Origin of the sequence: Psychroserpens mesophilus (assembly GCF_000826645.1) — a bacterium.
GTDB lineage: Bacteria > Bacteroidota > Bacteroidia > Flavobacteriales > Flavobacteriaceae > Psychroserpens > Psychroserpens mesophilus.
Genome location: NZ_JXJP01000030.1, coordinates 57,672 through 105,172, shown reverse-complemented (window position 1 = coordinate 105,172; position 47,501 = coordinate 57,672). Strand labels below are relative to the sequence as shown.

At 33.3% G+C, this 47,501-nt stretch carries 39 protein-coding genes and 1 tRNA gene (1 of these 40 only partly in view); 26 read left to right on the top strand and 14 right to left on the bottom strand.

Annotation, left to right across the window (positions count from 1 at the left end; all coding sequences use genetic code 11):
- Both TD18_RS15735 and TD18_RS15730 read right to left on the bottom strand, forming a co-directional pair.
- Nucleotides 1–1,177, bottom strand: a 1,177-nt coding sequence (locus TD18_RS15735) for a fibronectin type III domain-containing protein (RefSeq protein WP_040254530.1), incomplete at its 3' end; no start/stop codon positions are given.
- A gap of 208 nt (nt 1,178–1,385) precedes the next feature.
- Complete coding sequence (locus tag TD18_RS15730) at nt 1,386–2,351, bottom strand: endonuclease/exonuclease/phosphatase family protein (protein WP_040254528.1); 966 nt, start codon at nt 2,349–2,351, stop codon at nt 1,386–1,388.
- 70 nt (nt 2,352–2,421) lie between these two features.
- Here TD18_RS15730 and hflX point away from each other — a divergent pair, with 70 nt between their 5' ends.
- Nucleotides 2,422–3,642: a GTPase HflX gene (gene hflX, locus TD18_RS15725; protein WP_040254526.1), complete on the top strand. Its 1,221-nt coding sequence runs from the start codon at nt 2,422–2,424 to the stop codon at nt 3,640–3,642.
- A 64-nt stretch (nt 3,643–3,706) separates the two neighbouring features.
- Here hflX and TD18_RS15720 read toward each other — a convergent pair whose 3' ends face one another.
- Nucleotides 3,707–5,770, bottom strand: coding sequence for a M13 family metallopeptidase (locus TD18_RS15720; protein ID WP_040254524.1), 2,064 nt, complete (start codon nt 5,768–5,770; stop codon nt 3,707–3,709).
- 115 nt (nt 5,771–5,885) lie between these two features.
- Nucleotides 5,886–6,410: a hypothetical protein gene (locus TD18_RS15715; protein WP_040254521.1), complete on the bottom strand. Its 525-nt coding sequence runs from the start codon at nt 6,408–6,410 to the stop codon at nt 5,886–5,888.
- A 168-nt stretch (nt 6,411–6,578) separates the two neighbouring features.
- On the opposite strand from TD18_RS15715, the gene TD18_RS15710 reads away from it, so the two are divergent.
- The 6 genes from TD18_RS15710 to TD18_RS15685 all read left to right on the top strand — a co-directional run bounded on the left by TD18_RS15710 (nt 6,579) and on the right by TD18_RS15685 (nt 16,744).
- Nucleotides 6,579–7,544 (top strand): NAD-dependent epimerase/dehydratase family protein, encoded by a 966-nt coding sequence (locus tag TD18_RS15710; protein ID WP_040254519.1) that lies wholly within the window; start codon nt 6,579–6,581, stop codon nt 7,542–7,544.
- 66 nt (nt 7,545–7,610) lie between these two features.
- On the top strand, nt 7,611–8,759 hold the full coding sequence (locus TD18_RS15705; RefSeq protein WP_040254518.1) for a hypothetical protein: 1,149 nt from the start codon (nt 7,611–7,613) through the stop codon (nt 8,757–8,759).
- A gap of 109 nt (nt 8,760–8,868) precedes the next feature.
- Entirely contained in the window at nt 8,869–9,444 is a 576-nt protein-coding gene (locus TD18_RS15700; protein ID WP_040254515.1) for an RNA polymerase sigma factor, read from the top strand.
- Nucleotides 9,445–9,448: 4 nt separating this feature from the next.
- Nucleotides 9,449–10,183, top strand: a complete 735-nt coding sequence (locus TD18_RS15695; protein WP_152611401.1) for a tetratricopeptide repeat protein — start codon at nt 9,449–9,451, stop codon at nt 10,181–10,183.
- 22 nt (nt 10,184–10,205) lie between these two features.
- Entirely contained in the window at nt 10,206–13,469 is a 3,264-nt protein-coding gene (locus TD18_RS15690) for a CHAT domain-containing protein (protein ID WP_052461224.1), read from the top strand.
- A 20-nt stretch (nt 13,470–13,489) separates the two neighbouring features.
- On the top strand, nt 13,490–16,744 hold the full coding sequence (locus TD18_RS15685) for a CHAT domain-containing protein (protein ID WP_052461223.1): 3,255 nt from the start codon (nt 13,490–13,492) through the stop codon (nt 16,742–16,744).
- A gap of 165 nt (nt 16,745–16,909) precedes the next feature.
- Here the strand turns inward: TD18_RS15685 and TD18_RS15680 are convergent, their stop codons facing one another.
- The 4 genes from TD18_RS15680 to TD18_RS15665 form a co-directional block, all read right to left on the bottom strand.
- Nucleotides 16,910–18,862, bottom strand: coding sequence for a T9SS type A sorting domain-containing protein (locus TD18_RS15680; protein ID WP_040254508.1), 1,953 nt, complete (start codon nt 18,860–18,862; stop codon nt 16,910–16,912).
- Nucleotides 18,863–18,994: 132 nt separating this feature from the next.
- The gene (locus tag TD18_RS15675) at nt 18,995–19,765 is read right to left on the bottom strand and encodes a LytR/AlgR family response regulator transcription factor (RefSeq protein WP_040254561.1); all 771 of its coding nucleotides are present in this window, start codon (nt 19,763–19,765) and stop codon (nt 18,995–18,997) included.
- On the bottom strand, nt 19,762–21,510 hold the full coding sequence (locus tag TD18_RS15670) for a sensor histidine kinase (RefSeq protein WP_241480688.1): 1,749 nt from the start codon (nt 21,508–21,510) through the stop codon (nt 19,762–19,764). The genes TD18_RS15675 and TD18_RS15670 overlap by 4 nt, the downstream gene beginning before the upstream one ends.
- Nucleotides 21,511–21,753: 243 nt before the next feature.
- Nucleotides 21,754–22,293 (bottom strand): hypothetical protein, encoded by a 540-nt coding sequence (locus TD18_RS15665; RefSeq protein WP_040254504.1) that lies wholly within the window; start codon nt 22,291–22,293, stop codon nt 21,754–21,756.
- Nucleotides 22,294–22,518: 225 nt separating this feature from the next.
- On the opposite strand from TD18_RS15665, the gene TD18_RS15660 reads away from it, so the two are divergent.
- The 5 genes from TD18_RS15660 to TD18_RS15640 all read left to right on the top strand — a co-directional run bounded on the left by TD18_RS15660 (nt 22,519) and on the right by TD18_RS15640 (nt 26,953).
- Nucleotides 22,519–23,412 (top strand): trypsin-like serine peptidase, encoded by an 894-nt coding sequence (locus TD18_RS15660; protein ID WP_040254503.1) that lies wholly within the window; start codon nt 22,519–22,521, stop codon nt 23,410–23,412.
- A gap of 89 nt (nt 23,413–23,501) precedes the next feature.
- Entirely contained in the window at nt 23,502–24,956 is a 1,455-nt protein-coding gene (locus tag TD18_RS16870; RefSeq protein WP_052461221.1) for a DUF2589 domain-containing protein, read from the top strand.
- 12 nt (nt 24,957–24,968) lie between these two features.
- Nucleotides 24,969–25,712, top strand: a complete 744-nt coding sequence (locus tag TD18_RS15650; protein ID WP_040254501.1) for a hypothetical protein — start codon at nt 24,969–24,971, stop codon at nt 25,710–25,712.
- Nucleotides 25,713–25,718: 6 nt separating this feature from the next.
- Complete coding sequence (locus TD18_RS15645; RefSeq protein WP_040254499.1) at nt 25,719–26,726, top strand: DUF2589 domain-containing protein; 1,008 nt, start codon at nt 25,719–25,721, stop codon at nt 26,724–26,726.
- Complete coding sequence (locus tag TD18_RS15640) at nt 26,723–26,953, top strand: hypothetical protein (RefSeq protein WP_040254497.1); 231 nt, start codon at nt 26,723–26,725, stop codon at nt 26,951–26,953. Before TD18_RS15645 ends, TD18_RS15640 begins: the two co-directional genes overlap by 4 nt.
- A 131-nt stretch (nt 26,954–27,084) precedes the next feature.
- On the opposite strand, the gene TD18_RS15635 is transcribed toward TD18_RS15640, so the two are convergent.
- The 3 genes from TD18_RS15635 to TD18_RS15625 form a co-directional block, all read right to left on the bottom strand.
- Nucleotides 27,085–27,158, bottom strand: a tRNA-Asn gene (locus TD18_RS15635).
- Nucleotides 27,159–27,242: 84 nt separating this feature from the next.
- Nucleotides 27,243–28,568, bottom strand: a complete 1,326-nt coding sequence (rseP, locus tag TD18_RS15630; RefSeq protein WP_040254495.1) for an RIP metalloprotease RseP — start codon at nt 28,566–28,568, stop codon at nt 27,243–27,245.
- A 77-nt stretch (nt 28,569–28,645) separates the two neighbouring features.
- Nucleotides 28,646–30,580: a M1 family aminopeptidase gene (locus TD18_RS15625; RefSeq protein WP_040254544.1), complete on the bottom strand. Its 1,935-nt coding sequence runs from the start codon at nt 30,578–30,580 to the stop codon at nt 28,646–28,648.
- Nucleotides 30,581–30,706: 126 nt separating this feature from the next.
- Between TD18_RS15625 and TD18_RS15620 the strand changes: the two genes are divergently transcribed.
- From TD18_RS15620 to TD18_RS15570, 12 genes are all read left to right on the top strand, one after another.
- Entirely contained in the window at nt 30,707–31,375 is a 669-nt protein-coding gene (locus tag TD18_RS15620) for an SCO family protein (RefSeq protein WP_040254493.1), read from the top strand.
- Between the two features lie 72 nt (nt 31,376–31,447).
- A complete protein-coding gene (locus TD18_RS15615; protein WP_040254491.1) occupies nt 31,448–31,681 on the top strand; it encodes a FeoA family protein in 234 nt (77 codons plus the stop codon).
- Nucleotides 31,674–33,773 carry a ferrous iron transport protein B gene (gene feoB / locus TD18_RS15610; protein WP_040254489.1) on the top strand — a complete coding sequence of 700 codons (2,100 nt, stop codon included), beginning with the start codon at nt 31,674–31,676 and terminating at the stop codon, nt 33,771–33,773. The genes TD18_RS15615 and feoB overlap by 8 nt, the downstream gene beginning before the upstream one ends.
- A gap of 1 nt (nt 33,774) precedes the next feature.
- Complete coding sequence (locus TD18_RS17135; protein WP_152611400.1) at nt 33,775–33,915, top strand: FeoB-associated Cys-rich membrane protein; 141 nt, start codon at nt 33,775–33,777, stop codon at nt 33,913–33,915.
- Nucleotides 33,916–34,445: 530 nt separating this feature from the next.
- Nucleotides 34,446–34,847 (top strand): hypothetical protein, encoded by a 402-nt coding sequence (locus TD18_RS15605; RefSeq protein WP_241480687.1) that lies wholly within the window; start codon nt 34,446–34,448, stop codon nt 34,845–34,847.
- 72 nt (nt 34,848–34,919) lie between these two features.
- Nucleotides 34,920–39,251 carry a CusA/CzcA family heavy metal efflux RND transporter gene (locus tag TD18_RS15600; protein ID WP_040254486.1) on the top strand — a complete coding sequence of 1,444 codons (4,332 nt, stop codon included), beginning with the start codon at nt 34,920–34,922 and terminating at the stop codon, nt 39,249–39,251.
- A gap of 10 nt (nt 39,252–39,261) precedes the next feature.
- Nucleotides 39,262–40,398: an efflux RND transporter periplasmic adaptor subunit gene (locus TD18_RS15595; RefSeq protein ID WP_040254485.1), complete on the top strand. Its 1,137-nt coding sequence runs from the start codon at nt 39,262–39,264 to the stop codon at nt 40,396–40,398.
- 97 nt (nt 40,399–40,495) lie between these two features.
- Nucleotides 40,496–41,152, top strand: coding sequence for a metal-dependent transcriptional regulator (locus TD18_RS15590; protein WP_040254483.1), 657 nt, complete (start codon nt 40,496–40,498; stop codon nt 41,150–41,152).
- A complete protein-coding gene (locus TD18_RS15585; RefSeq protein ID WP_052461220.1) occupies nt 41,142–42,095 on the top strand; it encodes a metal ABC transporter solute-binding protein, Zn/Mn family in 954 nt (317 codons plus the stop codon). Before TD18_RS15590 ends, TD18_RS15585 begins: the two co-directional genes overlap by 11 nt.
- 90 nt (nt 42,096–42,185) lie before the next feature.
- On the top strand, nt 42,186–42,920 hold the full coding sequence (locus TD18_RS15580) for a metal ABC transporter ATP-binding protein (protein WP_040254481.1): 735 nt from the start codon (nt 42,186–42,188) through the stop codon (nt 42,918–42,920).
- Nucleotides 42,921–43,071: 151 nt separating this feature from the next.
- Nucleotides 43,072–44,199 carry a metal ABC transporter permease gene (locus TD18_RS15575; RefSeq protein WP_040254479.1) on the top strand — a complete coding sequence of 376 codons (1,128 nt, stop codon included), beginning with the start codon at nt 43,072–43,074 and terminating at the stop codon, nt 44,197–44,199.
- Nucleotides 44,192–45,352 (top strand): metal ABC transporter permease, encoded by a 1,161-nt coding sequence (locus tag TD18_RS15570; RefSeq protein ID WP_040254477.1) that lies wholly within the window; start codon nt 44,192–44,194, stop codon nt 45,350–45,352. Before TD18_RS15575 ends, TD18_RS15570 begins: the two co-directional genes overlap by 8 nt.
- A gap of 1 nt (nt 45,353) precedes the next feature.
- Here the strand turns inward: TD18_RS15570 and TD18_RS15565 are convergent, their stop codons facing one another.
- Together TD18_RS15565 and TD18_RS15560 are read right to left on the bottom strand one after the other, a co-directional pair.
- On the bottom strand, nt 45,354–45,770 hold the full coding sequence (locus TD18_RS15565) for a hypothetical protein (RefSeq protein ID WP_040254475.1): 417 nt from the start codon (nt 45,768–45,770) through the stop codon (nt 45,354–45,356).
- 52 nt (nt 45,771–45,822) lie between these two features.
- The gene (locus tag TD18_RS15560) at nt 45,823–46,146 is read right to left on the bottom strand and encodes a TraR/DksA family transcriptional regulator (protein ID WP_040254473.1); all 324 of its coding nucleotides are present in this window, start codon (nt 46,144–46,146) and stop codon (nt 45,823–45,825) included.
- Nucleotides 46,147–46,235: 89 nt separating this feature from the next.
- Here TD18_RS15560 and TD18_RS17250 point away from each other — a divergent pair, with 89 nt between their 5' ends.
- Nucleotides 46,236–46,385, top strand: a complete 150-nt coding sequence (locus tag TD18_RS17250) for a hypothetical protein (protein WP_160289476.1) — start codon at nt 46,236–46,238, stop codon at nt 46,383–46,385.
- Here TD18_RS17250 and TD18_RS15555 read toward each other — a convergent pair.
- Nucleotides 46,382–47,173, bottom strand: a complete 792-nt coding sequence (locus tag TD18_RS15555; protein ID WP_040254471.1) for a TerB family tellurite resistance protein — start codon at nt 47,171–47,173, stop codon at nt 46,382–46,384. The genes TD18_RS17250 and TD18_RS15555 overlap by 4 nt on opposite strands.
- A 185-nt stretch (nt 47,174–47,358) precedes the next feature.
- On the opposite strand from TD18_RS15555, the gene TD18_RS15550 reads away from it, so the two are divergent.
- Nucleotides 47,359–47,501, top strand: the beginning of a protein-coding gene (locus TD18_RS15550) for a BrxA/BrxB family bacilliredoxin (protein ID WP_040254470.1). 268 nt of this gene lie beyond the right edge of the window; 143 of the gene's 411 nt are visible here — the first part of the coding sequence; the start codon lies at nt 47,359–47,361; its stop codon lies beyond the right edge, outside the window.

The window sequence follows — 47,501 nt, the reverse complement described above, 5'->3', positions numbered from 1 at the left end:
CAGCTGTCGTTAAATCTATAGCAGGACTTACTGCTGAGGCTGTAGCTGTTGTCCCTCCTGAAGACTCATAGTTCATAAAACTTCCTCCACTAAAAGCCGCATCTGCTCCTGTGCCACCTGAGCCTGAATCATTCGGAATCTCCCATGTTCCATCCCCTCCGTTTATATCGCCTGACCAGCCATCTACTGAATCATATTCTGCCGTATAAATAAATGAAGAACTCCCTGAACTACACGTCACGCCAACTGGTGCTGGTGGTGGTGTGTTGAACGTTCTAAAATTAATTGGACCAACCCAAGGGCTAAATTCTCCGTTGCAATCTGATCTTACATATACTTCATAATCTGTAATCGCTGTTAAACCTGATACGCTATATGGGTTATTAGCTGTTGTCGCTAATCCCGAACCCGTTGGAGCTCCTGTTCCTGCTGTCTGAACTACAACTTCCCAATCGGTCTCGGTTCCTCCAGGTGTCCAGGTAATATCTGCAGTTATATCAGTTATATTACTAATAGTAATACCTGAAGGTTCTAGACAAGTTACTTCAAAAATGTTTACTGTATCAAAACCTACGCCTTCATCTTGAACGCTACCATCAGAAGCAAAAGCAAATCTTAGTAACACACTACTTTGTCCAGCTAATCCTGTTAAAGCATGACGTGCAGTAACCCAACCATTAGAGCCATTATTTGAAGAAGCTCTTCCTGTCCAACCTACTGCTTGGCCTCCAGGATTTCCTCCAATAGTACCATCATTAAACCAGTTATTTGGATCACCTAAACCACCAACATTTTGCCATGAAGTCCCATCATCAATTGACGATTGCAACACCATTCCATCCCAGCTAAACTCTGCATTCCACCAGATTTTAAACTCTATTGAAGGCGCACTTAGGGATGAAAAATCAAATATTGGGCTAACCACTGAAGCATCTTCATTGGCAGCATAAGCTCCTGTTAGACTAGTTACCCAAGCATTGGCACCAGAATCAGCACTGTTTATAATAGTGTTTGCAGGTGTTCCTAATTCCCAAGAACCAGCTGAAGGATCATCAACTGTCCATCCTCCATCTCCAGATTCAAAATCTTCTAAATATGGATAAGAAGTAATTTGAGCATTCAAATTCCACGCAAAAAAAACGAGAAAAAATGCTAATAGAAAAGTAATCTTTTTCATGTGATGTATACTATTAATTATTTTATATAAATTATTGGTATTAAACAAATTAGACTCAGATACTCAAGATTGAGACTAAGTAAATAAGGTTAAACATTGTAAGAACAGGAGCAAATAAGTAACCGAAGATAAAAAAAATGGCTATTAAGAAAGCCTTAACATTGTTATAATAGATAAAGTGCTGTTTTTATCGATAAAAAGATTTTGCCTATGAATTCATCTTGCTTAATTGTATGTACACCGGAAAATGATCACTAAATCCACCTTTATACTTTTTTCCCACATAAGTTCTAAAAGGTTGTCCTTTAAATTTGCCATGATACTGAGTAAGAAATTTTTCATCAAAAATATTTGCGAATTCAAATTTTAAACTCGAATTATCCGTTTCAAAAAAATTTGTTGAAAATAATATTTGATCAAACACATTCCATCTGAAGTTATGATTTTGAGTCCCTCGTGCATACGATACTAAGGTTTTCATAGGATTAAACAATTGTCCCTTTTCAGTGAGCATTTTTACACTTTCATTGTTTGGGTTATCATTAAAATCACCCATGACAATTATTTTCGGATTACTTTCATTTTCGTTAATTAATCCAATGATTTCTAGTACTTTCTGAGATGCAGCTATTCTATTTAGAGATGATTCTTCTTGTCCATCACGACGAGATGGCCAGTGATTGACTATACAGTGCATGAACTCACCATTTAATTTTCCAGAAACCCACAATATATCTCTAGTAAAATCCTGAATACCATCCTCTTTTTCTAAATAAATCGAAAAAGGCTTCGAATACTCTAATTCAAATTCATCTTTGTTGTAAATAAAACCGACGTCAATTCCTCTTTCATCTTTAGAATCATAATGTACAATGTCATAATTATAATTCTTTAAATTTTCGGTATTAATAAGATCTAGAAGTACTTTTTTGTTTTCAGCTTCTGCTATTCCTATTATTGTAGGTGGTTTTTTGAGATTATTAAACCCAATTTTAGAAATAACATCTGAGAGTTTATATAGTTTATTTTCATAGCGTTTTTTCGTCCATCGCTTGGCTGCGTGCGGCAAAAAATCATTGTCATGTGTAAACCCATTATCTTTAATATCAAAAAGGTTCTCAACGTTGTAAAATGCTATCGTATATTGGTGTTCTATTCTACTTTCTTTTTCCACGAGACAAATTTAAATTTTAAAATACAATCCACATACTTTCAATTATGTAACTTTGTGAATATTTTAATTTATGATAGAAAAAAAAGACATAGAGCTTGAAAAAGCCGTACTCATAGGAGTCATTACTAAAGATCAAGATGAAGAGCGTTCTAAAGAATATTTAGATGAGTTAGAGTTTCTTACTTATACTGCAGGTGGCGAAGTATTGAAGCGTTTTACTCAAAAAATGGATATGCCTAATCCAAAAACGTTTATTGGTTCAGGTAAAATGGAGGAAGTGGAAAATTTCATTAAAGATAATGATGTTGGAACTGCTATTTTTGACGATGAATTATCTGCAGCTCAAGAACGTAATATCAGTAAAATTCTAGGCTGCAAAGTGCTTGACCGCACCAATCTTATTTTAGATATTTTTGCTCAGAGAGCAACTACAAGTTATGCCAGAACTCAGGTAGAACTTGCGCAATGTGAATATTTATTACCAAGATTAAAAGGTATGTGGACACACCTTGAACGACAAAAAGGTGGTATTGGAATGCGTGGTCCTGGTGAAACTGAAATTGAAACAGATAGACGTATTGTTAGAGACAAAATTGCTTTACTAAAAGCCAAAATAAAAACCATTGACAAACAAATGTCAGTTCAACGTGGTAATCGTGGTAAAATGGTAAGAGTCGCACTCGTTGGCTATACCAATGTTGGAAAATCTACATTAATGAACGTCATTAGTAAAAGTGATGTCTTTGCTGAAAACAAGTTATTTGCAACGCTTGATACGACCGTTAGAAAAGTGGTTATTCAGAACTTACCTTTTTTACTAACCGATACTGTTGGTTTTATCAGAAAACTTCCAACGCAACTAGTCGAATCTTTTAAAAGCACACTTGACGAAGTTAGGGAAGCAGATTTACTATTACATGTTGTCGATATTTCTCACCCAAATTTTGAAGAACACATAGATTCTGTAAACAAAATTCTTGGAGAGATTGATAGTTCAGACAAACCCACTATCATGGTGTTTAATAAAATTGATGTTTATAAAGCAGAACCGCTAGATGAAGATGATTTAATTACTGAAAAAACTTCAGCACATTACACCTTAGAAGAGTGGAAAAAAACATGGATGAATAAAGTTGGTAATAATGCTTTGTTTATTTCTGCACTGAATAAGAAAAATTTGGATGTATTTAAAAAACGAGTCTATGATGAAGTAAGAGAAATTCATGTGACCCGTTTTCCTTACAATCATTTTTTATATCCTGATTACGAAGAAGAAGAGAAAGAACAATAATTAACTTTAAAAAGAAAAGGCTGTCCTTATTAAGGGACAGCCTTTTTCAATTATTTTAATTTGATTACCAAATTCTGACTCTATCTTCTGGAGCCAACCACATGGCATCACCTTCTTTAATATCAAATGCTTCATAAAACGCATCAATATTTTTTAAAGGTTGTGTAGCTCTCACAATTCCTGGAGAATGTGTATCAGTTTTAATAAGTCTTCTCATTTCGTCATCTCTTGTTAAGGTTCTCCAAACTGTTGCCCAAGACATAAAGAAACGTTGTTCTGGTGTAAAACCATCAATATTTTCTGGTCTTCCGTTTTCTTTAAAATGCAATTGCAATCCGTCATAAGCACCAAGCACACCACCAAGATCACCAATATTTTCCCCTAAAGTATATTTCCCATTAATGAATACACTATCCATAACTTCAATAGCGCTGTATTGTTCAGCTAATGCATTACCTCGTTTTGTAAATTCTTCCAGGTCTTTGTCTGTCCACCAGTTTTTTAAGTTTCCGTCAGCGTCAAAACGAGCGCCAGAATCATCAAAGGCATGAGAAATTTCATGTCCGATAACTGCTCCAATTCCACCGTAATTTACGGCATCATCAGCTGTATAATTATAAAACGGAGGTTGCAAAATTGCTGCAGGAAATACAATTTCGTTATTAATTGGATTAAAGTAAGCATTTACCATTTGAGGTGGCATTCCCCACTCTGATTTGTCAATAGGCTCACCTATTTCAGATAAATTTTTCTCAAATGCCCATTTACCAACAGCCATCATATTTTCAGCATAGGTATTCCCTTCTTTAACCATTAAGGCTGAATAATCTTCCCACTCATCAGGATACGCTATTTTTACAGTAAATTTATCCAATTTCTCAATCGCTTTGGCTTTTGTTTCATCAGTCATCCAATCTAAATTCTGTATTCTGTTTTGAAATGCCGAAATTACATTGGCAATCATTTTTTCAGCTTTTTCTTTAGCTTCAGGTGGAAATTTAGCTTCAACATATAATTTACCAATTGCTTCTCCAACTGAACCTGTTACAGTTCCAAGCGCACGTTCTTCAGCAGATCGCTGTTTTTTTGCACCACCTAAAGTTTTTGAATAAAACTCCCAGTTTGCTCTTTCAATTTCCGTTGTTAAAAAACCCGCAGCATTATCAAGTGTTGTCCAAGTCATCAACGTTTTGATATCTTCTATTGATGTGGCCTTTAAAAAATCATTTAAAGCTACCATATATTTAGGCTGAGCAACAAGAATTGTATCTATTTCTTTTTTAATTCCAAGATCATTAATCATTTTTGACCAATCGATTGCAGGACACATTTCTTGCAATTGAGAAAGCGATCTTGGATTGTTGTAATTTCTTGTATCTCTTGCAGCAACTTTATCCAGTCTTGGTTCAACTAATTCAGTTTCCATTTCAAGGATTTTAACGGCAGCTGCATCTGCATCTTCTTTGCTATAATCAATAAATTGAAGCATTCTTGACACATGAGCCTTGTATTTCCCTCTTATTTCTTTTGATTTTGCATCTTGATCTAAATAATAATCACGCTGTAATCCTGTCCCTCCAGGACCAACCCAAGCTGTATTCATACTACTGTCATTTAAATCTGGACCAGCACCAAGACCTGCAAAAGGAGAAGCAACACCCATTGTTGTAGCTTCTATAGTTTGCATATCTGAAAGACTGTTAATACTATTGATTTTTTCTAGAATAGGTTTTAATGGTGTGATACCAGCTTCATTACGAGCAATGGTATCTAACTCAGATTCGAAAATAAGTAATGCTTTTTTTTGGTCACTTCCTTCTTCGTATTTTCCTAATTCTTTGGAAGTTTTTAAAATTTCTAAAACGTCCTCTCTAGTATCTTTTCTCAATACACCAAAGCCACCCCAACGTGTTTCCTCTTCAGGGATTTGAGTGTTTTTAGCCCATTTACCATTTACATAATTGTAAAAATCATCTTTTGGACTCACAGAGGTGTCCATGTTGTCGAGATTAATTCCAGGAATAGTCTCAACCATTGCTGTTCCTTCTTTTGGTTCTTCTTTACATCCTATAAATGCAAATACTGCCAATACAGAAACTATCAAAATACTCTTGATATTAGTTTTCATAATGTGTTTTGTGTGTTAATTTGATTTAAAATTAGTTATTAATTAGAAGCCTGAAAGCAGCATTTGTTACATATTAACAAAACATTAAGATTAATAACATTTATTTGTTTAAGAATTAATCTGGTTTAGAAATATTATTCTTCTCAAACTCAAGCTTTTTATTGATTTGAAGATTAAGATTAGAGAAGGCTATAAAAACTTCTTTTAAGCCTTCAAATTGTTCATCTTTTGAAATATTATCGAGCAGTAATAGGCTATTTAATTTAAGTAACTTGGTTTGCAAGGCTGTTATTCTGGAATTGATTTCGTTGGTATTGATAGCTTTGGGAATTTCGGCACTAAAGTCATTGATAAAAGTGGTAATTAAAGAGATATCGCTCTTTAGGAATGACAAATCTGCTTTTTTTAAATACTCTATTTGGGTGTTTAGCTCCTGATATTTTTGCCAATCGTTTACGGCCTTTTTTGCATCATTACTCAATCCGTAATCGTTATACTTGAGACTTTCAATCTCTTTTTTTGTGATGGTTTTAGATGACTTATCTTCTTGAGTTATTTCTATTTCGGGTTCTTGTGTATCTGTTTTACAACCAACAAGACTCACACCTATAAAACAAAGAAATATTAAATAAAGACGCATAAACAAATACCTTAATTTGAATGTAAATATACTTAAAGCGAATGTACTTTAATGATTATAACCTTCGATTTTAACAAAAAATAAAGTGTTGTTAATTTTGAGCATTATAGTTTTTTGTCCTTTTTATTCTTAGTATTTTTGGTTCACATTAATAAGTATGTAAAATATATGTCAAAAGTATTAATCATTGGTGCTGCTGGTCAGATTGGTTCAGAATTGACCCAAAAACTTCGTGAAATAAATGGTAAGGATAATGTTGTTGCAAGTGATATTAATTATTCAAATACGCATGTTGTCAATTCAGGTCCTTTCGAAATTCTTGACGCAAAAGATTTCAATGCTATAAAAAATTGCATCGAAAAACACCATATTGATACGGTTTATTTAATGGCTGCAATGCTAAGCGCAACGGGTGAAAAGCATCCAATGATGGCATGGGATTTAAACATGAATTCCTTATTTCATGTTTTAAATCTAGCTAAAGAAGGTGTGATTAAAAAAGTGTTCTGGCCTTCGAGTATTGCGGTTTTCGGACCAACAACGCCTTCGGTTCAAACACCTCAGCATACCACTATGGAACCGACTACTGTTTACGGCATTACCAAACAAGTTGGAGAACGTTGGTGCGACTATTATCATAAACAATATGGTGTCGATGTGAGAAGCATCCGATATCCTGGAATCATAAGCTGGAAAACTATGCCTGGAGGAGGAACCACAGACTATGCTGTTGAAATTTATCACAAAGCAATAACCGATAAAAGATATGATTGCTTTTTATCTGAAAACACCGAACTTCCAATGATGTTTATGGAAGATGCTATTGAGGCTACACTTCAAATTATGAAAGCACCTTCCGAAGCTATAAAAATTAGATCAGCTTATAACCTGGCTGCCATCAGTTTTACACCGAAACAAATCGCTGCTTCAATTAAAAAGCATATTCCAGATTTTAAAATTGGCTACAACCCTGATTTCCGACAAAAAATTGCAGACAGCTGGCCTAAATCTATAGATGATACTCAAGCCAGATTAGACTGGAATTGGAAACACAACTACAATCTGGAACAAATGACTAAAGAAATGATTTTTCAACTGGAAAAAAAATACAGCTCTTCAGAAAAAGTCACCTAAAAAGTGATGACATTTTAAAACATTCAAGATGTACCAATAGAACCGCTAATTTAATCTATTGGTATTATGAAAACTCATCATTTAATTCTTATTTCAATTGTATTCTTTTTCTCTTGCAATGATCAAAAAGATGCCAGCTTGTATTCAAATTCAACTACGGAGACTGGAAACAACTTTGAAATCGGTCTAGATAATGCTTCAGAATCTAAATCTGAAGACCGCAATAAATCTTCAAAACAGCTTAAACTTTATAAAATAAAAAACGAGCAATTTGGTATGTTATTCGGCGTAATGCCAATTCCCAATTCTTGGAACATATTGAATAATTCAAAAGACAACATTCTCTTTGAAGCTGAAAATGGAGTAAAAGTATATGGCGAACGTTATAACAGCTTTTTTTATTCCAATAATCAGGAACTCAATTATTTTTATCAGCAAAACGGAAATCAAGTCAAAGCACCTAAAGACATTACTCGGGTGATCAATGAAGATTTGAAGCCATTTTTTGAATCTAAAGGACTAAAGTTATTAGATCAGTTTCCTCTTTCCCAACTCGCACAAGCAGATAAACAATTGGATAACGCACTTTTCAAATCTATACCAGAAAACAAAACATTTGAATGTATCGTTACGGAATGGGAAGATCAAAATGGTATTAAAGTTTTAGGAGTTATACGTTATTTCTCAACCTCTTACCCAACTGCTGGTGGCATGAATTGGGGTTATGTGTTTAATGGAATGGAAGCTCCAAAAGCTGTTTACGAAGAAGCTAAAAAAGATTATATCAATGCATTATTAAATTTACAGGTGAATCCGAATTGGATTCAAAAAAACAATCAATTTTACGCTCAAAAATCTCAACAAAGCAATGCTAATCACCAACAGCGTATGGCTGCTATTCGTGCTCAAGGACAGTCGCTAATTAATACCGGAAAAACATATAGCTCTATAAGTGATAGTAATCATGAAAGCTGGAAAAGACGAAATGCAATGACAGATGCTGGACATGCAAAATCTGTCGATGCTATTTGGGAGCGCAGTAATTTAAATGACCAAAATGGTAACCAGTATCAAGTTGATGGCTATTATAATACCGTTTGGATGAATAGCAATAACGAATACTTTGGCACCAATAATACCAATTGGAATCCTAATGTTGACAATGCCACGAATGGCATTAATTGGGAACAATTAGAACACAGTGATGACAATTAGTAATGTTTTCGATGTCAATAAAACGTTTAATCGTTAAAAAATTGATTTAATAGTATAGTATTTGTTGAAATTTGAAATAGTTGTATCTTTCTCTTGTTTAGCTATTAACATGAGGGAAGCCCATAAAACCAACACTCAATTACAACTTATAGAAGCTATTAAAGCAAACGATCAAATTGCTTTAAAACAGTTTTATATGAGTAATTATCACAAAATTGAAGCCTTAGTTCTTAAAAACAGTGGCTCAATTGATCATGCAAAGGATTTGTATCAAGACAGTTTTATTGCGGTTTGGAAAAACTTAAAAGCGAATAAATTCGAACCTAAAAATGAAACAGCTTTACAAGGCTATTTATATCAAATAGCAAAAAATAAATGGATGGACACCTTACGTTCACGTACGTTTAAAAAAACTAACGGATTAACTGACGAAACATTAGCTAAATTAAAAGAAAAACCCGTTGATGACGAAATAGATACTAATGAAAGTGATTTAAACACAACGATGAACGCCTTTAAAAACCTAGGGCAACCATGCAAACAATTACTAACAAATTTTTATTATGAAAAAAAGTCACTGAGAGTTATTGCTTCAGAATTACAACTTGAAGAAGCTTCAGTACGCAACAAGAAATACAGATGTATGGAAAAACTCCGAAACATTGTATTATCCTCAAAATCTTAAAAAATTGAATACTAATAGCAACATATCACAAGAACAACTCGAAGCCGTCGAACGTTATATCAATGGCACTATGGCTGATGCCGAACTGAAAACATTTACAGCCAAACTCGATACTGATTCTGAATTTAGAACACAGGTAAACGATATTAAAACACTTCTAACTGGCATTGAAGAGCAATCTCTTAAAGAGCAGCTTGATGAATTTCATAAAGACATAAAAAAGCAATCCTCTAATAAAGGTTCAGCCAAAGTTCGTTATCTACAGTTTAGAAAATTGGTCGCTGCAGCTGCCATAATTATGGCGTTAGGAAGTTTTTGGTTTTTCAATCAAAATCCAAATGAAAGATTGTACTCAAAATATTTTACTCCAGATCCTGGATTACCAACAACCATGAGTAACAGTACAAATTTTGAATTTTACGACGCTATGGTAAACTATAAGCAAGGCGATTATAAAACTGCAATTAAAAAATGGCAGCGTTTAAGCGCTAATACACCAAATAATGACACATTAAATTACTTTTTAGGTGTTGCGCATTTGGCAAATAAAAATGAAAATGTCGCGATTGAGTTTTTAGAAAAATCAGTCCAAAATGACAATTTTTCTTTAATTGATGATGCTTATTATTATTTAGGCTTATCATATTTAAAGGAAGGTGATGCTGAGTTAGCTAAAACATATTTCAAAAAGAGTTCTGTAGAACATAGTCAAGCCCTTATATCTGAGTTAGAGGATTAAACCTCATAAATATCAAATGTTTATGACACAATTATTCAATTGCGCTAGACTTTCTGTGCTTTTAGGCATGCTCTTAGGATTTAATCTTTCTGGTCATTCTCAGGATAAATTATTTGATGATACCACACTTTTAGATTCACTAATAGCACAACAAAACTTTAAAAAAGCAGATTCTGTATTAACTTCAAGGATTAGCATTTTAAAAGAAGAAAAAGATTTTCTGGGATTAACAAATCATATTTACTACGTAGGAAAAGTAAGTTTGAAGTTAGATGGAAAAGCCTTAGCTATTAAAAAAACTAAGGATTTTGCAAATAGTATAGCCGAAGCCACAGATTCATTACCAATTTTGAGACAAAAACATCTTGTTATGTCAAGGTTTTATGTGTTTTTAAGAGACTACAAAAGCGCATCAGAAGAAAACTTTTTAGCACTTGAAATCACAAAAAAAATTCCTGATGCAACAGGAGATTTATTTGGATTAATTCATCATAATCTAAGTATTGACTATCGACGTTTAGGAGACATTAAAAAAGCCATCTGGCACAGTAAAAAATCAATAGACTATTATTTGTCTTATCCCGATTCTGATAAAACAAAAGTTTTAGATGCCTATAATTCATTAGGTGGAAGAATGTGGGACAGTTTCAAAATAGATAGTGCGTTGTATTATTTCAAAGAAGGTGAGAAAATTATTGACGAGCTTGAACCCACGCCAATGAACAAGTTTTACCATAAGGCCAAAACACAATCTAATATAAGTTCCGTGTATTCGTTGCTAGGCAAGTCTTCTGAGGCATTACAATACAATGAGAAAGCGATAAGAAACTATACACAATTCATACATAGTAAAGAAAAAGGAAACGATTTTTTTAAAGAGGAAGCTCGGTTATTTCTATTCATGACCATTGAAAATTATGCAGATGATTTAAGTAAACAAGGTAATTACGTTAAAGCGCGCGAGTTACTAGAATATGTTCACAAGGAAAAACTTAAATTTTTACCTGCTGATGATACTGAAATTGCATACACATGTTTAGAACTAGGCAAAATACACATTAAATTAAAGGAATATCAAAAAGCCCAAATGTATTTTAATAAAAGCTTGGCAATATACACTAGACATAAACAACAGGATGAATTAGGTATTGCTGATGCGTATTTCTATAAAGGTGTTATAACAGATTATTATAATCAAATTGACTCTACCAGAGTTTTTTATGAAAAAAGCAAAGATCACTATGATAACATCTTTGGTGAAAGTTATGATGAATCTTATTTAAATGCCATTCTAAGCTATTCTAATTTTTATTCAAAACATGGGTATACAGATAAAGCCATTGCAATGGCAACCAAAGCATATAACTACGTCGTTGTAAATCAAGGAGAAACCACTTTAGCTGAATATTACCAATTGGTCAATCTTGCTAATATTCATTATGAATCTAAAAACTATGGTGAAGCATCAAAAAAAATCAATACAGCATTAAAATTACTGGAAGACTCTTATTCGTCAAAAACAGACTCAATTAACGCCCTTACAATACGATTTAAAAAACCTGAAGCATTACTTCTGAAATCAAAAATAGAATTACAGTTAACCCAAAACAGAGATGTTAACGTTTTAAAACATCAATATAAAAACCTAAAGGAAGCCTTATCTATTTTGGAAGAGCAAAAAACGCTTTTCACCGAAGAAGAAAACGTTTCAATAATGCTACATAATCATGATGACATTTTTGAATTTTCCAAGCAAATTGCCTTAATGCTGTATGAAGCAACACAAAATCCAACCTATTTAAAAGATGTCTTAAGCCATCACGAATCGAAGCTTTATAATAGCATCAGAAATCAATTAAATGTAACTTCAAATTTTTCATCAGAAACTATACCTGCTTCCATTTTAGAGCAAGAAAAACAACTTAAAAGCGATATAAACTCTGCATTTGCTGCAGATGGTAATTTGGAAAATTTTTTTAAAGCCAATTCAAATTGGATTGATTTTCTACAAACTTTAAAACATGATTACCCTAAATATTACGATTTAAAATATGCTTCAATATCAAAATCTTTGAATAAGCTGTCATCAAGACTTCCTGATGCCACCACAATTGTTAGATACGTCTACATTAATCATGAACTATACGCCTTTGTTCTTGAAAAAGAATCAATTACCGTTCACAAAATAGATGTCGAAGCTTTAGATCAAGCGTTATTGAGAGAGTCTGAATTTAATGACTTTGATGAAAAGCGTCTTGAGTCAAATTATAAGCTATACACCATATTGTGGCAACCGTTTTCTGATAAAATAACGAATACTCATGTGGTAATTATTCCTGATGGAAATCTTTTTAACCTGAGTTTTGAGGTATTAACGCCTCTTCAAATAAATTCTTTTAAATCTCTTGCAAAACACAGTTTACTGCATAAGCATATCATATCCTATAATTATAGTTTACTTTTAATTGACAAGAATAAAACTCCAAAATTTTTTGAGGATAATTTTATTGCCTTCACACCAGAGTTTAGTGATACCATGAAATCAAAATATAAAACGATCATTACAGATTCGTTGTATGTAGATAAAACCTACTTGACCTTATTGCCGCAACCCTTTATAAAAAAATTAGCGCAAGCATCGTCTAAGGTATTTAATGGGACTTCTTTTGCTAATGAAAATGCTTCAAAGCAAGTATTTACAAAACAAGCCAAAGAACATAAAATTATTCATATTGGAACGCATGCCGAGTCAAATAATATCTCTCCAGAATTATCGCGACTTATTTTCGCTAAAAATGTAAATGATACGCTCTCTTCGGAAGATAATTCGCTTTACACTTATGAAATTTACAATCAGAATCTAGCGTCTAATCTGGCTATTTTGACTGCTTGTGAAACCGGAAAACCAACCTTTCAAGCAGGTGAAGGTATGATTTCATTAGCACACGCATTCAATTATGCAGGAAGCGAAAGTATGTTAACAAGCCTCTGGAAAATAGACGAACAGTCCAGCTCCAAAATTATCAAATTATTTTACGATAATATTTCAGAAGGGCTGCCTAAAGATAGTGCTTTACAAAAAGCAAAGCTCGAGTATATTGCAACTGCAGAAGGTAGAACTTTAGCGCCTCAATATTGGGCTGGCTTAGTTTTGATTGGCGACACATCTCCTATTGATTTGAAAAGCTCTTCAAATTCTGTTATCTACTGGATAGCAGGTCTTATTTTAATTCTCATTATTGTTTTATTGGTGAGAAAAAACAATGCATCAAAAACAGTTTTTTAATAACTCAAATGAGGAAAACCATGAAGAATATATCTCTGAAAATCATCATATTGAGTTGTCTTATATACTCAACATTTTCCTTTGCTCAGTATGCCAATTCTGAAAGTTTAAAACAACTCGACAAACTTATTAGTGAAGAGAATTTTGCTGAAGCTCAGAACTATTTACAAGAAAGTATTGACACCTTTAAAGCTAAAAAAGACTATTACCTTCTAACCGATTACATCTATTATACAGGTAAAATTAATCTTCAGCTTTATAACAAAAAAAGAGCTAATGCATCTGTACTCGACTATGCAGAATCAATAACGGCAGTAACAGATTCGGCTAAGGTATTACGACAAGTTAAACTTGAACTGGCTACATATTATGAACTTGTAGGAGAGACACAAAAAGCCTATGAGTCAAATTTAGATGCTCTCGAAATAACTAAAAGCTGGAATGAGGCTACTCCAGAACATTTTGGGCTAATTGAAAACAATCTTTGTGTGCTCTTAACCAGAAAAGGTGAGGTAGCAAATTCCATTAAACATGGCATCAGAGCACTTAAACACTACGAGTCTTATCCAGAAACAAATAAAACAAATCTTTATGTGCTTTACAGTACAATGGGTGGATCTATGTGGTATGAATCTAAAATTGACAGTGCGCTATATTTTTATCAAAAATCTGAAAAGACCTTGAAATTGATGGAGCCCAATCCCATGAATTCATATTACAGACCAGCTATACTCAATAATAATATGTCGGCTATATACTCTACTCAAGGCAATTTAGATAAAGCTTTGGACGCTATAAAATCAACCGTTAATAGTCTGAATCAATTTATAGCTTCTGATGTTGCCGATTCTAAAAAGGAAAGCGCAAAGGAGTTCCTTTTTATGTCTATAGAAAATTATGCAGGAATTTATAAAGATATAGGCAATTTTGATAAAGCTAAAGAGTTGTTAGCGTATTCATATGAAGCGAAGAAAAAACATTTTGATTCTGAAAGTCCAGAATTATACAAAGCAAAAATCCTACTGGGACAAATCCATTTAGAATTAAAAAATTATAATCAAGCTCAAACCTTTTTAGATGATGGCATATCACATATAGAGAGAACAGAAGGAGGAAATAATTTTTGGGCAGCTGATGGGCATTCATACAAAGCTAGACTCTATGAGGAATTAGGAGAAATTGGTCTTGCCAAACAACATTATGACAATGCCGAGACGTTATACAAAGCTGCACTTCAAGGTTCATATGATAATATTTATTTAGATTTCATTATTAATGCAAGCCATTTTTACGCCAAAAACAGTGATGAAGAAAAAGCCTTGAAAATGGCACATAAAGCCTATGAATATATCAAGGAAAATCAAGGCTCAACTACTTCCTTTGAAATACAACAAGCATTAAATTTAGGTGAATTATATTATGAATTAGGGAATTATAAGGCTGCGTTAGGTAAAGCCGAAGCTACTGAAGTATTGCTCAAAAAAATGCTTCCCACGCAAACCAATCCTTTAGATTCTACAAAAATCATTTTATACAAACCACAGACGCTTTTACTTAAATCACGCTCTGAATACAAACTAAACGGAAAAAACAATGCTATTGCTGATTTAAAAATGCAATTTAAGATATTGAAAGAAGCCATTTATATTGTAGAAAAACAAAAAACATACCTCGGAGATGATACGAGTATATCTCTTTTAATTGAAAGAAATTCAGACCTTTTTGAGTTTGCAAAACAGCTTGCTTTAGATTTATATGAAACAACCAAAGACAACGCTTATCTTATTGAGGTCATAAGCATGCATGAATCTATTTTGTATAATAAGATTAGAGCGCAATTAAACTCAAGAACGTCTATGACTTATGCCAATGTTCCTGATGGAATTTTAGAGCAAGAAAAAATAATTAAAAAGGCAATTCAAGAATCTTTAGGAAAGAGCGACAACTTAGAGGCTTATATAAAAGCCAATTCGCAATGGAAAACTCATTTAGAATTTTTAAAAAATAAGTATCCGAAATATTACACCCTACGATTTGCTTCAATCTCAAAATCGTTAAAAGACATTGAAAGCAAAGTTCCAGAGAACACAACTATAGTTCGATATCTTTATACAGATGAAGCATTATATGCAAATCTAATTTCAAAAAGCGGCATCAAACTTTTCAAGCTCAATACAGAAGGATTAAACTCTAAAATTTCAAATTTACAAGACGAAAATTCTATGTTTCAAAATAGTTTGAGTCTTTCGCATGAGTTATACCAACAATTATGGAGTCCTTTTGAGCAAGAGATTAAGACGAACAAAGTTGTTATCATTCCAGATAGAGACTTATTCAATCTCAATTTTGAGATGCTTACTAATAAAAATATTTCCAACACTAAGCAATTAGCGACTCACAGTTTACTTTCACAATATACAATTTCATATAATTACAGTCTTTTTTTAATTGATAAAGGCAGTCGTGCTATTGGATATAAAGAGAATTTTGTAGCTTTCGTACCAGAATTCAGCGATCAAATGAAATCTGAATATCGCTTATCTATCAAAGACTCATTGAATTTAGACAAAGCCTATCTTACCTTGTTACCTCAACCCTTCACAAAAGACTTAGCAAAATTCTCTACTCGATTATTTGAAGGCACATCTTTTTTAAACGAAAACTCAACAGAACACATTTTTAAGGCTAATGCCAAAGAGCACAAAATAATCCACATTGGCACACATGCCGAATCTAATAACATTTCACCAGAGCTATCGCGATTAGTGTTTGCAAAGTCAATAGATTCAATAAATACTGATGACAATTATCTTTATGTTTACGAAATATATAACACCAATCTATCATCAAACTTAGCAATTCTTACCGCTTGTGAAACAGGTAAACCAAGCTATCAAGCTGGAGAAGGTATGATTTCATTAGCGCATGCATTTAATTATGCTGGAAGTGAAAGTATGCTAACCAGTTTATGGAAGATCGATGAACAAACCAGTGCTGAAATTATTGAAAGCTTTTACAATTACCTTAAAAAAGGGTTCCCCAAAGATGAAGCGCTACAAAAAGCGAAACTAGATTATATAGCAATCGCTGAAGGAAGAACTTTGTCGCCTCAATATTGGGCTGGTCTAGTTTTAATTGGAGATACGTCACCAATTGAGCTTAGTGGCTCTTCAAATTTTTTATTTTGGTTTGGTATTGCTACTTTGGCTTTAATACTACTGATTGTTTTCTTGAAGAAAAGGAATCGCATAAAAAAAGAGTTTCCAAAAACATGAAAACTCTTAATACACAATAATAACAAACCCTAATTTTAAATAATTCCCTACAAATTAATAGCAATGGTTCGTTTGTTACTTAATCATCGTTGTTATAATAAAATGTAAGCATAAAAAAGCCATTATTTTTCAATAATGGCTTTTACTATTTAAAAATTTGAAATTTTATTTAGATACTATAATTTTCTTAGTAATCGTTTGATTAAAATCATTGAAATTAATATTCAAAAAATACATACCTGATTCTAAATGACTAGTATCAATCGTTGTTACCATAGCATTAAAACTTCCATTGTGAACTATTTGCCCTAAATGGTTCACTAAATTCCATTCGGAATTAAGAATCTCATTGCTTTTGATATTTAAAACATTCTGAACTGGATTTGGATATATTTGTAAACTTTCAGCTGTATCAAGATTATTGATTCCTAATGTTGCACCAGGACCAAGTAAATAAATGGCATCATCTTTTACTTCTAAAGTGAAAATCACAAAATTACCTCCATATTCAGCTGCAATGGTTTCTGGTAAATTATTGGAATTAAGAGACGCAGCCGAAATGATTTCAAAAATAGCATCATTAGGTGGCAAATAGCCTAAAACAACATTAATGTTTCCGCTTATGTCCGCATTATTTTGAACCACTAATCTGTCATACTCAATACCTACATTTGGCCCATCAATTTCGATAGTGTAAGTGGTGTCATCAGAAGTCGCTAAGTCTCCCATAACGGTTAATATTCCAGGAGAACTTCCAGGAGACACTTCGCCTTCTAAAACATATCCTGCGGGAAATTGAAAACTACCACTACCACTATAAGTCCCAATATATTCTACGAGTGTTCCATTAATATATTCTTGATATTCTCCTGTGGTTAAGTCTTCATTAAATGCTAATGTCCCAGATTCAGCAATAATTTCACCATAATTTATAAAGGTTGATAGGTTAATTGAAGACGTTCCTGTTCCAGTTGTTTTTCTTAGTTCACTAACAACAGAAATAGTGAATTCATGAAGGTCTCCACTATTATAACCAATCGTAATATTATCAGCATTAATATTATAACTATTAAAGTTAAACATTCTTAAGACACCATTGTTTATGTTTAAATCGCCACCATTGTGATTAATATCTTCAAAATAATTCCAGATATTAAAATTGGTGTCTAGCTCCATTAGTCCAGGCCCATCCAGATTAATATGTCCATATGCTATCATTCCAGATTGTTCATTCTCGTCTGGGCTATACAGTTTACCACCTTTCCAAGTAAAGGTTCCTTCTTTTGATAGATAAATATACTTCTGTATCAATAAATCACCATTAACTTCAAGCGTATTGTTTTGCCCTATGTATATGGTGTGTGCTTCTGTAACTCCAGCTCCATCTGTTATAGCATAACCTCCTGCACCTGGCAAATTGATTATTACTGTTGAGCCTGGAGGTGGAATCTCATTGTGATTCCAATTTGCTGCAGTATGCCAATAACCATCGCCTCCTTCACCATCCCAAGCATAAGCTGTGGTATAAGCAAGATCTGTAACCACATAGCTCAAGCCTTCAAACTCGCATTGCGCGCCTAAAGTGACTTCAAAACCATCACCATAGCTAATTGAAGATTGAGCTGTGGCACAAGAGCCTTGAAATCCATTAATAACTTGAAAACTTTGGCCAATTTGAGGCACATAACCAGAAAAAGCCAACTGTATACTTCCATTAAAAAAATAGTTTCCTTCGCAGGTAATGGTATATAATTCATCTACATCTCTAACAATTACCTCTAAACTACTGGAAGTATCTACAATAAAATCTCCTAGAAGGTAGAAGTCGCCTTGAGTAGATAATTGAGCTCCATAGCGAAGTTCTAAAGTTCCATATTCTTGGTTTAATGGTACTCCTCCTAACCCGTTAAAGTAAACATAGGCGAACTCAATTAAGATATCATCATAAGGTTCGGGAACACCTGGATATAAAGGATCAGCACCTCTACGCCAATTTTCGGGATCTTCCCAAGAATAGCCATCACCTTCTCCTGTAAATACAACCTGGTCATAGTTTTGTGCATTAAGCGTTATAACTGAGAATGCAAAACACAGTGTAAAAAATAAAATTCGTTTCATAATTAATAGCTTTATAAAGTTTATACCACTACATCGAAAGGATTACAATATGTGAGCATAAAAAAGCTAATGAATTTGAGGCATGAAAAAAGTCCAACATTTCTGTTGAACTTTTGATATTTTACTTGATGCTTATATCGTTTTGAACAAATTAAAAACTTGACTGTGATTAGATTTACTAACTGGTATTTTTTGATCTTTAATATAGAGTGTGTTTCCTTCAAATCCTTGAACAGCTTGAATATTGATAATGAAACTTCTATGGACTCTGAGAAATCTGTCTTGTGGGAGCTTCATCTCCAGTTTTTTTAAAACCATAGAATAGAGAAACTTATCCCGTTTTGTATGAATTGTTGTGTAATTACTATCTGCTTCTAAAAATTGAATCTCATTTAGCAGAACCCTCTCAAACCGATGATTTTTTTTCAAAAACAAACTGTCTTTAATTTTTAAGACTGCATTATCATCTTTTGAGAACTCCTGTGTTTTTAATAAATCCTGTTCAGGAGTTTGTTTTGAAAAATTTACCAAAGCCAATTCTATTGCGATAGCAATTTGTCTATCATTAAAAGGTTTTAAAAGATAAGCATAAGGATTTACTTGTTTTGCTCTTTCCACAATACTCGTATTAGCATGTGAAGTGAGAAAAATAAATGGAATATTAAATGTGTTGTTAACCAACTTTGCTAGGTCAATACCATCCATATTGCCTTTAATCATAATATCCAATAATATTATATCTACAATGGGAATTTCTTTTAAAATCTTTATGGCTTGTTCTGCGCTTTCAGCAATACCAACAACTTCATAATTAGAATTACTAAGTCTTAGTGCGACGTCTTGAGCTAAAATTATCTCATCTTCAACAATTAGTATTTTAATTTTAGAAGTGAGCTGTTTCATTTGATATTTAAGTTTATAACCCAATGGGTTCCGTTTTTAATAACGGTTTTGTAAGTTCCGTCAAGCTGTTTTATTAAGGATGAAATCAATTTTAAGCCTAATGAATCTGTTTTCTCTCTATCCTCTTGATTAAACCCGATACCATTATCAATCACTTCCAAATTTAAATAGCCTTCTTCTTGTTGAATAATAATTTTTAATTTTGGCTTACTTGTATTTGTATAAGCATGTTTAATCGTGTTAGTAACCAATTCATTTATTATTAAAGCTAAAGGGATTGCTTTATCAACATTAATACTTAAAGGTTCGATTATAAAATCTGGTGTCACGTCTGCCGCATATCCATGTATAAGATTTAAAACTAATTCTTCTACATAAGGTTTAACTTCTACTCTAGTTTCTATGCCTTCCTGATATAATTTTTTATGTACAAGAGATAAAGCCTCCACTCTGTTTTTACCAGACGTAATCACTTCCTTTGCTGAATCATCAGTTATTGAATTGCTTTGTAAGTTGAGTAAGCTGGTAACCATTTGTAAATTGTTTTTCACTCTGTGATTCAACTCTTTTAGCAATAATGCTTTTTCTTGCTCTTTTACAGAAATTTCCTTTTTTTGTTCTGACAAATCAATATTAGCAAATCCTATTTTCTTATACGCTTTGTAGAGTAAAAAAGCTAAAAGTGCAAACAGAACAATACCTATTGCTAAACCTATAGAGATATTTTTTCTGTTACTACTTATCACATTTATTCTTTCGATTTCAGACTCTCGCTTATCTATTTCATAACTTGCTTTTAACTGCTCAATTTTTTTAATGTTAGTTTTATTTACAAGACTATCTTGATAGATTTGATATACTTTTTGAAAAGCTAATGCTTTTTGAAAGTTGTTTTGTTCTTCATATAAAGCAACAAGCATAGCACTAAAATCTCTAATTTGCTCTTTTAAACCAGCATTTTCAGCCATGTTGTAGGCTTCTAGCAATTTACTTTCAGCCTTTTTATAATCGGATTCTTTTTTATAAAGCAATGCTAATTCTGAAAGATAAACAGACACCGAATAATTGTCGTTTAATTGGCTTAATATCGTTATAGCTTTGGTAAGATGTTCTTTAGCATTTTCATAATCATCTTTAGCGGCATAAATCATACCTAAATTGCCTAAGCTATAACCTAAAATTATGTCGTTATTGAGCTCTTTATCGAGTTCTAGTGATTTTAAAAAAGCGCTTTGAGCCTTATCTAAATCACCCGATAATCTATATATTTCACCAAGATTTACTAGAGCAAGTGCTTCGTTTACTCTTTTATTCGACTTTTGATATATGAGATAAGCCTTCTCTAGATAATCAATGGCTAGCATGTATTCTTTACCTTCAGTATAGTGGATAGCTATTTGACTATTCACTTTTGCTTGACGCTCTTTCAAATCTAGATGTTCATATATTTCTAGGGCCTTGAAAGTAGCTTCTAAAGATTGACTATTATTTCCCAATTGCTGCTCAATAGTTCCTATAACTTCATACGCCTCAGCAACTAAAACCCTATCGTCAATTTCAAGAGAAAATTTTAAAGATTTTTTTGCATAGTAGAGTGCGCTATCCAGTTGAGGATGGTAAAATGATATCGCTTCTAATAAAACAGCTTGTTCCTTTTTTGATAAATTCTTGCTTTTGAGTATTGCTATTAAGCTATCTGACTTATGCACATTTTGCGCTAAACATGTAGGCATAAATGAATACACAGAAACAATTAAAAGTAATGATATCTTAAGCATTTTGGTTGGTATCTATCTTAATATCTAACTTCTCCATGATTGATTTAATTTCCTCAAGAGGGTCTAAAGCAAATGTGGTGGTATCTCAGATAATCGTATAAACTATTACTATATTTCGAATTGTTAGAGCTTAAAAATCTAGAAAAAATTCATTCTTGCGTTTCATAATAATTTATTCATGGTTGCATACACTCTTTTTTATCAAAAGAATTAGGTCCTGTCTTTTGAAGTAAGCCTTACAAAAGGATCAATTCTAAAAAAATAGGTGTGATCATCAATTGAAAGAGATAGCACTATAGTATATGAAATATAAGTATTCTTCGCAGTGGTTGAAGGGTCACTTTCTTTAGTAAGAATTTCGAAGCCTTGTAAACCATCATTTGATGTAGGCATTAAAAACAAACTCCCATCTGGCACATATGCTACATTTGGATCATCTTTAATATCAAAACACTTCTCCCAATCTTCTCTGGTCATGATGTGGTCTTGATTTTTATTTCTGTTCTGAAGTTTTAAAAAATGACATTTAGGTTGATAATTCGTGTCTTTAAAGTCCATATAAACCATAAAGCCACTCCCTTCCTCAATTTCAAAAAAGTTCTTTAAATCATTTATCACAAAAGGATCTAATTGTATCGGATTTAAATACGATCCTTCACCGATATCTGTATTATCTATAGCTTCTTTCAAGCATTCGAAATCGAATTCGAATTTTATTTCTCTATACAAAGGATTTGTTGGTTGGTTCATGGTTATATGTTTTTATTTATCACAGTCTAAGTTAGTTAAATTTTAACGAACTGTTGTTTTAATTGACACAAGAAAGCAAAATAATAGTTAGACTCAGGTTATTAGTCTATTCACTAAATAACTTAAACGATTCACACATCTCTTTTTCAATTCGTCTTATTATCTGCCAAATTGATTGGAAATACATAAAATTATTTACACACATTCTAATCAAAATCAACAACCATGGAAGAAAAAAACGATTTACTTAATATAGATGAAGCTGAATTAACGGCCATTGAAAATTATTGGACCGAAGAAAGGATGAGAAATGCTATACCTCATCCTATTCTTGAAATTTCAGATAGCGATTTAGAACAATTTAAGACTAAAAAAAAATCGACTACTGATATAGAGTCTGTTGAAGGTAAAAAACTCAACTACGACACTTTTAATATTACACCTAAAGATGCAGATGTTTCAAAACAACCCTTTTGCAATGCTGGCAAATTATTTTTCACTAAACCAGATGGTCGAAATTACATGGGAAGTGCAGAGTTTTGTGGCAATGATCAAATTGTATTAACAGCAGCTCATTGCGTAAGAGATCATATAACTGGGGACTGGTATCAAAACATGTTATTTTGCCCAGGTTATGCAAATGGTTGTACTCAAAAATTTGTAATCGTAGGTAAAACGACAAAACAAGGTTGGGCAAATAATAAAAACAAGAAACCTTATCATCTTGACTACAGTTTTTTAATTACTAAAGCTAAAAGTAAAACGGGTTATTTCGGTTGGAAAACCTACAATCCGTATTCGAGATGGACCTCAATCGGCTATCCAAGTAATTATGGTCATGCTGAATATATGAAAGAAGTTAAAGGAGATATTGCTTCAACAAAAAAGGGCTTAATTGAAATGTCTAATAATCCAATGACACAAGGTTGTAGTGGAGGAGCATGGATAGGTGATTTGAATGATTCAGATAAAAAAGGTGGTAATTATGCCATTGGTCTAAATTCATTTGGTCATAAAAAGAAACCTGGCTTTGTTTGGAGTCCTCTTTTCGATTCAAAATTTGAGGAGTTATACCATTACGCCAAAAGCAAGCTACCTATCTCGATATCAAAAGATTGATATTATAACGGTGTATTAAATCAGTGACACTGTAAGAATCTCAACATTAATTCTAAAATTTATTATTAACCAATTAAATAATTTACAAAATGGCAATAGATACCACGCCTTCAACAGTTGCAACCAATGCCTTAGATGCATTAGATTTTAGTTCTCTCATTGGAGGACCAATGGATGCAATTATCAAAGCTCAAGCTTTGGCAGCAAAAACAACTTATGAATTTATTAATGAAGTAGGTTTAACAACAGATCCTGATACTGGTGAAAAAAAACCAGTTAATGTCACTTTTCAATACAATAGCGGTGGAAAAGTAGCAACATTAACCGTTCCTCTTTTAGTTATATTAACAGTGCCAAATATAGAAGTATCAAACTTTGTAATTGATTTTATCGCAAATATTTCGGCATCTTCCTCTTCAACCGAAGAAACTTCAAGTGATACCGAATTAGGAGTTGACGCAGAAGCTGAAGCATCCTTAGGTATTGGCCCTTTTTCTATTAAAGTAAAAGCAAAAGCCAATTACTCAAGTAAACAACATTCTAAAGCTTCTCAAGAATCAAAATATTCTGTAGAATACACTATGAATGTTAGAGTTGAAGGTGGTCAAAGTGATATGCCAGCTGGATTACAAACTGTTTTAAGCATTTTACAAGGCAGTAATACCTCTGTTGGTCCAGATGAAATGGTTGTATCAAGACCAAAAAACATTAATATGGATGGAACTGATAAAACAACACTTGAAATTGTTCTGAAAGATGCTCAAGGCTATTTGGCTGCTGGAACAACGGTTGTGCTAAACTTAGAAGACACACCTTTTGACAAAGACAAAGTAACTGTCATGAAAGGATACACAATTGAGAATGTCCTTGCTGCTAGAAAGTACTTAAGCACAAGCGCTTACAGTAAAAACAGTAGAGACAACTCAAATCCTAATCCTAAACATCTTATTAGTCCTAGAATAGTAAAGCCATTCGTGAGACGCTTTAATGAAATTAAGACTTATGAGTATTTAGCAAATAATACAGACAAAGTTGAGGCAGTTACTGACGAATCAGGTAGTGTCGTCTTTCAACTTGTTTTGAAGGAAAAATTAAATGAAGACCAACAAGGTTCAATAACTGTGATTTCATCAATACCTATTTCTGATGTCAAAGGAGAAGCCTCTTTTAAAGAAGAAATCACCAAAGTACCTTACACTATTTTAATTCCTAGTGAAAAAACTGGCAGCATAATTTTATCCAGTCCAGAAAAATCAGGCTTTACATTAACAAGTACTAGTCTAACTAAAACAGTTGGTGTTTCTATAAAAGACAATGAAGGAAACCCAGTTTCTCCTGATATTGATGTAGATTATGAAATCTACGACAGCAGTAAAAACCTGGCTACAACAGCCTTTAAAAAGGATTCTGAAAATAAGACTTCTGTTAGTGGTGCATCAGATTTCAAAGTTGAATTACAAACACCAATTGTAAAAGGTACTTATAATCTAAAAATAAGTACTGAAGGTTCAACACCGTTACAAATTCCAATAACTGTTTCTTAAAATTATAATCAAATGGCTGATAATTCCGTCTTAGAAAAGCTGGTAGAATATATTTTACTAGAATTGTTAGAGGCACAAAATACGTCTAACGAAAAATCTGCTCTGCTTGCAGAAAACTACAAGTCTAAAGGACCAAAGGTCCCTAACTTAGAATTTTTTCCTGTACCTAATTCAAGTATTAAAGCATTTGATTTCAAGTTAAAATTTGCACTAAAAGACATAGGTGTCATCTTAACCGATGACACCTTATCTAAAATAAATGTGTTAATTGAAGAGTCTTGGATAGTCTATTTAACTCAACTAGTTAATGAAGGAGTAATAATTGAAGAAAGAAAAAAGAAGTATTTAAAACAGTTGCCAACAATTGATTTAAGCACATTTAAAAGTGAAATTTCTGAAAAAGATAACACTGATAAAACCATTGCTTCACTCTTGGCAAAAGAAATTGAACTGGCATTTGAAAATGCTGTAAATAAAAAATCATTTTGGGGAGGACCAAGTAAACTGCCAACACGAAGCTTATCATACCTGAATTTGGAAGAAAAAATCAATCAAATTTTATTTAATTCAGAAAAGGAACAGGACATCCCGTTAACCGATTTCAAAGCTGTTTTTGATCTCAATCAACTTAATAGCGTTACTGAAGACATTGTTTGCAGTATTAATGTACATGTTGAAATGCGAAATTTTGAAAGTGCTTATTACGATCATGAAAATGATTCAAATCTGAAAACAAGGATTCTAACTTTAAAATAAGAAGTGATGGAAAATGATTTTGATACGATTGAAAAAATGAGTAACCCTAACAATGACAACTTCGGTATTTCTGATGTTTTTACATTAGGCCGTATCATTCAAATTCCAGTAGATGCTGTTATCAATGCTAATATCGATGCTTCTAAAGCGGCTTTCAACTTTATCAAAACATTTGGCTTTGAGGATGAAAAAGACCCAAACGATCCTAATAAATTAGGAAAGCCAAAAATGTTGACTTTTAGTTATAAATATAATAATGCTGGTATAGAGCAAAAAATGGTAGTCAATATTCCTGTTTTGTCATTAGTGACTATGCCTTTTTTAAACATCTCAAAGGCCAAATTTGATATAGGCATTAATATATTAAATGAAGTTACCAAAAGCAGTTCAAAGCCTGAAACTCTTGTCTTACTTGGTCCTACTGAAGATGGAAAAGGGTACAAAAAAAACAGAGAATCAAATAACGAAAGTCCGTATAGTAACGAATTTTCTACCAACATGCAGGCTTCTATTGAAGTAGAATCTACAGATTTACCTTCAGGCATTTTACAGATGATAAACCTCTTTAAAGACGCAACAAATGGAACCAATGAAGATATTTATGCTTTAAGTACTGTTGAAGATAAAGTTGAATTTTCATTAGATCCAAAACATAAAAATATCTCCATCGAAGTTACATTTACAAAAAACAAGAAACCAGTTAAAAATGGCCTTGTAGTTGCTAATGTCGTTTCAGATACTGATTCAGATTTACATGATTCATTTTCTAAACCTATAAAAGTTATAAATAATTTTGGAAGTCAAGTAGGGAATGCTAGTCTCGGACAAGCAAAAGCTTTAACAAATGAAGATGGAAAAGTTAAATTTAAATTTTCAACACATAAAATGAAAGTTTTAAATACAATAATACATAATGGTTTTATCTATTTTAACACACCTAAAGCATCTAAAATAGCTGTATATTACAGTATTAACCCGAAAAAATTAAAGAAAATTAAAAAATCAAACTCATGAAACAAGAAGAAAAAATATCTGGATTTAATTGCCCAAACTGCGATTTTTTTATCGAAGTAACTTTAAAAAGTTTACTATATTCTCAAAGCCAAGATTGTCCGAGTTGTTTGACAAAATTTGAAATGGATCGTCAAGAATCGAAACAAGCTTTAGGTCTTATGCAAAAGTTAAATACTGTCATTGAAAATATAGAATCAGTTAAAGACTTTACTCCTGAGGGCTATTAATAACTCTAAATATAACCACGGAATTAATTGTCTTTTGTTCCTACACTTAGTTTTATAGGTTTCCTCTTTCTGTAAATTATTAGATTTAATTCACAAAAAAACCCAACACTTTCGTATTGGGTTAATTTTTGCTCCTCCTCTTGGGCTCGAACCAAGGACCCTCTGATTAACAGTCAGATGCTCTAACCAACTGAGCTAAGGAGGAGTGTTTATCGCTTTTGCGAGCGCAAATATATATTATTTTTTAAGTTTCACAAACAAAAAAAACAAAAATTAATTCTATTTTTTTTTATATCCAATCATTAATATTGGCAAATAAAACCAAAGTGATTAAAATAATGAATCCTACAAGCTGTGCACGTTCTAAAAACTTCTCACTTGGCGCTCTACCTGAAATCATTTCATAGAGTAAAAACATCACATGACCTCCATCTAATGCTGGTATAGGCAATAAATTTAACACGCCTAACATTATTGAAAGAAATGCTGTAAGAACCCAGAAGGCTTCCCAACTCCAGACACTAGGGAAAATACTATAAATTGCCTTAAACCCTCCAACACCTTTATACGCTCCTGTACTCGGATTAAAAATAGCCTTCAATTGTGCTCCATATTTGTTGAGCGTCTCCACAAAATCTGAAGCACCTGCACCAAAACTTTCAGTAAATGTATAGGTCTGGATGGCAATATCGTAATAACCTAATTCTGCAAAACGATCATTATCATAAGCAGCCTGAATACCAAATTTCCCATTTTCATCAACTTTAAGTTCTCTAGAAATTGTATCATTACCTCTTAGCAATTCTACCTTTAATGTTTGATTCTTATAATTTGCCATTAGCGAATCTAATTGATCAAAATATCGCAATGGTTTACCATCTATTGAAGTAATAATGTCTTCTGGCTTGATATCAACCGATTTATTTACCGATGTATCAGCTACGGCTCCAATCATAAACGGAATTCGACGTTCAAATAGCTCTTTACTTTTTGCAGAGGTGAACTGACCGAGAAAGTCTTCTGGTAAGTCAATAACTTGTTCCTGTCCGTCTCTCTTAACTGTAATTTTTTCAGCTCCTATAATATTTGAGCGTACATCATAATCATTGACAACTTTGATGTCGTTTACAGCTAATATTTTATCTCCTGTTTTGAAACCTAAATCCTGAAGGAATTCATTTTCAATCCAGTATCCATCTTTTAAGCTTTCAATTCTAGTGGTTTTATCTCCATAAGTGAAGGCTAGAAAGACATAAATGACATAGGCTAAAATAAAGTTAACCGTTACGCCTCCAAGCATAATAATTAATCGTTGCCAAGCTGGCTTAGAACGAAATTCCCATGGTTGAGGTGGTTGAGCCATTTGGTCTTTATCCATGCTTTCATCAATCATTCCAGCAATTTTCACATAACCGCCTAAGGGCAACCATCCAATACCATAAACAGTATCTCCGATTTTTTTCTTAAACAGAGAAAACTTGATGTCAAAAAATAAGTAGAACTTCTCTACTTTAGTTTTAAATAATTTAGCAGGTATAAAGTGTCCTAATTCGTGAAGTACGATTAGAAGGGAAAGGCTTAATAAAAATTGTGATATCCGTATTACAAACTCCATGTATCTCTAGTCAAAATTTTACAAGACACAAAAGTAGTGTTTTGCTTGCATTTAGAAAACAATATTTAGAGTTAAGCCTAATTTTTTAACAGGCTTTTATTTATAAAGCCTGCATTGGTATCAAATTGTATAAAAAGTAAGCCACTTGATAACGATGATACATCTATATTCTGAATCCAATTTGAACGATACAACAATTGACCAATCGTGTTATAAATTGCGATTGAATGTACTTGCAAAGCTTCAGGTTTTTGAATTGTTATACGTGTTGAGGACGGATTAGGAAACACTTTCAGTTCATCTTCAAGTTCAAAAGTAGCTACACTTAACACTTGATTGTTTGCTGAAATGAGATCAAACTCAGGATTGAAAATGACATCCTGAACTTCAAAAGCTATCGTTTCAGTAAACTGCTGCATGTTAGTGGTATGATCTAACACCAAATCTTGCTGTTCGCCTAAGGTTCCTAATAAACGTATTGGAACTGGAGCTTCAAAGAATGAAACCGAAGGATGACTTTGAGTTTGTGAAAGCTGAATTGTAATTTCAGTAGCTGAAGGCTGATTCCAGTTTACAGTGTAACTGGGATAGCCTTGATTGTACAGCCAATCACTAAAAAATTCGGTTAAATCTTCACCTGAAGTCGTTTCAACAATTGCAATAAAATCTTCCGTTTTAGCATAATCATATGCATGTTCTGGCGTGCTTAAATAATCTTGGAGAGCCTGAAAAAAAACAGGATCGCCTAACTTTTTCCGAAGCATGTGCAACACCATCGAACCCTTATTATAACTTAAACGGCTACTAAAAATACGACTCACACTAGTGGTATCAATATCACTTAAATAGACAGCTCCATCCAGTTGAGACGTAATTGAACCAATACGTTGTTGTTTCCAAGTTCTGAAATTAGCATTACCATCTAAATTTTCAAAAACCAGACCAGATAAATAGGTCGCAAAACCTTCGTTTAACCAAATATCTTTCCAGCTGCCACAAGTGATTTTATTACCAAACCATTGATGCGCTAATTCATGTGCGATTAAATTTCGGTTATAACTTCCCATAAACGATACGGTTGTATGTTCCATTCCTCCTCCAAAACCAAATTCGGCATGCCCATATTTTTCATCTTCAAAAGGATACGCTTCAAATAGATTAATAAATAAGTCCATGATATCAACAGTTACAGGAGTACTGGCTTGTGCGTTTGCTAAACTTTCTGAATACACATAATTCACAATTTCAAAAGGATTTCCATTATTTGAAACGGTATGCGAATACACCTCGTAATTTGTCACTGAAATCGCAATTAAATACGCTGGAATAGGATAACGATGCTTAAAATGTGTCGTCTTTTCATTTCCATTAATAACCTGACTTTGTTCCAAGCCATTAGAAACAGCAATATATTCTTCGTTTGTTGGATTAAATTGTGGTGATGTAATAAATACATCAATAGAATCAATTTTATCTATTAAGTCTTGTTTACATGGCCACCAGGCTTTTGCGCCATAAGGTTCTGATAATGTCCAAACTGTTGGGTCACCATTATGCGTTTCCTGAACAAACGAACCAAAACCAGAACTAACCGGATTTCCGGAGTAACTGATTGTTAACGAATCTAAAACACCTGTGTTCTGTATGAGAGGTAAAGTAACAACCAATTCATCATTCGAATTTTGAGTAAAGGTTAAAATAGTTCCTCTTTGTTCTACTTGAGAAACCACCATATTACTAGCCAAATCAAAAGTAATCTCACTCATATTTTCTTTAGCTTCGAAGTAAGTGGTGATGTCTCCTGAAATAAACGCAACAGAAGGATCTATATCCAATTCTAATCTATGGTATTTTAAATCATAATTACCAGTGTTTAAATTGGCACGATGCATCATTTGACTCAAAGCTGATTTTGCTTCAGCAATTCGGACATCTTCAAGAGTTTCATTGAAATCCTGAGAAAAAACATGAAGTGATAAAAGACAAAAAAGGGTTAGTATTGGTAGTTTCATAAGTGTTAAAATTTTCTTTCTTTTAGCAATATAGCATGCTAAAAGTACTGAATTTGTTGCAAATCTATCGTATTTTTGCATTCAAAACTTCTGGTACTTCTATCGTTAAAGCCTTAAAAATCTGTTATGTTAAGATATTTTAAACAACTTAAGTTCTTCTTTATAGTCCTAGCTTTTGTGTCTGGTATTATTATTTATCTCATCTATTCAGCATTAGACAATGAAAACCCATTACCTATTTATCAACCAAATAGAATAGATGCCTCACTTGTTGATAGCACCATTCAGCACAAAAAGAAATACCATACCATAGCCGATTTCAAATTGCTTAATCAAAATGGAGATACTATCACACAGGATACCTATGAAGATAAAATTTATGTGGCTGACTTCTTTTTTACCACATGCCAAACGATTTGTCCGATAATGACCGATCAAATGCATCGCATTCAAGAAGAAATCAAAAATGATGATGACGTGATGTTACTATCACATTCTGTAACACCTGAAGTAGATTCTGTGGCACAATTGAAACGCTATGCCATTGAAAAAGGTGTTGACGATAGTAAATGGAATCTGGTTACTGGCGACCGTAAACAAATTTATGATTTGGCAAGAAAATCATATTTAGTAGTAAAAGATGATGATTCTGAAGATTATGGCATGGTGCATACCGAAAATTTTGCCCTTATTGATAAAGACAAACAAATAAGAGGTATTTATAATGGCGTTAGTCCAACTTCTGTTGATTCATTACTTCAAGATATTAGGCGACTAAAAAAGGAATATGAATAGTTTTATCCTAACAATTTCTTCACAACGATTTTTTGACTTATTTTTGCTTCTTTAAAATCAATCTAAATAAGCTTGCAGGTAACATTAGCAGATATAAAACGAGGTCAACAAGCCATCATTACTGATGTTTCCTCAATTCACATTCCTCTTAAACTATTAGAAATGGGTTGTTTGCCTGGTAATTTAGTGGAACTTGTACAAGTTGCGCCTTTTGCAGATCCGATGTATTTAAATATTAATGGAACGCATTTAGCCATCAGAAAAGAAACTGCTATTCACATTTTAATCGATATTACTAATGGCTAAACAAATTAATGTTGCGCTTATTGGAAATCCGAATACAGGAAAAACATCTGTTTTCAATGCCTTAACTGGTTTAAATCAAAAAGTTGGGAATTATCCTGGCATTACTGTCGAAAAAAAAGAAGGTGTTTGTAAATTGCCCAGAGGTGTAAAGGCTCATATCATTGATCTCCCTGGAACCTACAGCTTAAATGCGTCTTCTTTAGATGAAAATGTTGTAATTGAATTATTACTCAATAAAAATGATAAAGATTTTCCAGATGTAGCCGTTGTTGTTAGTGATGTTGAAAATTTAAAACGTAATCTGCTTCTTTTTACCCAAATAAAAGATTTAGAGATACCAACGATTCTGGCAATTAATATGTCTGATCGAATGAAATACAAAGGCATTCAGTTAGATATTCCACTTTTAGAAAAAGAGTTGCAAACTAAAATTGCGCTTATCAGTACTAGAAAAAACAAAGGAATTGATGAACTTAAAGAACTGATTATAAATTATAAAGAGCTTTCAGTAAAGCCTTGTGTAAATGCTTCTGAAATTGATCCCAATTATTTTGATAATCTTCGAAAAGCGTTTCCTAATCAATTACTATACAAACTTTGGCTAGTCATTACACAGGACGTTAACTTCGGAAAAACAGATCGAAACGAAGTCGATGCCATTAATAGTTTTAAAACGAAAAGTAAAGCGGACTTAAAACGATTACAGCAAAAGGAAACCATAAAACGTTATCAATTTATTAACAGTACGCTTAAAAAAGGACATACAATCGATTTGAAATCGGCAAAAGATTTACGAATTCAACTCGATAGAATTTTAACCCATAAGGTTTGGGGATACCTGATTTTCTTTATTATTTTACTAACCATTTTTCAAGCTATTTATGTTTGGTCGAGTGTTCCAATGGACCTTATAGACACAGCGTTTGCTTTCTTAAGTGAATGGACAAAAAATAGTTTGCCACAAGGTGCATTTACGAATTTGATTGCTGAAGGAATTATTCCTGGTTTGGGTGGTATTGTAATATTTATACCTCAAATCGCTTTCCTATTCTTATTCATTAGTGTTTTAGAGGAAAGTGGTTACATGAGTCGTGTCGTTTTCTTAATGGATCGCATTATGAGACGTTTTGGTTTAAGTGGAAAAAGTGTCGTCCCTTTAATTTCAGGAACTGCATGTGCCATACCAGCTATTATGGCAACTCGAAATATTGAAAGCTGGAAAGAGCGTTTGATTACTATTTTAGTAACGCCATTTACGACCTGCTCTGCAAGACTTCCTGTGTATCTCATTATTATTTCTTTAGTTATACCTGAAGGAAAATTTATTGGTTTAGACTATCAGGCGCTCACCTTGATGCTTTTATATTTGATTGGATTTGGAACTGCTATTTTTTCAGCTTGGTTATTAAACAAAATACTTAAAATTAAGAGTAAAACCTTTTTTGTAGTTGAAATGCCAAACTATAAATTACCATTATTTAAAAATGTGGTGCTAACAGTGATTGAAAAAACAAAGTCTTTCGTTTTTGGTGCCGGAAAAATTATTTTAGCAATTTCAATTGTCTTGTGGTTTTTAGCCTCTTATGGTCCAGGCGATGACTTTAATAACGCAGAAAGTATTGTTACAACAGCTTATGCTTCTGAAAATTTATCTTCTGAAGAATTACAACAAAAAATAGCTTCTCATAAACTCGAACATTCTTTTATTGGAATCGCTGGCCATGCTATTGAACCTGCAATTCGACCTTTGGGTTATGATTGGAAAATTGGAATAGCCATAGTAAGTTCGTTTGCTGCAAGAGAAGTCTTCGTTGGAACCTTAGCTACTATTTATAGTGTAGGAAATGATGAAGAGGAAACCATCAAAAATCGAATGGCTGGAGAGGTAAATCCAATTTTAGGTGGACCATTGTTTAATTTTGCCAGTGGAATTTCACTTCTTTTATTTTATGCCTTCGCAATGCAATGTATGAGTACTTTAGCTATTGTAAAACGCGAAACCAATAGCTGGAAGTGGCCAACCTTACAACTTGTAATCATGAGTGGATTTGCTTATATTGTTGCTTTAATCGCTTTTCAAGTCTTAAAATAATATGAACAATTTAATTCAAAACATACTTGTATTTTCTGCTTTGAGTATCGCCATAGTGTTTTTGGTTCGTAAGTTCATTTGGAAACCTAGAAAAGTTTCAACTAAGGCTTGTGGAGGAGACGATGGTTGTGGCTGTCACTAATCCTTTATGTCATTTATCTTAATTTTAATCGCGTTTTATTTTGATTTCAAATCGAATAAAACCTCATTCCTATCAGATCTAAAAGGAGGTTTGTTTGTTGTACTTGTTTTTATAATCAACGCAATATTCCTGAAATCCTTCTTAAGACTTCATTTTTAAATGTTATTTTTATAATTGGAATTGAAATTATTCTACTATTTGCTGTCAAAGCATTAATTCAGACAACAAAGCACTAATTAAACTTTTTAAGTCAAGCCTAGGTAGGTGCAACCTTACTCACTAAATTACTAAGTTTTTTTTTGTGAACCCTTGAGATGCATTAGAGGAAATTTGTCGATCTGAAGCCATTCTAAAACAAAAACATCTAAAGCTTGAAACGGAAAGTTTTCGGTCTGATCTGAAATGAGTAGAATCTTTAAAAAGAAAAAAAGCGATTCCTGAGGAGAGTATTTAAATTAAAATGTGAAATTACTCAAAACTTAGTAAAATTGCTTTTTATCTATTTCATAGATTTTTTTCATAACTTTGTTATGATGAGTAAATTAATAGCCATATTGTTATCAACTCTTATTCTTACTCAAAGTTTAAGAGTAGACTATGACGACATCGTTCAAATAGATGACCTAATTGAGCATGCTCAATATCACAAAGCTGAATATGGTGACAATTTTTTTGTGTTTATTTCAAAGCATTATGGTGAACTTAAAGAAGATCACAGTAAAAATCATCAGGAAGAACAAAAAGATCATGAGCAATTACCTTTTCAATGCCATGACCATATCGTAACCATCACAGCTTTTGTGTTGCATAAATGCTTCTTAGAAATTGAATCGGTTGAATTACTTGAACTCAAAGACAACCGTTTTCATTACCAATCTTCTATATCAAGTTTACACAAAAAAGGACTCCTCCAACCTCCAAAACACGCATAATTCATTTTAGTTCGTCGTTGTATCTGTCAACTTATTTCTTAATGAGTTGTCGCTCACTTTATCAAATGAATTATGTTATCTCATATTATAAAATTTAGTCTGCGGAATAAATTTATCATTCTGCTATTTACACTTTTTGTGATTGGTTTCGGATTGTATTCGCTATCACAAATCCCAATTGGCGCAGTTCCTGATGTCACCAATAATCAAGTTCAAGTCATTACAACATCCCGCAATCTATCCACTCAGGATATGGAGCAATTTATTACCTATCCTGTTGAATTGGAAATGGCGAATCTTCCAGGTGTTCAGGAAATTCGATCGGTATCGAAATTTGGATTATCAGTCGTCACTATTGTTTTTGACGATGATATAGGCACCTATCTACCACGACAGCTTATTGCGGAAAAAATAAAATCGGCTTCAGAAAAAATTCCAGAAGGTTTCGGCACTCCAGAAATGGGACCTATCACAACTGGCTTGGGAGAAATCTATCAATACATCCTTGATGTTGAACCCGAATTTAAAGATGATTATACAGCTCAGGATCTTCGTACCATTCAAGATTGGATTGTGAAACGTCAGTTATCTGGAATACCTGGTGTTGTTGAAGTGAATACTTGGGGAGGTTTTTTAAAACAATACGAAGTCGCCATCAATTCCCAGAAACTCAATGCGATGACCATTACTGCTCAAGAGGTGTTTACAGCTCTTGAAAATAATAATAGTGTTGCTGGAGGTGGTTACATAGAAAAAGTGAATCAAGCCTATTTTATTCGTGGTGATGGATTGGTAAACAGTCTGCAAGATATTGAAAACATTGTCATTAAAACCAATGATGGTGTTCCTGTTTATGTTAAGGATGTGGCTTCAGTGGGTTTTGGAAATGCCACACGATTTGGTGCCATTACAGGAAATGGTGAAGGCGAAAAAGTACTAGGTCAGGTTATGATGCTCAAAGGCGCAAACTCTAAACAAGTTATTGAAGCTGTTAAAGCACGTGTAGCCTCTATCTCTAAATCGTTACCAAAAGGAGTGTATATCAATGCATTTCTTGACCGAAGTGAACTTATTGGCAAAACAACATTTACAGTTACTGAAAACCTCATACTGGGATGCCTCATTGTAATTTTTGTGGTGGTATTACTATTAGGAAACTGGCGATCTGGATTGGTTGTGGCCTCTGTAATTCCACTTTGTTTATTGTTTGCTTTGTCTCTAATGTATCTTTTTGGTGTCGATGCCAATTTGATGAGTTTAGGTGCTATTGACTTCGGAATTATTATCGATGGAGCTGTAATCATTGTTGAATTTATAGCCTATCGAATTACCAAAAATCATGAAAAACTTGCTGGTTTAAAATCTGAAGAATTACAATCCTATAAAGATGACATCACCTTTGATGGTGCATCAAAAATGATGAATTCAGCAATATTTGGTCAGCTAATCATTCTCATTGTATTCATCCCTATTCTGTCTTTAAGTGGTGTTGAAGGTAAAATGTTTAAACCTATGGCGTTGACTTTCAGCTTTGCTTTGATTGGAGCGATGATATTTTGCTTTACCTATGTTCCTGTTGCAGCTTCCCTGTTTCTCAAACCTTCAAAACCTTCAGAAAAAAATATTTCCGTTCGACTAATGCGATGGCTAAACCAATTGTATGAACCAACAATTCACTGGGCTTTACAAAGTAAAAAACTGGTTGTAGGACTTTCAATTCTACTTCTGAGTTTTTCAATTTATTTATTTGCAAAAATGGGTGGCGAATTTGTACCAACACTAGATGAAGGGGATTTTGTCATCCAGCCCGTTTTAAAAACAGGAACGTCATTAAGTAATACGGTAGAGATTACAACCAAAATAGAAAACATTTTATTAGACCAATTTCCTGAGGTGAAACAAGTGGTTACCAGAATTGGTGCTGCAGAAGTTCCCACAGATCCGATGTCTATGGAAGAAAGTGATGTCATTATTGTACTCAAACCTAAAAATGAATGGGTTTCGGCGTCATCAAAAGATGAATTGGCTGATAAATTTAAAGACGCTTTAGCTGTAATTCCAGGTATGGAAGTAGAATTCACCCAACCAATAGAAATGCGTTTTAATGAATTGATTACAGGTGTTAGAGCAGATATTGCCATTAAACTTTTTGGGGAAGATTTAGATATTCTTTCTAAAAAAGGTAGCGAAATAAAAGCTCTCATTGAAGATGTTGATGGAGCTGCTGATGTTTCCGTAGAAAAAATTGACGGATTACCACAAATGAGCGTCAAATACAATCGGGACAAAATAGCACGTTACGGATTGAACATTCAAGACCTTAATGCCATGCTATCTATGGGCTTTGCAGGACGAACTGTAGGACAAGTTTTTGAAGGCGAAAAACGTTTTGACCTTGTGGTTCGTTTAGAGTCTTCAAAACGTCAAGACATCGATAATATAAAAAATCTCTATGTCGATTTGCCTAATGGTGGAAAGATTCCTTTGAGCGAACTGGCATCTATTACCTACGAAAAAGGAGCCGCAAAAATATCGAGAGATGATACCAGAAGACGAATTGTAGTCGGAATTAATGTGCGAAATCGAGATTTAGAATCTGTAGTTAATGATGTGCGAAAATTAATTGATACACATATAAAACTACCTGTTGGATACACCATAACGTATGGTGGTCAATTTGAAAATTTGCAGAATGCTAAATCCCGTTTATTAATTGCTGTACCAATTGCTTTAATCCTAATATTTATAATGCTATACTTTGCCTTCAACTCGATTAAAGAAGCGCTTCTTATTTATTCTGCTATACCTTTATCTGCAGTAGGAGGCGTCTTGTTATTATGGTTTAGAGATATGCCGTTTAGTATTTCTGCTGGTGTTGGCTTTATCGCACTCTTCGGAATAGCAGTGCTTAACGGAATTGTTCTTATAGAACATTTTAAAGAACTAAAAAAAGAAGGGTTTAAGGATATGGAAACACTCATCAAACAGGGTACAAAAGACCGTTTAAGAGCAGTACTTTTAACAGCATCAGCTGCAGCTCTTGGATTCTTACCTATGGCTATTTCTACCAATGCTGGAGCTGAAGTTCAAAGACCACTAGCAACAGTTGTCATAGGCGGATTAATCACAGCGACTTTACTTACCATGATTGTATTACCTGTATTGTATTCGTATTTTATGAATGCCAATTCAAAAAAAATTAAGCTGGGTAAAAACAAACAATTAGGAGTCATCATCATTTTGGTTTTATTTTCAACAATGTCATTTGCTCAGCAGAAATCAGTCATTTTAGACGAATTGATTTCAATAGCTATTGAAAATAATTCAGGACTAAAAGCTGATCAATTAAAAGTCGAACAATCAGACGTTCTTATTTCAACAGCTTTTGATTTTGATAAAACGGAAGTGTATTATTCTTATGATGAAAATAACTTAGCTTTCAACAACAAACCTCTTGATGTTTTAGGAATACAACAGGGATTCAAATTTCCAACGGTTTATTTTGCTGGTAAAAAAATGAATTCTGCAAGCTATGATTTGGAAGTCTCCAGTTACGCTATTCGAGAAAAAACATTAAAACGCAAAGTTACCTCTGGCTACTATCAATATCTGTATGCCAAAGAAAAAGCACAGGTTATGGCTAGTCTGGACAGTTTGTATGAAAACTTTGCCGCTATTGCTATAAGACGCTTTGAATTAGGAGAAACCAATTATTTGGAGAAAATTACTGCACAGTCGAAACAAAAGCAAATTAGTCTGAGTCTATCTCAGGCTCAACAAGAACTCAAAGTCGCTTATGCACTTTTAGAAGCTATAATTCAAAGTGATGATACTTTAGCTATTGTTCCTGAGCCACTCACTAAAATTCCACTAGATGTAACTGATATAACTATGAGCCCAGAAATGGACTATTATAAGCGGAAAATCTCCTTAGTTGAAGCACAGCGCAAGTATCAAAAACAAGAATTGCTTCCAGACCTCAGTCTTAATTATTTTCAAGGTACCAATTCTGGGATCAACTCCAACTTAATAGGTTATCAGTTTGGATTAAAAATTCCTTTACTTTTTAATGCGCAATCGTCTCGTATAAAATCATCTAAAATAGCAATTGATATTGCCGAAGAAGAATCACAAAATTTTGAAATTAACTACAATACCAGATATCAAGAATTGATTTTAGAACTCGAACAATTTGAAAAAGCTCTGGCTTACTTTGAACAGGAAGGAGATGCCATGGCTCACGAAATTCTAAAAACAGCTAATAGCAGTTTTAAGAATGGTGAAATTGATTTCTACCAATATATTTTAAGTGTTGAGAATGCTTACGACATACAAATTAATCACTTAGAACACCTTAATAACTACAATCAAATCGTAATAAAAATTAATTATTTAACCTTTTAAAATCAACGTTATGAAACGTATTACATATATAGCATGCTCGACATTAATTCTTCTGTTTTTTACGAATTGTAAAGATTCTGAAAACACAACAGATGCTATTATTTCAGAACAAGAAGATAACCGAATTCAAGTTTCAAAAGTTCAGTTTAATCAAAATAACATGGCTTTAGCGACAATAGAAAATAAGTCGGTTCCTGTAAAAATTTCAGTAAATGGAATGATTGATGTTCCACCTGAAAATAAAGCTGTAGTGAATTCAACTGTTGGTGGTTATATAAAAACAACACCATTTTTAGAAGGTGATATTGTAAAAAAAGGGCAAGCTTTAGTTACACTAGAAAATCCTGAATTTATAACCATGCAACAAGAATACATGGAAGTGAAAGAACAATTGAATTATTTAAAAGCTGAATATGATCGCCAACAAACCATGTTGGATGAAAACATAACCTCTCAAAAAAGTTTCTTAAGAGCGGAAAGCTCCTATAAAACGGCGTTGGCAACCTACAACGGACTCAAAAAGCAATTGGTCATGCTTAACATCTCTCCTGCAAGTGTTGAAAAAGGCAACATTTCTTCTGTCGTAACTCTTTATGCTCCAATTAGTGGAAGCATTTCAAAGGTAAATGTTACCAGAGGAACTTACGTTTCACCAGCAACATCCATTATTGAAATTATTGACAACTCACACATACATTTGGAGTTATCTGTTTTTGAAAAAGACATTATGAATGTTAAAAAAGGACAAAAAATAACATTTAAAATTCCTGAAGCTTCAGAAAACACCTTTCAAGGTGAGGTTCATCTGGTTGGAACCACAATCAGTGAAAATAGAACGATAAAAGTCCATGGTCATCCAATTGATGATTCCAATTCATTTTTAACAGGAATGTTTGTTAATGCTGATATCATCACTGCTGAAAAAGAAGCTCATGTTTTACCTGAATCGGCAATTATCGAAATTGAAAACAATTATTATGTTTTAGTCTTAAATGAAACAACAGAAACGGATTATTATTTTAGTCAGATAAAGGTAAACATTGGTAATACTGTAAATGGCTATACAGAAGTTTCAGAAAACAGTGAGATTAAAGCAAGAGATCAACTCTTGATTAAAGGGGCATTTAACCTCATTGGAATTGATTAGGTCAGTCTAAGAAAAATAAAAATTGCATTAATAAAATTTTTAGTTACTTTTGTTTAAAATTTAAGTAAGCTTAAAAATTAATTAAAGCATTCATAACATGTCTGTAGCCGTAGAGAATTTTGTAAAAGCGATTTACAACAATGACAAGCATGATATTAAAGACACCAAACCAGGCAATATCGCTAAGCAATTGGGTATTTCCAATCCTGCAGCTACTGATATGGCAAAAAAGCTAGCCGCAAAAGATTTACTACACTACGAAAAGTATCAGGCACTTCAGTTGACAGAAAAAGGTAAAAAAATGGCACTAAACGTGGTGCGTAAACATCGCCTTTGGGAAGCCTTTTTATTTAAAATGTTTGATTTGTCCCTTCACGACATTCATCGCGAAGCAGAATTATTAGAGCACCAAACATCTGACTTGCTTGCAGAAAAAATCAGTGAATATTTAGGACATCCAAAATTTGATCCTCATGGTGATCCTATTCCAAATGCTAACGGAGAGATTACAACCAAAGACACCTCCATCGCTCTTGCTGAAGCAGAAGAGGGAAAAACATTTACAATTGCCAGATTAATGAGCGACGATAAGGAGTTCTTTGAGTTTTGTGCTCAAAATGATATCAAATATCGAAATACATTAACTGTTTCTAAACAGTTTAGCGGAGCTAAAATGACTCAAATAGCGATTGGGCTGAACACGATTGTTTTAAATGAAGACTTCACTAAAATTATTTATGTTGATGAACACTAAAATCTCTCAGATTGAATATGGACAAAAAATTTCACGAATTACTCTTTTCGTCTTTGTCGTTTTAATATCAGTTTTTAATTGCAAAAATAACACACCTTCCAACGGAAAACTTAATGTGGTAACGACAACCACGATGATTACAGATTTGGTAAAAAATATTGGTGGTGATGATGTCAATATTGAAGGTTTAATGGGAAGTGGTGTAGATCCTCACTTGTATAAAGCCAGTGAAGGCGATGTGGCTAAACTGGTCAAAGCAGATATTATTTTTTACAACGGATTACATCTTGAAGGGAAACTTGTAGAGGTTTTTGAAAAAATGGGAAGCAAAACCAAAACACCAATAGCCCTAGGAGAAGAGTTAGATAAGAACACCTTAATTGGCTCAGACTATTTTGCGTCTAATTTCGATCCACACGTTTGGTTCGATATCGAATACTTCAAACAATTTGCTAAAAAAGTAACTGAAGTGCTTTCAGAAAAAGATCCTAAACATGCAGAAAACTATAAGGAAAATGAAACGGCTTACCTCAATAAATTAGAAGTGCTTCAATCAAAATTAAAAGGTATCATTGAAACCCTTCCAAAGGATAAAAGAATTTTGGTAACAGCACACGATGCGTTTAATTACTTCGGAAAAGCTTTCAATTTTGAAGTGGTTGGGTTGCAAGGTTTATCAACAGCAACCGAAGCTGGAGTGCAAGATGTTCAGAAACTATCAGCATTTATCATTGAAAAAAACATCAAAGCTATTTTTGTAGAAAGTTCGGTGCCAAAACGAACTATTGAGGCTTTACAGGCTGCTGTAAAATCTAAAGGTCATGAGGTTGAAATAGGTGGCACTTTATACTCTGATGCTTTAGGAAATGCAGGAACTGCTGAAGGCACTTACATTGGAATGTTTGAATACAATGTCAAAACCATTGTTAATGCATTGAAGTAGAAGTTGACATGTCATTCAGAGCGAAGCGAAGAATCTAAAAAGATTCTTCAGTCGGTACCTCGTTCTGAATGAAAAAAAAAAAAAAAATACATGACTAAAATTGCAGTTCAAATAGATGATTTAACAGTTGCATATAACTATAAACCTGTGCTTTGGGATATTGATTTAGAAATTCCGGAAGGCGTGCTTATGGCTATTGTAGGTCCGAATGGCGCTGGAAAATCAACTCTCATTAAAGCTATATTGGGTATTCTAAAACCTATTGCCGGAAGTGTTTCCATTTATGGAAAGTCTTACAAAAAGCAACGGTCTTTAGTTGCTTATGTGCCTCAGAAAGGCAGCGTCGATTGGGATTTCCCTACAACGGCACTTGATGTCGTTTTAATGGGAACTTACGGAAGTTTAGGATGGATAAAGCGTCCAACACAAAAAGAAAAAAAAGCAGCTCTTGAAGCACTAGAAAAAGTTGGCATGCTTCCATTTAAAAACAGACAAATTAGTCAGCTTTCCGGAGGACAACAACAGCGTATATTTTTGGCCAGAGCCTTAGTGCAAGATGCTTCCATCTATTTTATGGATGAACCCTTTCAAGGTGTTGATGCAACTACTGAAATTGCAATCATCAATATTTTAAAAGAATTACGAAAAGCAGGCAAAACGGTTATCGTTGTACATCACGATTTACAAACAGTTCCCGAATATTTTGATTGGGTGACCTTTTTGAATGTTAAAAAAATAGCCACTGGTCCTGTTAAAGACATTTTTAATGATGATAATTTAACTAAAACGTATGGCATTAATTATAAGGTAAGTATCCAAGAGTGACAAATTCCTGCAAAGGCAGAAATCTCGTAATCAAAAAATCAAAAGTCAATAAATATAACCTAATCATAAAAAGACATATTATTTAAAAAAATATAGTTAGACATAAGAAAAATGCAAAACGTTGGATGAGATTCCTGCGTTCGCAGGAATAATGGACTTAAAAGACTACATACAACTTGTTTTCAGTGATTACACCTTGCGAACCATCACACTAGGAACGGCTATTTTAGGAGTAGTTACTGGTATGTTAGGGAGCTTTGCTGTACTCAGAAAACAAAGCCTTTTGGGTGATGCTATTTCTCATGCAGCTTTACCAGGAATTGCTATTGCGTTTCTCATCACTGGTGCAAAAGACAGCAATACCTTATTACTAGGAGCCTTAGTAAGCGGCTTGATTGGAACCTTTTGGATTAGAGGAATTATTACAAAAACACATCTTAAATCGGATACAGCTCTAGGACTCATTTTATCTTTATTCTTTGGCTTCGGAATGTTATTGCTTACATTCATACAAAAGCAACCTAATGCTAATCAGGCTGGACTGGATAAATATTTATTCGGACAAGCAGCAACGCTTATTGAAAGTGATGTTTGGCTTATGGCTATTGTTACTGGAGTTTGCCTCTTTGTGCTTCTACTGTTTTGGAAAGAATTCAAAATCTTATTATTTGATAAAGACTATGCTAAAACCCTTGGCTTTAACACTAAAACTATTGACATTTTAATCACAAGTTTTATTGTTTTAGCCATCGTACTAGGACTTCAAACTGTTGGTGTTGTATTAATGAGTGCTATGTTGTTAGCTCCTGCCGCTGCCGCACGACAATGGACAAACAGCCTTGCAAAAATGGTCTTTCTTGCAGCGTTATTTGGAGCATTTTCTGGGGTTTTCGGAACTGCCATTAGTGCTAGTCAAAACAACCTTTCAACTGGACCAGTTATTGTTTTAGTAGCTGCTGTATTTGTGTTTGTTTCGTTTGTGTTTTCTCCTACACGTGGATTGCTTTTTAAACAAATCCGTTTTATCAAAAACAGACGCGATTTAGAATTGCATAAAACACTGGCATTTATGTATCATATTGCTGAAACACATGAAAATATTGCGCATCCTCATGAAATTAAAATCCTGAATAATTTTCAAGGTTTTACAAAAGGGACTTTAAAAAAACTTGTTGAAAAAAACTATGTAACACTAAAAGGAACGACTTGGAGTTTAACAGCTGAAGGTTTTGAATCCGCTTCAAATTTATATAATCAATCCAACAAAAAAGATGAGTAGTGCACAACTGGAAATACAAATAATTGCGAGTTTAGTAGCTATTGCTTGTGCAATTCCAGGTACATTTTTAGTACTTCGGAAAATGGCTATGATAAGTGACGCGATTAGTCATTCTATATTACCAGGAATTGTTATTGGTTTTTTTATAACTCAGGATTTAAATTCACCTTTGTTAATTCTGCTGGCTGCAATTACTGGAGTGATTACTGTGGTTTTGGTAGAATACATTCAAAAAACTGGTTTAGTAAAAGAAGATACAGCTATCGGTTTAGTTTTTCCTGTACTATTTAGTATTGGTGTGATTATGATTGCTAAAAATGCTAATGATGTACATCTCGATATTGATGCTGTGTTGCTTGGTGAATTAGCCTTTGCACCATTTGATCGATTGCTAATTTCTGGAGTAGATGTTGGTCCGAAATCACTTTGGATTATAGGAAGTATTCTCTTCATAACAATCGTGTTACTCGTTGCCTTTTTCAAAGAACTGAAACTAAGTACGTTTGATAAAGGTTTAGCTGCTTCATTAGGCTTTTCGCCAGTAATTATTCATTACGGATTGATGTCTGTTTCTTCAATAACGACAGTTGGTGCGTTTGATGCTGTTGGAGCTATTCTGGTTGTAGCGCTTATGATTGCTCCTGCTGCAGCTGCTTACTTACTAACTACAGACCTTAAAAAAATGCTTATTCTATCTGTTGTTTTTGGCGTATTTAGTGCTATTTCTGGCTATTGGTTTGCACATTGGCTAGATGCTTCAATTGCAGGATCTATTACGACAATGTTAGGTGTTTTATTCTTAGCGGTATATTTATTTGCACCAAGCAAAGGCATTATTGCTGTAATGTATAGAGAAAAACAACAACGTACAGAGGTATCGTTATTGACCTTTCTTCTACATTTAAAAAATCATGATGATGAGCGTGAACGTCATGTGAATCATTTAAACGAACACATCAACTGGCAAAAAGTACGTTCTAAAACAGTTTTAGATTTAGCTTTAAAAAACAATATGATTAGGATTGATAATAAGATTGTTTCACTTACCACTAAAGGTGATGAATTTACAACGCAAGCCATTGATTATATTATGACCAATGAAGATTCTCAGATTGAAGACATGAAAGAAGATTTCTTCTTATTTAGAGGGTGATTTATTGTTTGACTAGCTTCATTCCTGAAATCCAAAAAATGTCAGATTCATAGAAGCTAAGGGCTGTTTCAATGTCTCGATTGGATTTATCTCTAGGCGATTTAGTGATAAATCTTGCTTTCGTTCCATTAAAATCTAAAGTGAATTTATCATCTAAATCTGAGGTTTCAGAAAAAAAAGAAATCACCTTTTTATCTTGAGTCCAAGTACCTTTTCCATAAATATGCTTTTCTGGCGGAATTCCTTGATCATGTCTTTCAAAATTATAAAATTCAAAAGTGCCATCAGCGCTCAATGTTAAGGTCCTTTGCAATTCTGCATTTGTAGCATATACTGTTAATTGATACATGCCTGAAACGTCCTGTGCATTTAGAATAATAGAACTTAGAACAAATAAAAAGGATAATAGAAATTTCATTGTAGTCGAATTGGTTAATGATATCTTTTGCAGCAAAACTTATACCAACTTGTTATCGAGCACAATTCACACAAAGCAAACTTTCTGGTCTAATGAGAATTCGTCCCAAAGGAATAGCTTGCTTGCATTTTAAACAGATTCCAAAGTCATTACCATCTATCTTCGAAAGTACAATTTTTAATGTCTTTAGTTTGTGTTCAGCTTGTCTTAAAGACGCTTCATTGATGGTTTTATTATTGATAGCATCCATTCTGCTAACACGACCAATAGCATCATTTGGAGCAATGGGTTGAGTTAATTCTTTATAATGAATTATCGAGGCTTCTGTTTTAGAAATCTCATCGAGTATCGTCTGTTTTACTTGTGCTTTATCCAAAACGTATAATTAAGTAATTCATCTAAAATAAGCGATTAACATGAAAGTTTTGCTTTTCTTGCCGATTATTATGTCCTGAAACGAATCATATGGAACTCATTGAATACATGACAGGTAAAGGCGGAATCATGATTCTTGGCCTTATTGCTGTTGCTCTATTTGTATATAGAAAGTATAAAGAAAAACGTTATTTTAAAGATGTTGAGAAACGCATAAATAACAGAAATCAGAATAATTAAAACCCTCGTTCTTTCTGTAACTGCTCGTAAGCTTTTTGAACTTGCCTGAATTTTTCTTCAGCACCTTGTTGGTGTTCCTTCCCTAAATGAATCACCTTATCTGGATGGTATTTTTTAGCCATTTGTCGGTAGGCTTTCTTAATTTCATCATCGGTCGCACTTTTAGTAATCTCTAAAATTTTGTAAGCATTATCACTACTATCGTAGAACATGGCTTTTATACTTTCATAATCACGAGAACTTACACCTAAATAACCACAAATGGTATAAATTTGTTTAACCTCAACTTCGGTCACCATCCCATCTGCTTTTGCTATTCCGAAGAGAAAATGAACCAGTTGTAAACGTGAGGCATGATCCATCATTTGCTTAATCTGTAAACACACCTGACGCGTAGGAATTTGTTGTTTACTTATATTTTTAAACAAGCGAAAAGCGTGATTGGCTCGTTCTTTCCCATACATACTTACAAACTGTTGCCTTACGTAATCTAATTCCTTTTGATCTTGAATACCATCAGCTTTTATCACCACTGAAGCCAAAATAAGTAAGCTCACTTCAAAGTCTCCAGATTGCGTTTGAGGTCGTTGTGGTTGCCTGTCATAATTAGGCGTTTTGCGATAGCTTCCTCCAGATCGTTTTCTGGTTGTTTGTCCATCACCTAATAAAAAGCCACCTTGCTGAGCTGTATTATCAATTAAACTTCCTATTGCCAATCCTATAATTGCTCCAATTGGTCCACCAAAAGACCAACCTATAGCTCCACCAATCCATTTTGCAAAACTCATGTATGTGTTTTATTTTTAATTAAGCCAAATATACTACAGTTAGTCTTTTTTTAATATCATTTGTTACTGAATTTACATATAGAAAACCTAAATGGCAACATTGAAACTGCTAACTAAAGACCGAAGCCTACACTTTTATTTTACGTATCTTTGCAGTCTAAATATTAATTTAAACATTTAAATATATGTATCCAGCAGAATTAGTAAAACCAATGCGTGAGGATTTAACCAAGGTTGGTTTTGAAGAATTACATACATCAGAAGCTGTTGAAACTGCATTAGCCAAAGAAGGTACAACCTTAGTTGTTGTAAATTCTGTATGTGGTTG

Coding starts and splice junctions, on each gene's coding strand:
- hflX (WP_040254526.1), top strand. CDS start 2,422: ATGATAGAAAAAAAAGACATAGAGCTTGAAAAAGCCGTACTCATAGGA.
- TD18_RS15720 (WP_040254524.1), bottom strand. CDS start 5,770: ATGAAAACTAATATCAAGAGTATTTTGATAGTTTCTGTATTGGCAGTA.
- TD18_RS15715 (WP_040254521.1), bottom strand. CDS start 6,410: ATGCGTCTTTATTTAATATTTCTTTGTTTTATAGGTGTGAGTCTTGTT.
- TD18_RS15710 (WP_040254519.1), top strand. CDS start 6,579: ATGTCAAAAGTATTAATCATTGGTGCTGCTGGTCAGATTGGTTCAGAA.
- TD18_RS15705 (WP_040254518.1), top strand. CDS start 7,611: ATGAAAACTCATCATTTAATTCTTATTTCAATTGTATTCTTTTTCTCT.
- TD18_RS15700 (WP_040254515.1), top strand. CDS start 8,869: ATGAGGGAAGCCCATAAAACCAACACTCAATTACAACTTATAGAAGCT.
- TD18_RS15690 (WP_052461224.1), top strand. CDS start 10,206: ATGACACAATTATTCAATTGCGCTAGACTTTCTGTGCTTTTAGGCATG.
- TD18_RS15685 (WP_052461223.1), top strand. CDS start 13,490: ATGAAGAATATATCTCTGAAAATCATCATATTGAGTTGTCTTATATAC.
- TD18_RS15680 (WP_040254508.1), bottom strand. CDS start 18,862: ATGAAACGAATTTTATTTTTTACACTGTGTTTTGCATTCTCAGTTATA.
- TD18_RS15675 (WP_040254561.1), bottom strand. CDS start 19,765: ATGAAACAGCTCACTTCTAAAATTAAAATACTAATTGTTGAAGATGAG.
- TD18_RS15665 (WP_040254504.1), bottom strand. CDS start 22,293: ATGAACCAACCAACAAATCCTTTGTATAGAGAAATAAAATTCGAATTC.
- TD18_RS15660 (WP_040254503.1), top strand. CDS start 22,519: ATGGAAGAAAAAAACGATTTACTTAATATAGATGAAGCTGAATTAACG.
- TD18_RS16870 (WP_052461221.1), top strand. CDS start 23,502: ATGGCAATAGATACCACGCCTTCAACAGTTGCAACCAATGCCTTAGAT.
- TD18_RS15650 (WP_040254501.1), top strand. CDS start 24,969: ATGGCTGATAATTCCGTCTTAGAAAAGCTGGTAGAATATATTTTACTA.
- TD18_RS15645 (WP_040254499.1), top strand. CDS start 25,719: ATGGAAAATGATTTTGATACGATTGAAAAAATGAGTAACCCTAACAAT.
- TD18_RS15640 (WP_040254497.1), top strand. CDS start 26,723: ATGAAACAAGAAGAAAAAATATCTGGATTTAATTGCCCAAACTGCGAT.
- rseP (WP_040254495.1), bottom strand. CDS start 28,568: ATGGAGTTTGTAATACGGATATCACAATTTTTATTAAGCCTTTCCCTT.
- TD18_RS15625 (WP_040254544.1), bottom strand. CDS start 30,580: ATGAAACTACCAATACTAACCCTTTTTTGTCTTTTATCACTTCATGTT.
- TD18_RS15620 (WP_040254493.1), top strand. CDS start 30,707: ATGTTAAGATATTTTAAACAACTTAAGTTCTTCTTTATAGTCCTAGCT.
- feoB (WP_040254489.1), top strand. CDS start 31,674: ATGGCTAAACAAATTAATGTTGCGCTTATTGGAAATCCGAATACAGGA.
- TD18_RS17135 (WP_152611400.1), top strand. CDS start 33,775: ATGAACAATTTAATTCAAAACATACTTGTATTTTCTGCTTTGAGTATC.
- TD18_RS15605 (WP_241480687.1), top strand. CDS start 34,446: ATGATGAGTAAATTAATAGCCATATTGTTATCAACTCTTATTCTTACT.
- TD18_RS15600 (WP_040254486.1), top strand. CDS start 34,920: ATGTTATCTCATATTATAAAATTTAGTCTGCGGAATAAATTTATCATT.
- TD18_RS15595 (WP_040254485.1), top strand. CDS start 39,262: ATGAAACGTATTACATATATAGCATGCTCGACATTAATTCTTCTGTTT.
- TD18_RS15590 (WP_040254483.1), top strand. CDS start 40,496: ATGTCTGTAGCCGTAGAGAATTTTGTAAAAGCGATTTACAACAATGAC.
- TD18_RS15585 (WP_052461220.1), top strand. CDS start 41,142: ATGAACACTAAAATCTCTCAGATTGAATATGGACAAAAAATTTCACGA.
- TD18_RS15580 (WP_040254481.1), top strand. CDS start 42,186: ATGACTAAAATTGCAGTTCAAATAGATGATTTAACAGTTGCATATAAC.
- TD18_RS15575 (WP_040254479.1), top strand. CDS start 43,072: ATGGACTTAAAAGACTACATACAACTTGTTTTCAGTGATTACACCTTG.
- TD18_RS15570 (WP_040254477.1), top strand. CDS start 44,192: ATGAGTAGTGCACAACTGGAAATACAAATAATTGCGAGTTTAGTAGCT.
- TD18_RS15565 (WP_040254475.1), bottom strand. CDS start 45,770: ATGAAATTTCTATTATCCTTTTTATTTGTTCTAAGTTCTATTATTCTA.
- TD18_RS17250 (WP_160289476.1), top strand. CDS start 46,236: ATGGAACTCATTGAATACATGACAGGTAAAGGCGGAATCATGATTCTT.
- TD18_RS15555 (WP_040254471.1), bottom strand. CDS start 47,173: ATGAGTTTTGCAAAATGGATTGGTGGAGCTATAGGTTGGTCTTTTGGT.